This is a genomic window from Azonexus caeni (genome assembly GCF_048146105.1).
GTDB lineage: Bacteria > Pseudomonadota > Gammaproteobacteria > Burkholderiales > Rhodocyclaceae > Azonexus > Azonexus aromaticus_B.
In genome coordinates this window covers 224,429-281,637 of record NZ_JBKJAD010000001.1, presented here as the reverse complement: position 1 = coordinate 281,637, position 57,209 = coordinate 224,429, and the positions used below count along the sequence as shown (strand labels likewise).

General features: G+C 65.8%; 45 protein-coding genes, 1 pseudogene and 1 riboswitch (2 of these 47 running past the window's edge). Of the genes and pseudogenes, 23 read left to right on the top strand and 23 right to left on the bottom strand.

The window, feature by feature from the left end; all coding sequences use genetic code 11:
* Nucleotides 1-2,339, bottom strand: the 5' portion of a protein-coding gene (nirB, locus tag ACLIIZ_RS01220) for a nitrite reductase large subunit NirB (protein ID WP_416690378.1). 181 nt of this gene lie to the left of the window's left edge; 2,339 of the gene's 2,520 nt are visible here — the first part of the coding sequence; the start codon lies at nt 2,337-2,339; its stop codon lies beyond the left edge, outside the window.
* 338 nt (nt 2,340-2,677) lie between these two features.
* Nucleotides 2,678-3,943 carry a nitrate- and nitrite sensing domain-containing protein gene (locus ACLIIZ_RS01215; RefSeq protein ID WP_416690377.1) on the bottom strand — a complete coding sequence of 422 codons (1,266 nt, stop codon included), beginning with the start codon at nt 3,941-3,943 and terminating at the stop codon, nt 2,678-2,680.
* Between the two features lie 285 nt (nt 3,944-4,228).
* On the opposite strand from ACLIIZ_RS01215, the gene ACLIIZ_RS01210 reads away from it, so the two are divergent.
* The 7 genes from ACLIIZ_RS01210 (at nt 4,229) to ACLIIZ_RS01180 (ending at nt 10,727) form a co-directional block, all read left to right on the top strand.
* Entirely contained in the window at nt 4,229-4,921 is a 693-nt protein-coding gene (locus ACLIIZ_RS01210) for a DUF4198 domain-containing protein (RefSeq protein ID WP_416690376.1), read from the top strand.
* Nucleotides 4,918-5,343, top strand: coding sequence for a hypothetical protein (locus tag ACLIIZ_RS01205; protein ID WP_416690375.1), 426 nt, complete (start codon nt 4,918-4,920; stop codon nt 5,341-5,343). Before ACLIIZ_RS01210 ends, ACLIIZ_RS01205 begins: the two co-directional genes overlap by 4 nt.
* Nucleotides 5,340-6,329 (top strand): hypothetical protein, encoded by a 990-nt coding sequence (locus tag ACLIIZ_RS01200; protein ID WP_416690374.1) that lies wholly within the window; start codon nt 5,340-5,342, stop codon nt 6,327-6,329. The genes ACLIIZ_RS01205 and ACLIIZ_RS01200 overlap by 4 nt, the downstream gene beginning before the upstream one ends.
* Nucleotides 6,330-6,338: 9 nt before the next feature.
* Nucleotides 6,339-6,983 (top strand): energy-coupling factor ABC transporter permease, encoded by a 645-nt coding sequence (locus ACLIIZ_RS01195; RefSeq protein ID WP_416690373.1) that lies wholly within the window; start codon nt 6,339-6,341, stop codon nt 6,981-6,983.
* The gene (locus tag ACLIIZ_RS01190; RefSeq protein WP_416690372.1) at nt 6,980-7,534 is read left to right on the top strand and encodes an energy-coupling factor transporter transmembrane component T family protein; all 555 of its coding nucleotides are present in this window, start codon (nt 6,980-6,982) and stop codon (nt 7,532-7,534) included. Before ACLIIZ_RS01195 ends, ACLIIZ_RS01190 begins: the two co-directional genes overlap by 4 nt.
* Nucleotides 7,527-8,321 carry an energy-coupling factor ABC transporter ATP-binding protein gene (locus ACLIIZ_RS01185; protein ID WP_416690371.1) on the top strand — a complete coding sequence of 265 codons (795 nt, stop codon included), beginning with the start codon at nt 7,527-7,529 and terminating at the stop codon, nt 8,319-8,321. The genes ACLIIZ_RS01190 and ACLIIZ_RS01185 overlap by 8 nt, the downstream gene beginning before the upstream one ends.
* A gap of 129 nt (nt 8,322-8,450) precedes the next feature.
* Nucleotides 8,451-10,727: an NADP-dependent malic enzyme gene (locus ACLIIZ_RS01180; protein WP_416690370.1), complete on the top strand. Its 2,277-nt coding sequence runs from the start codon at nt 8,451-8,453 to the stop codon at nt 10,725-10,727.
* Between the two features lie 57 nt (nt 10,728-10,784).
* Here the strand turns inward: ACLIIZ_RS01180 and ACLIIZ_RS01175 are convergent, their stop codons facing one another.
* Together ACLIIZ_RS01175 and mpl are read right to left on the bottom strand one after the other, a co-directional pair.
* Entirely contained in the window at nt 10,785-11,372 is a 588-nt protein-coding gene (locus ACLIIZ_RS01175) for an SCO family protein (RefSeq protein ID WP_416690369.1), read from the bottom strand.
* The gene (mpl, locus tag ACLIIZ_RS01170) at nt 11,369-12,715 is read right to left on the bottom strand and encodes a UDP-N-acetylmuramate:L-alanyl-gamma-D-glutamyl-meso-diaminopimelate ligase (RefSeq protein ID WP_416690368.1); all 1,347 of its coding nucleotides are present in this window, start codon (nt 12,713-12,715) and stop codon (nt 11,369-11,371) included. The genes ACLIIZ_RS01175 and mpl overlap by 4 nt, the downstream gene beginning before the upstream one ends.
* Nucleotides 12,716-12,765: 50 nt before the next feature.
* On the opposite strand from mpl, the gene ACLIIZ_RS01165 reads away from it, so the two are divergent.
* From ACLIIZ_RS01165 to ACLIIZ_RS01125, 9 genes and pseudogenes are all read left to right on the top strand, one after another.
* Nucleotides 12,766-13,356, top strand: coding sequence for a nucleotidyltransferase family protein (locus ACLIIZ_RS01165; protein WP_416690367.1), 591 nt, complete (start codon nt 12,766-12,768; stop codon nt 13,354-13,356).
* 39 nt (nt 13,357-13,395) lie between these two features.
* Nucleotides 13,396-13,878 (top strand): type II 3-dehydroquinate dehydratase, encoded by a 483-nt coding sequence (gene aroQ, locus ACLIIZ_RS01160; protein ID WP_416690366.1) that lies wholly within the window; start codon nt 13,396-13,398, stop codon nt 13,876-13,878.
* 59 nt (nt 13,879-13,937) lie between these two features.
* Complete coding sequence (gene accB, locus ACLIIZ_RS01155) at nt 13,938-14,396, top strand: acetyl-CoA carboxylase biotin carboxyl carrier protein (RefSeq protein WP_416690365.1); 459 nt, start codon at nt 13,938-13,940, stop codon at nt 14,394-14,396.
* 8 nt (nt 14,397-14,404) lie between these two features.
* Nucleotides 14,405-15,763: an acetyl-CoA carboxylase biotin carboxylase subunit gene (accC, locus tag ACLIIZ_RS01150; protein ID WP_416690364.1), complete on the top strand. Its 1,359-nt coding sequence runs from the start codon at nt 14,405-14,407 to the stop codon at nt 15,761-15,763.
* Nucleotides 15,764-16,654, top strand: coding sequence for a 50S ribosomal protein L11 methyltransferase (prmA, locus tag ACLIIZ_RS01145; RefSeq protein ID WP_416690363.1), 891 nt, complete (start codon nt 15,764-15,766; stop codon nt 16,652-16,654).
* A complete protein-coding gene (locus ACLIIZ_RS01140) occupies nt 16,630-17,643 on the top strand; it encodes a DUF3426 domain-containing protein (protein WP_416690362.1) in 1,014 nt (337 codons plus the stop codon). The genes prmA and ACLIIZ_RS01140 overlap by 25 nt, the downstream gene beginning before the upstream one ends.
* 4 nt (nt 17,644-17,647) lie before the next feature.
* A complete protein-coding gene (locus tag ACLIIZ_RS01135; RefSeq protein ID WP_416690361.1) occupies nt 17,648-18,586 on the top strand; it encodes a carbohydrate kinase family protein in 939 nt (312 codons plus the stop codon).
* A gap of 80 nt (nt 18,587-18,666) precedes the next feature.
* Nucleotides 18,667-19,428, top strand: coding sequence for a GNAT family N-acetyltransferase (locus ACLIIZ_RS01130; RefSeq protein WP_416690360.1), 762 nt, complete (start codon nt 18,667-18,669; stop codon nt 19,426-19,428).
* Nucleotides 19,429-19,499: 71 nt separating this feature from the next.
* Nucleotides 19,500-19,949 (top strand): annotated as a pseudogene (locus ACLIIZ_RS01125) (lysophospholipid acyltransferase family protein); the annotation flags it as partial.
* A gap of 190 nt (nt 19,950-20,139) precedes the next feature.
* Here ACLIIZ_RS01125 and ACLIIZ_RS01120 read toward each other — a convergent pair.
* The 5 genes from ACLIIZ_RS01120 to glmS form a co-directional block, all read right to left on the bottom strand.
* Nucleotides 20,140-20,970, bottom strand: a complete 831-nt coding sequence (locus ACLIIZ_RS01120) for a symmetrical bis(5'-nucleosyl)-tetraphosphatase (RefSeq protein WP_416690359.1) — start codon at nt 20,968-20,970, stop codon at nt 20,140-20,142.
* 122 nt (nt 20,971-21,092) lie between these two features.
* Nucleotides 21,093-23,399: a penicillin-binding protein 1C gene (gene pbpC / locus ACLIIZ_RS01115; protein WP_416690358.1), complete on the bottom strand. Its 2,307-nt coding sequence runs from the start codon at nt 23,397-23,399 to the stop codon at nt 21,093-21,095.
* A gap of 24 nt (nt 23,400-23,423) precedes the next feature.
* Nucleotides 23,424-28,508 carry an alpha-2-macroglobulin family protein gene (locus ACLIIZ_RS01110; RefSeq protein ID WP_416690357.1) on the bottom strand — a complete coding sequence of 1,695 codons (5,085 nt, stop codon included), beginning with the start codon at nt 28,506-28,508 and terminating at the stop codon, nt 23,424-23,426.
* Nucleotides 28,509-28,760: 252 nt separating this feature from the next.
* The gene (gene fliD, locus ACLIIZ_RS01105; protein ID WP_416690356.1) at nt 28,761-30,152 is read right to left on the bottom strand and encodes a flagellar filament capping protein FliD; all 1,392 of its coding nucleotides are present in this window, start codon (nt 30,150-30,152) and stop codon (nt 28,761-28,763) included.
* 311 nt (nt 30,153-30,463) lie between these two features.
* Complete coding sequence (glmS, locus tag ACLIIZ_RS01100) at nt 30,464-32,287, bottom strand: glutamine--fructose-6-phosphate transaminase (isomerizing) (RefSeq protein ID WP_416690355.1); 1,824 nt, start codon at nt 32,285-32,287, stop codon at nt 30,464-30,466.
* Nucleotides 32,288-32,409: 122 nt separating this feature from the next.
* On the opposite strand from glmS, the gene waaC reads away from it, so the two are divergent.
* Both waaC and waaA read left to right on the top strand, forming a co-directional pair.
* Nucleotides 32,410-33,363, top strand: coding sequence for a lipopolysaccharide heptosyltransferase I (waaC, locus tag ACLIIZ_RS01095; RefSeq protein ID WP_416690354.1), 954 nt, complete (start codon nt 32,410-32,412; stop codon nt 33,361-33,363).
* Nucleotides 33,360-34,631 carry a lipid IV(A) 3-deoxy-D-manno-octulosonic acid transferase gene (gene waaA / locus ACLIIZ_RS01090; protein ID WP_416690691.1) on the top strand — a complete coding sequence of 424 codons (1,272 nt, stop codon included), beginning with the start codon at nt 33,360-33,362 and terminating at the stop codon, nt 34,629-34,631. Before waaC ends, waaA begins: the two co-directional genes overlap by 4 nt.
* Here waaA and ACLIIZ_RS01085 read toward each other — a convergent pair.
* The 5 genes from ACLIIZ_RS01085 to ACLIIZ_RS01065 are packed head-to-tail and all read right to left on the bottom strand — an operon-like array spanning nt 34,597 to nt 39,106.
* Complete coding sequence (locus ACLIIZ_RS01085; protein WP_416690353.1) at nt 34,597-35,928, bottom strand: TolC family outer membrane protein; 1,332 nt, start codon at nt 35,926-35,928, stop codon at nt 34,597-34,599. The two genes, waaA and ACLIIZ_RS01085, sit on opposite strands and share 35 nt — an antisense overlap.
* Nucleotides 35,929-35,935: 7 nt before the next feature.
* Complete coding sequence (locus tag ACLIIZ_RS01080) at nt 35,936-36,259, bottom strand: rhodanese-like domain-containing protein (RefSeq protein WP_416690352.1); 324 nt, start codon at nt 36,257-36,259, stop codon at nt 35,936-35,938.
* Nucleotides 36,259-36,912 carry a protein-L-isoaspartate O-methyltransferase family protein gene (locus ACLIIZ_RS01075; RefSeq protein ID WP_416690351.1) on the bottom strand — a complete coding sequence of 218 codons (654 nt, stop codon included), beginning with the start codon at nt 36,910-36,912 and terminating at the stop codon, nt 36,259-36,261. Before ACLIIZ_RS01075 ends, ACLIIZ_RS01080 begins: the two co-directional genes overlap by 1 nt.
* A gap of 60 nt (nt 36,913-36,972) precedes the next feature.
* A complete protein-coding gene (locus ACLIIZ_RS01070; RefSeq protein WP_416690350.1) occupies nt 36,973-37,605 on the bottom strand; it encodes a TetR/AcrR family transcriptional regulator in 633 nt (210 codons plus the stop codon).
* A 52-nt stretch (nt 37,606-37,657) separates the two neighbouring features.
* Nucleotides 37,658-39,106 carry a carbonic anhydrase gene (locus ACLIIZ_RS01065; RefSeq protein WP_416690349.1) on the bottom strand — a complete coding sequence of 483 codons (1,449 nt, stop codon included), beginning with the start codon at nt 39,104-39,106 and terminating at the stop codon, nt 37,658-37,660.
* A 127-nt stretch (nt 39,107-39,233) separates the two neighbouring features.
* Nucleotides 39,234-39,333, top strand: a riboswitch (TPP riboswitch).
* Between the two features lie 54 nt (nt 39,334-39,387).
* Between ACLIIZ_RS01065 and thiC the strand changes: the two genes are divergently transcribed.
* Nucleotides 39,388-41,304, top strand: a complete 1,917-nt coding sequence (thiC, locus tag ACLIIZ_RS01060) for a phosphomethylpyrimidine synthase ThiC (protein WP_416690348.1) — start codon at nt 39,388-39,390, stop codon at nt 41,302-41,304.
* Between the two features lie 66 nt (nt 41,305-41,370).
* Here the strand turns inward: thiC and ACLIIZ_RS01055 are convergent, their stop codons facing one another.
* The 8 genes from ACLIIZ_RS01055 to ACLIIZ_RS01020 form a co-directional block, all read right to left on the bottom strand.
* On the bottom strand, nt 41,371-41,946 hold the full coding sequence (locus tag ACLIIZ_RS01055) for a ubiquinone biosynthesis accessory factor UbiJ (RefSeq protein WP_416690347.1): 576 nt from the start codon (nt 41,944-41,946) through the stop codon (nt 41,371-41,373).
* 12 nt (nt 41,947-41,958) lie between these two features.
* Nucleotides 41,959-42,696, bottom strand: a complete 738-nt coding sequence (gene ubiE, locus ACLIIZ_RS01050) for a bifunctional demethylmenaquinone methyltransferase/2-methoxy-6-polyprenyl-1,4-benzoquinol methylase UbiE (RefSeq protein WP_416690345.1) — start codon at nt 42,694-42,696, stop codon at nt 41,959-41,961.
* A 6-nt stretch (nt 42,697-42,702) separates the two neighbouring features.
* Nucleotides 42,703-43,119 (bottom strand): gamma-butyrobetaine hydroxylase family protein, encoded by a 417-nt coding sequence (locus ACLIIZ_RS01045; RefSeq protein WP_416690343.1) that lies wholly within the window; start codon nt 43,117-43,119, stop codon nt 42,703-42,705.
* A gap of 56 nt (nt 43,120-43,175) precedes the next feature.
* Nucleotides 43,176-44,777 (bottom strand): hypothetical protein, encoded by a 1,602-nt coding sequence (locus ACLIIZ_RS01040; RefSeq protein WP_416690341.1) that lies wholly within the window; start codon nt 44,775-44,777, stop codon nt 43,176-43,178.
* Nucleotides 44,767-45,204 (bottom strand): HIT family protein, encoded by a 438-nt coding sequence (locus ACLIIZ_RS01035; protein ID WP_416690689.1) that lies wholly within the window; start codon nt 45,202-45,204, stop codon nt 44,767-44,769. Before ACLIIZ_RS01035 ends, ACLIIZ_RS01040 begins: the two co-directional genes overlap by 11 nt.
* Nucleotides 45,205-45,315: 111 nt before the next feature.
* The gene (locus ACLIIZ_RS01030) at nt 45,316-49,191 is read right to left on the bottom strand and encodes a DUF3683 domain-containing protein (protein WP_416690339.1); all 3,876 of its coding nucleotides are present in this window, start codon (nt 49,189-49,191) and stop codon (nt 45,316-45,318) included.
* A gap of 91 nt (nt 49,192-49,282) precedes the next feature.
* Nucleotides 49,283-49,702: a YqaA family protein gene (locus tag ACLIIZ_RS01025; protein ID WP_416690337.1), complete on the bottom strand. Its 420-nt coding sequence runs from the start codon at nt 49,700-49,702 to the stop codon at nt 49,283-49,285.
* Nucleotides 49,702-51,717, bottom strand: coding sequence for a methyl-accepting chemotaxis protein (locus ACLIIZ_RS01020; RefSeq protein WP_416690335.1), 2,016 nt, complete (start codon nt 51,715-51,717; stop codon nt 49,702-49,704). Before ACLIIZ_RS01020 ends, ACLIIZ_RS01025 begins: the two co-directional genes overlap by 1 nt.
* A gap of 137 nt (nt 51,718-51,854) precedes the next feature.
* Here ACLIIZ_RS01020 and ilvA point away from each other — a divergent pair, with 137 nt between their 5' ends.
* Both ilvA and cysK read left to right on the top strand, forming a co-directional pair.
* The gene (gene ilvA / locus ACLIIZ_RS01015; RefSeq protein WP_416690333.1) at nt 51,855-53,393 is read left to right on the top strand and encodes a threonine ammonia-lyase, biosynthetic; all 1,539 of its coding nucleotides are present in this window, start codon (nt 51,855-51,857) and stop codon (nt 53,391-53,393) included.
* A 94-nt stretch (nt 53,394-53,487) separates the two neighbouring features.
* Complete coding sequence (cysK, locus tag ACLIIZ_RS01010) at nt 53,488-54,420, top strand: cysteine synthase A (protein ID WP_416690332.1); 933 nt, start codon at nt 53,488-53,490, stop codon at nt 54,418-54,420.
* Between the two features lie 213 nt (nt 54,421-54,633).
* Here cysK and dapA read toward each other — a convergent pair whose 3' ends face one another.
* Nucleotides 54,634-55,509: a 4-hydroxy-tetrahydrodipicolinate synthase gene (gene dapA / locus ACLIIZ_RS01005; RefSeq protein WP_416690331.1), complete on the bottom strand. Its 876-nt coding sequence runs from the start codon at nt 55,507-55,509 to the stop codon at nt 54,634-54,636.
* 383 nt (nt 55,510-55,892) lie between these two features.
* On the opposite strand from dapA, the gene ACLIIZ_RS01000 reads away from it, so the two are divergent.
* Nucleotides 55,893-57,023 (top strand): MalY/PatB family protein, encoded by a 1,131-nt coding sequence (locus ACLIIZ_RS01000; protein ID WP_416690329.1) that lies wholly within the window; start codon nt 55,893-55,895, stop codon nt 57,021-57,023.
* Nucleotides 57,020-57,209, top strand: the 5' portion of a protein-coding gene (locus ACLIIZ_RS00995; RefSeq protein WP_416690327.1) for a hypothetical protein. 98 nt of this gene lie beyond the right edge of the window; the window shows 190 of its 288 coding nt (coding positions 1-190); the start codon lies at nt 57,020-57,022; the stop codon falls past the right edge of the window. The genes ACLIIZ_RS01000 and ACLIIZ_RS00995 overlap by 4 nt, the downstream gene beginning before the upstream one ends.

Sequence of the window (57,209 nt, the reverse complement as noted above, 5' to 3'; positions counted from 1 at the left end):
TGCATCTGCCCTTCCAGTTCGTCACAGAGGCCGAGCGTGTCGTCGAGCAGCACCGACTTCAGGTAGTCGAGCCCGCCTTCCAGGCTTTCGCGCCAGGTGCTGGTGCGCTGCAGGCGGTCGGCGGTACGCACGTAGAACATCAGGAAGCGGTCGATCAGGCGGATCAGCGTCGCCTTGTCGAGGTCGGCGGCGAGCAGTTCGGCGTGGCGCGGCTTCATGCCACCGTTGCCGCAAACGTAGAGGTTCCAGCCGCGTTCGGTGGCGATCACGCCGATATCCTTGCCCTGCGCTTCGGCGCACTCGCGGGTGCAGCCGGAGACGCCGAACTTGATCTTGTGCGGCGCGCGCAGGCCCTTGTAGCGGTGTTCCAGTTCGACGGCGAGGCCGACCGAGTCATCGACGCCGTAGCGGCACCAGGTGCTGCCGACGCAGGACTTCACGGTACGCAGCGACTTGCCGTAGGCGTGACCGGATTCGAAACCGGCAGCGATCAACTCTTCCCAGATCAGCGGCAACTGCTCGACGCGGGCGCCGAACAGGTCGACACGCTGGCCGCCGGTGACCTTGGTGTACAGGCCGTACTTCTTGGCCACCTGGCCGACCGCGATCAGCCCGTCCGGCGTCACCTCGCCGCCTGGCATGCGCGGCACCACGGAGTAGGTGCCGTTCTTCTGGATGTTGCCGAGGAAGTAGTCGTTACTGTCCTGCAGACTGGCCAGCTCGCCCTGCAGCACGAAGTCGTTCCAGCATGAGGCGAAGATCGACGCCGCGGTCGGCTTGCAGATGTCGCAGCCGAGGCCCTTGCCGTGCTTTTCCAGCAAGTCGGCAAAGCTGCGGATGTTGCCGACGCGGATCAGGTGGAACAACTCCTGGCGGGAATAGGGGAAGTGCTCACACAGGTGGTTGTTGACCGTCATGCCGCGGCGCGCCATTTCCGCCTTCATGATCTGCGTCACCAGCGGCACACAACCGCCGCAGGTGACGCCGGCCTTGGTGCAGGCCTTGATCTGGCCGATCGTCGTCGCTCCGTCGGCGACGGCGGCGGCAATCTGCCCCTTGCTGACGTTGTTGCAGGAACAGATCTGCGCGCTGTCGGGCAGGGCGTCCGGGCCGAGGCCGGGCTTGGCCTTGCCGTCGCCGGCCGGCAGGATGAGGAATTCCGGGTCGGCCGGCAGGGCGATGCCGTTCAGCGCCATCTGCAGCAGCGTGCCGTATTCGTCGGCGTTGCCGACCAGCACGGCGCCGAGCAGCTGCTTGCCGTCCGCGCTGACGACGATCTTCTTGTAGATCTGCTTGCATTCGTCGACATAGCGGAAGCTGCGGCAGCCGGCCGTGCGGCCGTGCGCGTCGCCGATGCTGGCGACGTCGACGCCCATCAGCTTGAGCTTGGTGCTCATATCGGCGCCGGCAAAGGCGGCGCTCGCATCGCCGGCCAGATGGCGGGCGGCAATGCGCGCCATGTCGTAACCCGGCGCGACCAGGCCGAACAACTGGTCCTTCCAGGCGGCACATTCGCCGATCGCGTAGATGTCGTGATCGCTCGTCCGGCACTGGTCGTCGATGGCGATGCCGCCGCGCGCGCCGACCGCCAGAGCGTTTTCGCGCGCCAGCTCGTCGCGCGGCCGGATGCCGGCCGAGAAGACGATCATGTCGGCCTCAAGGTGGGTGCCGTCGCTGAACACCATGCGATGGCGCGCCGTCGCGCCGTCGCGGATGTCGACCGTATTGCGCTCGGTATGGACCTTGACGCCGAGCGCCTCGATCTTGCCCCGGAGGACGCGCCCGCCGTCGTCGTCGACCTGGGCCGCCATCAGGCGCGGCGCGTATTCGACGACATGCGTCTGCAGGCCGAGGTCGCGCAGCGCCTTGGCGCATTCGAGGCCGAGCAGGCCGCCGCCGACGACGATGCCGCTGCGCGAGACGGCGCCCGAGGCACGCATCGCCTCGAGGTCGTCGAGCGTCCGGTAGACGAAGCTGTGGGGACGGTCATTGCCCTTGAGCAGCGGAACGAAGGGATAGGAGCCGGTGGCCAGCACCAGCTTGTCGTAGGCGAGGGTCTGGCCGTCCGCCGTGCTCACCGTGCGCGCCCGGCGGTCGATGGCGACGGCCCGGCTGCCCAGACGCAGCGTGAAACCGCTGGCCGCGAAGAAGCCGGGAGCGACCAGCGACAGGTCTTCGGCGCTCTTGCCGGCGAAGAATTCGGACAGGTGGACGCGGTCGTAGGCGGCGCGGCTTTCCTCGCCCAGCACGGTGACTTCCGCGCCGGCAAGGCCAAGCTGATGCAGTTCCTCGAGAAACTTGTGGCCAACCATGCCGTGGCCGATGACTATGATCTTCATGTCGGTATCACTCTCTCGCTTCGGCGGAGACTCCGTGATACCCCGGCGACGGCACTGAAGCCCGTCGCCTGCATGGAAGCCCCCGCGTTACGCGGTTATGTCGGTCTGAAATGACGGCAGGCGCAATTGGGGTTGCGGCTACCGGATCCCACCGTCATTGGCGGAGGCTGTTGCCCGATGCAGCATTGCACGCGGGCAGGGAGTGATTAGCAGCTTGCATGCCAGAACCGGTGTTTCACCAAAGGACAAGGCTTTCCGGCTTTGCGGCGGGTCGCCGCCGGGAATTTTCTGCACCAGGCCTGTGCGTCGTCCGCCAAATTGGTGCCGAAAACCTCGACCTAACGCTCCAGCCCGGCCTGACCCGGCAGCAAACCGGCGACGCCGAGCAGCGCTTCGGCGACGTCGGCCAGGCGCCGATTCTGGTTCATCGCGTTCTGGCGCAGCAAGCGGTAGGCGGCCGCCTCGTCGAGGCCCTGCGTCGCCATCAGGATGCCCTTGGCTCGCTCGATCAGCTTGCGCTCCTCGAGATTGGCACGCACCGTCGCCAGTTCGTCGGTCAGCGTCTGCAGGCGCTGCGACTGCGACTGCAGCATGTCGACCACGGCCTGCGTCAGGTGCGGCCCGATGCCGTCGCCGGCAGCGGCGACGGGCCCGCCGATACCGGCGGCGAACGCTGCCTGCGGCGGCAGCGGGAGCGATCCGCGAAGTTCCGACAAACGTTGCTGCTGGTCGGCGCTGTCGCGCTGCAACTGCTCGATGCGCTGCCGGCAGAGCCCCTGCAGCAGGCCGGCGAGATGGTTCTCGACCCGATGCAGTTCGTCCATCCGCGCCGAGCAGCAGGTATACCACTCGTCCGCCAGCGCGCTGTCGAGCGGCCGCCCAAGCCCGGACAGCAGCTTGCGGCGCAGCCGTTCGAGCGAGGACAGCGGCAGCAGCGATTGCAGCGCGCGCCACTCGGCGCCCAGTTCGTCGCAGAAGGCGACGAAATGCCGGAAGGAGTTTTCCTGCATCTCGATCAGGTATTCGATGGCCTGCACCTCGGCTTCGCCGATCCGGCCGGCGGCGAAGGCGGCGGCACCGGTGGCGCGCTCGCGGCCGGCCGACTCCTTGCCCTGCATCAGGTGGAAGAGGGCGATCAGCAGGCGCGAGATGGCCGGATCAATGGCGACGTCGGCGGCTTCGAACACCAGGGCGAGCAGGGCGGCGACCAACTGGCTGTACTGCTCGCTCGCCTGCGCCGGCGTCAGCGTCAGCGCGGCGACGCCGCGGCGGATCTCCGGCAGGCCGGCCAGCGCCTGCAGGGCGATCGCCACCCGGGTATAGAAGCGGGCGCCGCCGCTCATGCCGTCCTGGCTTTCGCGCCGCTCCAGCCAGGCGTCGAGCAGCAGCATCGCCTGGTCGCTGGCGGCCACGCGCTGCGCCCGCAACTCGGCGAAGCGGCGGCCGTCCGAAGCGAGGAAGAGATTCGAGCTGCCGCGCTCCTGCTGCAGGTGATGCACCAGTTCGCTCGCCGCCAGCACCAGATCGCAGGTGCGCGCCAGGTTTTCCAGTTCGCTTTCTTCGCTGCGCCGTGCGGCCGCCAGGTAATTCAAGACGCTGTTCATTGCATATTCCAGGGGGTCGATCGCGGCAGCGCCCGATCGCGTGCCGCCCTCATGATCTAGCAAGATACAAACCAGAGTGCGAGATCCGCTTCGCCTCACTCCCCGGAGAGGGCGCCCCGACAAACGACGGCGGATAGGTATCTTCCACAAGAAAGGAAAGCAAGCTTCCACTTCCGCCCGCAAATCGCCCCGAAATCGCCACGGTGGGCAATACGTTCAATGACTTATTGCCTGGGCACGGAACTTGTATGAAGATATTTACTTCTTTCATACACACCACCCATCATGCGCCGCACGCTCTCCCTGCTGCTCTGCCTGACCTCTTCGGCCAGCTTTGCCCACGACCTGTGGTTCGCCCCCGAAGGCAACGACTACCTGCTGCTGCAGGGGCACCGCCATTCCGGCCACGCCGGTGCCGATACCATCGACTACGATGGCCGCAAGGTCAGCGGCGCGCTGTGCCTCGATGGCACGGGCAAAGCGCGCCCGGCCACGCCATCGTCCAGCGCCCCGGTGCGTTTCGCCGGTCCCTGCGCGGTGCTGCAGGCGGATTACGTTTCCGGCTACTGGACCAAGACGGCCTGGGAAACGAAGAACATCCCGAAAACCGGGATTTCGGGCGTGCTTCGTAGCTGGCATTCGGCCGAATCGGTGAAGCGCATCGGCCAGTGGATTCCCGCCGCCGGCAAGCCGCTCGGCCGCGGCCTGGAGATCACGCCGCTGCGCGATCCGCTGCCACTGCAGCCGGGCGACAAGCTCACCGTGCTGGTCAGCGACGACGGCAAACCGGTGGCCGGCGTGCCGGTCGCCTACGGCGACGATACCCGCGGCGTCAGCGACGGCGACGGCAAGATCGCCATCCGCCTGCGCCACGGCGGCACCCAGTTGATCACGACGACGCTGGAGACGCCGCTCACCGACGGCAAGGCCGACCGTTCGCTGCGCAGCGCGACGCTACAGTTCGAGATCGCGCCATGAGATGGCTGCCCTTACTCGCGTTATTCGCCGCAACGGCGGCAAGCGCTCACGAAATCCGGCTCGACGTTAGCGGGTCGAGCGCGACGGTGATCACGCTGCATTACGCAGACGGCCAGCCCTTCGCCTTCGAGGCCTACGAACTCTACCCCGCCGGCAGCGAGACGCCGGGCCAGGTCGGCCGCACCGACGGCCGGGGTCGCATCGCGCTGCTTGCCGACGCCGCCGGCGAATGGCGCCTGAAGGCCTGGTCGGATGACGGCCACGGCGTCGACCGCAAACTCACGGCGCTCGCTGGCGACCCGGCGACAGCCACGGCGCCCGCCGCCGAAACGCCGCGCGCCGCGCTCTGGCTGGGCGGCCTGGGAACGATTTTTGGCCTGTTCGGGCTGCTGCAACTCTATCTGGGGAGGAAAAAACGGTGAAAAAATTCTGGTTCTATGGCTTGGGTTTACTTGCGACGAGCGCCGCTCAACCAGCGTTCGCCCACCACGGCGTCGCCGGTGTCGGCGCCGTCGGCCTGCAGGGACCGGGAGCACCGATCGAATCAGCGGCTTCCTCGGTCCTGCCCGAAGGCGGCATGCTCGCCTACCTGAAGATCGACCAGGCGAGCTTCAAGCAATACGGCTGGGCGAGCCCGAACGCCGACTACGCCCGTTTCACCATGCTCGGCCTCGGTTACGGCGTCACCCCCTGGTTCTCCGCCTACGCCTTCGTGCCGCACAACACCAAGGTCGAGGAATCCGGCGGTCTCGATTCGCGCGGCTGGGCCGACATGTCGCTGATGGGGCAAATCGGTTTCAAATACGACCAGGACGGCTGGCGCCTGACCCCGGCCAGCGAGAGCCTCGACGACCTCGAGGACTGGCACTTCAGCGTCTTTGCCGGCGCCACGCTGCCCACCGGCGCGCCCAACCACCGGCTGAGCGACGGTTCGATCGACCCCGGCAAATCGCTCGGTTTCGGCAAGCCGGCATGGACGCTCGGCGTCACCGCCAGCAAGATGTTGAGCCAGACGCTGACCCTGAGCCTGGAAGCATCGACCTTCCGCTTCCAGCCCTATACCTACGATAGCGGCGAGCGCGTGCAGTTCGGTGCCGAAAACCGCCTCAACGCGGCGCTCGCCTGGCGGGCGCTGACCGTACCGGAAAAATCCTTCCGCCTCGACCCGGTGCTCGAAGTGCAATACCTGAGCATCGGCCGCGACCGCAGCAACGGCGTCGGCGAAGAGGGTACCGGCGGCCGCATGGTCTATCTGCTGCCCGGCGTCCGCGCCTACTGGCACAATGCCAGCTTCGCGCTCGGCATCAAGAAGCCGGTGTGGACCGACCTCAACGAATCGAGCACGCAGCAGGGCGCCGAAGGCAAGGAGAAATACCGCCTGATCTTCTCCGCTTCGCTGATGTTCTAAGGCTGATCGATGCATATTCCCGACGGATTCCTGTCGCCGCAAACCTACCTGCCGGCCTGGGGCGTGGCCACGGTGGCCTGGGCCTGGGCCGGCCGCGGCCTGGCGCAGCGGCTGGACGAAACGCTGGTGCCGCGGCTGGCGATGCTGACCGCGCTGGCCTACGCGCTGGGCCTGATCATGCTGCCGCTGCCCGGCGGAACTTCCGGGCACGCCATCGGCGTTGCCGCGCTGGCTTTGATCTTTGGCGTCCGCCTGGCTTTCCTCGCCTACAGCGGCGTCCTGCTGCTGCAGGCGCTGCTCTTCGGCGCCGGCGGCATCACCGCGCTCGGCGTCAATGCGCTGGCCCTCGGTCTGGTCGGCGCCGCCGTCGCCGTCGGCCTGCGCCGCCTGCTCGCCCGCTGCGGCGACAGCGTCGCGGTGGCGCTGGCTGCCTTCGTCTCGCTGCAGGTGTCGGCGCTGCTGATCGCGCTGGTGCTCGGCGTGCAGCCGCTGATCGCCCAGCGCGAAGACGGCAGCCCGCTGTTCTTCCCGCTCGGCTTCGCCGTCACCGTACCGGCCGTGCTGTTGCCGCACCTGCTGATCGGCATCGGCGAGGCGGCGCTGACCGTCCTCGTCTGGCGCTACGCTAGGCGCAAGGGCTGGGTCGCCGCATGAACCGGGCACGCGCCTGGCTGCTCGCCTATGTCGCTGCCGTGGTGGCGATCAGCTTTATCCACCAACCGGTCGCGCTCGCCGCCGGCCTGGCCGTTGCCCTGACCGCCGCCGGCGCGGCGCGCTGGCGTCTGCTGCAGCGGGCGGCACTGGCGCTGCTGCTGGTCAACGCCAGCGTCAGCCTGGCCTACGCCGGCCTCGCCTGGTGGCAGGGCCGGCCGCTCGGCGACGCCTTGCTGCTGATCAACCTGCGCGTGCTGCTGCTGGTCTTTCTCGGCTTCTGGCTGGTCGACCGCGTGCGCCTGCTCGACGCGCTGGCCGGCTGGCCCGTGCTGTCGATGATCGCCACCCTGGCGCTCGGCCAGATCGCCGTCTATCGCCGGCTGCTCGACGATTTCCGGCTTGCTTTCCGCAGCCGCAACCCGGCGCCGCCAAGCGCCGCCGCCATGCTCCGGCATGCCGGTGCGCAGGCCGGCAGCTTGCTCGACAAATCCCTGCACGATGCCGAACAGGCGGCGCAGGCCATGCGTTCCCGGGGGGCTTTCGATGCCTGACGCGCTGCTTGAATTTTCCGGTGTCGCCTACGCCTGGCCGGATGGCCGGCCGGTTTTCGCCGACTTGAGCTTCCGCATCGCTGCCGGCGAGAAGGTGGTGTTGCTCGGCGCCAACGGCGCCGGCAAATCGACGCTGCTGCGCCTCGCCAACGGCCTGCTGCCCCCGAGCGCTGGCAGCATCGCCTGGCAGGGCCAGTTACTCAGCCCGTCGCTGCTGCGCCAGCGCGATTTCGCACGCTCCTTCCGGCAGGCCAACGTGCTGCTCTTCCAGCACCCGGAAGCCATGCTGTTCAACCCAACGGTACGCGAGGAAATCGCCTACGGCCCGCAGCAGCTCGGCCTTGCCGACAGCGCCGCCCGCGTCGACCGTTGGGCGGCCGAACTCGGCCTGCAGACGCTGCTCGATGCGGCGCCGTTCACCCTTTCCGGCGGCCAGAAGCAGAAGGTCGCGCTGGCCTGCCTGCTCGCCCTCGATCCGCAATTCCTCGCCCTCGACGAACCGAGCGCTTCGCTCGACCCGGCGACGGTCGGCTGGCTGATCGACACCCTGCTCGATTCCGGACGGACCCTGCTGATCAGCACGCACAACCTCGGCCTCGCCGCCGAACTCGGCGAACGCGCCCTGATCCTCGACGGCAACGGCCGTCTGCTCTACGACGGCCCGCTCGAGCGCGCACTGGGCGACCTGCCGCTGCTGCAGGCAGCCGGCCTGGCACACCGCCACCGGCATCGCCACGGCGCTGCAACACATGCCCATCTGCATGTGCACGACTGGGAATCGTCGTGATCCGGGTGCGGTTTCCGCGCCTGTAGTCAAAAGCGGCGGGCTCCCCCATAATTCATAATTACACACCCTGTCGCGAAGCTTTGGAGTAACCTACAGGGTTTTCCCCAACTTGTTTGCCGAGGATTATCCGTGGAAAAGGATTTGCGCGAAGCCGCACTCGAATATCACCGCTGGCCCACCCCGGGCAAGATTTCCGTCCGTCCGACCAAGGGCCTGACCAACCAGCGCGACCTGGCGCTGGCCTACTCGCCGGGCGTCGCCGCCGCCTGCGACGCGATCGTCGAGGACGAAGCGACCGCCGCGTTGTACACCTCGCGCGCCAACCTGGTCGGCGTCGTCACCAACGGCACCGCCGTCCTCGGCCTCGGCAACATCGGGCCTCTGGCGTCCAAGCCGGTGATGGAAGGCAAGGGCTGCCTGTTCAAGAAGTTCGCCGGCATCGACGTCTTCGACATCGAACTGGCCGAGAACGACCCGGACAAGCTGATCGACATGATCGCCGCGCTCGAGCCGACGCTCGGCGGCATCAACCTGGAAGACATCAAGGCGCCGGAATGCTTCTACATCGAGCAGAAGCTGAAGGAAAGGATGAACATCCCGGTCTTCCACGACGACCAGCACGGTACCGCGATCATTTCCGGTGCCGCCATGCTCAACGGCCTCAAGGTCGTCGGCAAGAAGATCGACGAAATCAAGGTGGTGGTGTCCGGCGCGGGTGCCGCCGCCATCTCCTGTGTAAACCTGTGGTGCGATCTCGGCGTCAAGCGCGAGAACATCACCATCTGCGACTCCAAGGGCGTCATCTACGTCGGTCGCCCGGGTGGCATGGACGAAACCAAGGCCCGCTACGCCCAGAACACCGACAAGCGCACGCTCGCCGAGGCGATGGTCGGCGCCGACATCTTCCTCGGTCTGTCGGCGGCTGGCGTGGTCAGCCAGGACATGGTCAAGAGCATGGCTGAAAAGCCGATGGTTTTCGCACTGGCCAACCCGACCCCGGAAATCATGCCGGAACTGGTCAAGGAAGTCCGCCCCGAGGCGATCATCGCCACCGGCCGTTCCGACTACGTGAACCAGGTCAATAACGTCCTCTGCTTCCCCTTCATCTTCCGCGGCGCGCTCGACGTCGGCGCCACCCGCATCACCGAAGAGATGAAAATGGCTTCGGTACGCGCCATCGCCGAACTGGCGGAAGCCGAAGTCACCGACGAAGTGGCGATGGCCTATCCGGGCGCCGTGCTCTCCTTCGGCCCCGAATACCTGATCCCGAAGCCCTTCGACCCGCGCCTGATCGTCAAGATCGCGCCGGCTGTCGCCCAGGCGGCGATGGACTCCGGCGTCGCGACGCGGCCGATCACCGACTGGGACGCCTACCGCGCCAAACTGTCCGAATTCGTCTATCACACCGGCGTCGGCATGCGCGCCATCTTCCAGGCTGCACGGCAAGCCAAGGGCAAGCGCATCATCTTCGCGGAAGGCGAAGAAGAGCGCGTGTTGCGCGCCGTTCAAGTCGTGATCGAGGAAAAATTCGCCCGCCCGATCCTCATCGGCCGTCCCGACATCATCGAACACCGCCTCGACAAGGCGAAGTTGCGGATCAAGCCGGGCGTCGATTTCGACATCGTCAATCCGCAGTCCGACGAGCGCTACCGCGAGTGCTGGACCGCCTACCACAAGCTGATGGCCCGCCGTGGCGTCACCCCGGCGATTGCCAAGGAATCGTTGCGCCGCAAGCCGACGGTGATCGGCGCCATGCTGCTCAAGCTCGGCTACGCCGACGGCATGATCTGTGGCATGACCGGCCAGTACAGCCACCATCTCGGCGTGATCAACCAGATCATCGGCAAGCGCAGCGGCGTGAACACGCTGGCGGCGATGAACTACCTGATGCTGCCGGGCCGCTCGCTGTTCATCTGCGACACCCATGTCAACGAGAACCCGAACGCCGAAGAAATCGCCGAAATGACGCTGATGGCGGCGGAGCAGGTCAAGCGCTTCGGCAGCCAGCCGAAGGTCGCGCTGCTCTCGCATTCCAACTTCGGTTCCGGCAGTTCCGAATCGGCGCGCAAGATGGGTGTTGCTGCCGGCCTGATCTCGGCGATGTCGTCCGGCGAACTCGAAGTCGACGGCGAAATGCACGGCGACTCGGCGCTGAGCGAGGAAATCCGCCGCGAGGCGAATCCGGATTCGCCGCTCAAGGGCGAAGCCAACCTGCTGGTGATGCCCAACATCGACGCCGCCAACATCTCGTATAACCTGTTGAAGATGACCGGCGGCGAAGGCGTCACCATCGGCCCCATCCTGCTCGGTGCGGCCCGCCCAGTGCATGTGCTGACCTCGACGGCAACCGTCCGTCGCCTGGTCAACATGACCGCGCTGGCCGTCGTCGAATCAATGGAACGCTGATCCCGGCACCAGCCGGATCGCTGCGCAGCGAGGCCCCGCCAACTGGCGGGGCCTTTTTCATGGCGCCGTCAGCAAGCTCTGCAGATCGGCGATGATCGGCTCCAGCGGCGCCGTCTCCGCCAGCATCAGGCGCAACTGACCGGTCGGGTCGAGGACGTAGGCGGCGGCAGTATGGTCGATGACGTAAGCCATGCCGCCACCGATCTCCTTCTTGCCGTAAACCACCTTGAACTGCCTGGCCACTTCGGCAACCTGCTCCTCCGTTCCGGAAAGCCCGAGAAAATCAGGATGGAACCACTTGGCAAAGGTATCGGTGCGCTCCGGCGTATCGCGCTCCGGATCGACCGAAATGAAGATGACCTGAACCCGCGCCGCGTCGCGGTCGCGCAGCGTGCGCAGCAGGCTGGCGTACTTGCGCAGCGCGCTCGGGCAGATGTCCGGACAACTGGTATAGCCGAAGAAGACGATCACTGCCTTGCCGCGGAATTCCTCGAAACTGCGGGCGCGGCCCTGACCGTCGTAAAGCGTCGCCCGGGGAAACAGCTGACCGGACGACAGATCGGTATTCCGGAAGCCCGGTGCCTCGCCGCCACAGGCGGTCAGCACCAAGGCGCCGGCCAGGGAGATGAAATCGCGGCGCTTCATCGGGCCAGTCCCTCCAGCAGTTTTTGATGAATGCCGCCGAAGCCGCCGTTGCTCATCACCAGCAGATGATCGCCCGGCCGCGCGACCGCGGTGATGGCGCAAACCAGTGCCGCCAGGTCTTCCTCGACGACCGCACGTTCGCCCAGCGGCGCCAGCGCCGCCGCCGCATCCCAGCCGAGGTTGCCAGCGTAGCAGAAGGCGAGGTCGGCATCGCGCAGGCTATCCGGCAGCAGCGCCTTCATCGTGCCCAGCTTCATGGTGTTGGACCTTGGCTCGAAGATGGCCAGGATGCGCGCCGTGCCGACCTTGCGCCGCAAACCGGCGAGTGTCGTCGCCAGCGCCGTCGGGTGATGCGCGAAATCGTCGTAGACGGTGACGCCATTGACCACGCCGCGTACTTCCATGCGCCGCTTGACGTTGGCGAAGCGCGCCAGCGCCTCCAGCCCCTTGGCGAAGGGGACGCCGACATGGCGCGCCGCCAGCAGCGCGGCGCAGGCATTGGCGCGGTTGTGCTCGCCAGTCAGCTGCCACTGGCAGCGGCCGATCTCGCCGCTCGCGTCATGCAGGATCAGGCTGCCGTCGGCGTCGTCGCCGGTCGCGCGATAGCCGCCGGGCGCGTTGAAACGCTCGACCGGCGTCCAGCATCCGCGTTGCAGGACGCGTTCGAGACTGGCTTCGCCGGCGTTGGCGACGATCAGCCCGGAAGCCGGCATGGTCCGCACCAGATGGTGAAACTGCGTTTCGATCGCCGCCAGATCGGCGAAGATATCCGCATGATCGAATTCCAGGTTGTTGAGGATCGCCGTCCGCGGCCGATAGTGGATGAACTTGGAACGCTTGTCGCAAAAGGCGGTGTCGTATTCGTCGGCCTCGATGACGAAGAAGGGCGTTTCGCCAAGCCGCGCCGAGACGCCGAAGTCGAGTGGCACGCCACCGATCAGGAAACCCGGCGCGAGACCGGCGTCCTCAAGGATCCAGGCCAGCATCGCGCTGGTTGTCGTCTTGCCATGGGTACCGGCGACGCCGAGTACCCAGCGTCCCTGCAGGACGTTTTCGGCCAACCATTGCGGCCCGGAAACGTAGGGCAGACCGCGGTCGAGAATGGCTTCGAGCAACGGGTTGCCGCGCGAAATCGCGTTGCCGACGACGAAGACATCGGGCGCCAGCGCCAATTGCTCGCTGGCAAAACCTTCGATCAGTTCGATGCCGGCCTGACGCAACTGGTCGCTCATCGGCGGATAGACGTTGGCATCGCATCCGGTGACACGGTGCCCGGAGGCAACGGCAAGCTGGGCGATACCGCCCATGAAGGTGCCGCAGATGCCGAGAATGTGAATGTGCATGGCGCTGACTGTGGTTAGAATGGACCCGATTCTACCCCGAGCGAGACACCATGCCCCGCCACGAAAGGCTGCGAAACGGTTCCAGCGTCCGGTCCACCATCGCCGCCGCCGCCGCCCGGCTGATGGCCGAAGACGGCATCAGCGACTACCACCACGCCAAGAAGAAGGCGGCCCGCCAGCTCGGTCTGCCGGACAATGTAGGCTTTCCCGACAACGCCGAGGTCGAGGCCGAACTGCGCGCCTACCGCGAGCTTTACCAGGGCGACATCCACCCGGAAATGCTCGCGGCGATGCGCCATTCGGCACTCGATCTGATGGAATTGCTGGCCGCCTTCAATCCCTGGCTGACCGGCTCGGTGCTCGACGGCACGGCCGGCGAGCACTCATCGATCGACATCCTGCTGTTCGCCGACAGCGCCAAGGAAGTGGAGATTTTCCTGCTCAACCGCGGCATCGATGTCAACCACGCCCAGCCCCGTCACGAGAAGGTCGAAGCCGTGCTGCAGGTGGAAACCGACACCGTGGACGCCAACCTGATCATCCTGCCGCCGCACCTCGAGCGGGTCAGCCTGAAACACCGCGACGGCAGGCCGCGCGAGCGCATGCGGGCCGCCGAACTACATCTCTTACTTAAGGAATAGACTGGACAAGTTGCGGCGATTTGCGGCAAACTTGCCGCCATGACGAAGCGAAAAACTGCTTCCAAGCCGGCGGAAAAGGCCCGTATCCTGGTCGTTCATGGCCCGAATCTGAACCTGCTTGGGACGCGCGAACCCGAACACTACGGCCGCATGACGCTGGCCGACATCAACCTGGCGCTGGCGCGTCTGGCGGAAAGTGTCGGGGTCGAACTCGAAGCGTTCCAGAGCAACCACGAAGGTGCGCTGATCGAACGCATCCACGCCGCCCGCGAGCAGGGCGTGCGCGCCATCATCATCAACCCCGCCGCCTACACGCACACCAGCGTCGCCTTGCGCGACGCACTGGCCGCCGTTGCCATTCCCTTCGTCGAGGTGCACCTGTCCAACGTGCATGCCCGGGAAAGCTTCCGGCACCATTCGTATTTCTCCGACCTGGCCATCGGCGTCATCTGCGGACTGGGTCACGAGGGCTACCGCTTCGCCCTCGAATTCCTCCTCAACAGAATCAATCTGGATCAGTAATCTAGCGACAACTGTCGTGATCATGCGCCCATCGTGCGCAAAAAATTTAGGGAGTCATCATGGATCTGCGCAAGCTGAAAAAACTCATCGACCTCGTTCAGGAGTCCGGCATTTCGGAACTCGAAGTCACCGAGGGCGAGGAAAAGGTCCGCATCGCCAAGCATTTCGGCGCCGTCGCCGCCCCCGTCCAGCACTACGCCATGCCGGCCCCGATGCCGATGCCCGCGGCCGGCGCGCCGACGACCAGCTCGGTCAATCTCGATGACGAGGACGACCTGCCGGAAGGCCACGTCATGAAGTCGCCGATGGTCGGCACTTTCTACCGCTCGCCGTCGCCCGGCGCCGCCGCCTTCGTCCAGGTCGGCAGTGTCGTCAAGAAGGGCGACACGCTGTGCATCATCGAAGCGATGAAGCTGCTCAACGAGATCGAAGCCGAGGTCGACGGCACGGTCAAGGCCATCCTGCTCGACAACGGCGAACCGGTCGAATTCGGCGAGCCCCTGTTCGTGATTGGCTGATCATGCCGATGTTCGAGAAAATCCTCATCGCTAACCGGGGCGAAATCGCCCTGCGTATCCAGCGCGCCTGTCGCGAGATGGGCATCAAGACCGTCGTCGTCCATTCGGAAGCCGACCGCGAGGCCAAGTACGTCAAGCTCGCCGACGAATCGGTCTGCATCGGTCCGGCTGCCTCGGCGCAAAGCTACCTGAACGTGCCGGCGATCATTTCCGCCGCCGAAGTCACCGACGCCCAGGCGATCCACCCCGGTTACGGTTTCCTCTCCGAGAACGCCGACTTCGCCGAGCGCGTCGAAACCTCCGGTTTCGTCTTCATCGGCCCGCGCGCCGAAACGATCCGCCTGATGGGTGACAAGGTCTCGGCCAAGGACGCGATGAAGGCCGCTGGCGTGCCCTGCGTCCCCGGCTCCGAAGGCGCGTTGCCCGACGACCCCAAGGAAATCGTCCGCATCGCCCGTGCCATCGGCTACCCGGTGATCATCAAGGCGGCCGGCGGCGGCGGCGGTCGCGGCATGCGTGTCGTCCATACCGAAGCGGCACTGGTCAACGCGGTCGGCATGACCCGCCAGGAAGCCGGCACTTTCTTCGGCAATCCTGCCGTTTACATGGAGAAGTACCTGGAAAACCCGCGCCACGTGGAAATCCAGGTGCTTGCCGACCAGTACCGCAGCGCCATCTACCTCGGCGAACGCGACTGCTCGATGCAGCGCCGCCACCAGAAGGTGATCGAGGAAGCGCCAGCGCCGCTGATCCCGCCCCGCCTGATCTCGCGCATCGGCGAACGCTGCGCCGAAGCCTGCCGCAAGATCGGCTACCGCGGCGCCGGTACCTTCGAATTCCTGTTCGAGAACGGCGAGTTCTATTTCATCGAAATGAACACCCGCGTCCAGGTCGAACACCCGGTGACCGAGATGATCACCGGCATCGACATCGTCCAGGAACAGATCCGGATCGCCGCCGGCGAGAAGCTGCGCTACCGGCAGAAGGACGTGAATTTCCGCGGCCACGCCATCGAATGCCGCATCAACGCCGAAGATCCCTTCACGTTCGTGCCATCTCCCGGCAAGATCGAGTTCTATCACCCGCCCGGCGGCCCCGGCATCCGCGTCGATTCGCACATCTACCAGGGCTACCGCGTCCCGTCGCACTACGATTCGATGGTCGCCAAGGTGATCGCCTACGGCGACACCCGCGAACAGGCGATCCGCCGCATGCGCGTTGCGCTGTCGGAGATGAGCATCCAGGGCATCAAGACCAACATCGCGCTGCACCAGGAGCTGATGCTCGACGCCCGCTTCATCGAAGGCGGCTCCAGCATCCACTATCTGGAGCAGAAGCTGGCGGCGATGAACGAGGTCAAGCAGTAAATGGCCTGGCTGAGCGTCAGCTTCCTGACCGATGCGGTCAGCGCCGAGCCTTTCTGCGACGCGTTGCTCGAAAACGGCGCGCTGTCGGCGTCGATCGAGGACGCCGACGCCGGCACCGCGGACGAAAAGCCGCAGTTCGGCGAACCCGGTTCGGTGACCACGCCGGGCTGGGATCGCTCGCGCATCGTCGCCCTGTTCGAGACCGACGCTGCCGTTGACGCCATGCTTGCCGCGGCGGCGGCCGCCGCCGGCCTGAGCGCGCCGACCGAATACACGGCCGAAACCATCGAGGAACAGAACTGGGTGCAACTGACCCAGTCGCAGTTCGATCCGATCCGCGTCTCCGATCGCCTGTGGATCGTCCCCTCCTGGCACGAATCGCCCGATCCGACGGCGATCAACCTGATCCTCGACCCGGGCATGGCCTTCGGTACCGGCTCGCACCCGACGACGCGGCTCTGCCTGGAATGGCTGGAACGCACCGTCCGCCCCGGCGACAGCGTGCTCGACTATGGCTGCGGCTCGGGCATCCTCGCCATCGCCGCCGGCAAACTCGGTGCCAGCGACGTTGCCGGCGTCGACATCGACCCGCAGGCGGTCGCCGCCGCCATCGCCAACGCCGAACGCAACGCCGTGGCCGCGCGCTTCTCCGATTCTGGACAGGCGCTCGCCGGTGAGTATGATGTCGTCGTGGCCAACATCCTGTCCAATCCGCTGCGTGTCCTCGCCCCCGCCATCTGCGCCCATGTCCGGCGCGGCGGGCGGCTCGCCCTGTCCGGCATCCTGCGCGAGCAGGCCGCCGAGATCATCGACGTATACGCCCCCTGGATTGCGCTGCAGGTGGCCGACACCCGCGAGGACTGGATATGCCTGGCCGGGGTCCGCTCCTGACCCGTACCCGCTGCCCGGAATGTGGCACGGTCTTCCGTGTCACCTCCGAGCAGTTGCGGCTGAAAGCGGGCAAAGTCCGGTGCGGCAGCTGCCATGGCATCTTCAACGCCTTCGACCAGTTGTTGCCGCCCGAAACACCAAGCGTCGCAAGCCCTGTTCTCGCCGAAGAAACCAGGCAGGAACCGAGCGCTCCGGCAGTACCGGAGGCAGCGCAGCCGGAACCGGAAGCGCTGCCCGAAGTGTCCGCCGAGATTCCGGTTCCGCCCACCGACACCGGCCCCGACAGCGTGGCGATGCCGGTCCTCGAGGAAACGCAGGATCCGCCCTGGCCGGAAGCCGAGGCGCTGGAAGACGAACCCGACCCCGAACCTGAGCCCGCGCCACCGGAAACTCCCGAACAGACCACCCTGGCCGCCCGCCAGGCCGGTCTGGTGGCGGTTCGCGAGCTGGCCGACAGCCAGGCCTACAACCGCTGGTCGGCCGGCCCGCTGGCCGACGGCGGACTCTCCAGCTTCGCCGACGATGCGCGGCCGCTGACCTGGCCGTACTGGCTGGCCGCGCTGCTGCTGTTGCTGACCCTCGGCTGGCAGGCCGCCTATCACTTCCGCGGCGATCTGGTGCTGCGCCTGCCCGCCGCTGGCGCCGTCTTCTCGGCGCTTGGCGTGCCGGTACCGCTGCCGCGCCAGGAGCATCTGGTCGCCATCGAAACCTCGGACCTGCAATCCGACCAGGCACGCGGCCTGTTCGTCCTCAACGCGACGCTGAAGAACCGCGCCGCCTTCGCCCAGGCCTGGCCCGACCTCGAACTGACGCTGACCGATTCGGCCGACCAGGTGGTCGCCCGGCGCGTCATCGCCGCCCGCGATTTCCTGTCCGCCGGCGCCCCCCGCAACGCCTTCCCGGCCAACGGCGAAACCGCCGTCCGGCTGTGGATCGATGCCAAAGGCATCGGTGCCGCCGGCTATCGCCTGTACATCTTCTACCCCTGAAAAAATGACGACACTGATCTGCGGCTCGCTGGCTTTCGACAACATCATGGTCTTTCCGGACCGTTTCAAGAACCATATCCTGCCCGAGCAGATCCACATCCTCAACGTCGCCTTCCTGGTTCCCGAAATGCGCCGTGAGTTCGGCGGCTGTGCCGGCAACATCGCCTACAACCTGATGTTGCTCGGTGGCGACGCGACGATCATGGCCACCGTCGGCGACGATGCTGCCCCGTATCTGGCCCGTCTCGACACACTCGGCCTGAGCCGCGCCCACGTCCGCCAGGTCCCCGGCAGCTTCACCGCCCAGGCCTTCATCACCACCGATCTCGACGACAACCAGATCACCGCCTTCCACCCCGGCGCGATGGCCTTCTCGCACCTGAACAAGGTCGAGCGGGCCGGCGCGACGCTGGGCATCGTCGCTCCCGACGGCCGCGAAGGCATGCTGCAGCACGCCCGTGACTTCGCCGCCGCCGGCGTCCCCTTCATCTTCGATCCCGGCCAGGGCCTGCCGATGTTCGGCGGCGACGACCTGATGGATTTCCTGCGCCTCGCTGACTACGCCTGCTTCAACGACTACGAGGCCAAGCTCGCCTGCGACCGCACCGGGCGCAGCCTCGAACAACTGGCGAGCGAGGTAAGAGCGCTGATCGTCACCCGCGGCGGCGAAGGCTCGGAAATCCACGCCGACGGCGCCCGTTACGACATTCCCTGCGTCGCGCCCGACGCCATCGTCGACCCCACCGGCTGTGGCGACGCCTATCGCGCCGGCCTCCTCTACGGCATCGCCAACGGCTGGGACTGGACTAACACCGGTCGCCTGGCTTCTGTGATGGGATCGATCAAGATCGCCCATCGCGGCGGCCAGAACCACCAGCCAAGCCGTGCCGAAATCGCCCGGCGCTACAGTCAAGCCTTCGGCGAACGCCCCTGGCTGGACTGAAACCGCGACGTCATCCGCGGGAAATCGGCGTGTAACACGCCTGTTCCATGCTGTTCTCCACTGCCTACAAGGAGAACAACATGGAAAACCTGCACCAGGCTGCGCAGCGCAGCCGTCCCGAACGCAAGCACCTGGCCGTCGGCTTTGCCCGCAGCGCCAGCGACATCCTCGACGCGCAACGTCTGCGCCACCGCGTCTTCGCTGGCGAAATGGGCGCCAACCTGCCGAGCCGCACGCCCGGCGTCGACCACGACATCTACGATCCCTACTGCGAACACCTGGTCGTGCGCGACACGCAAAGCGGCGAAATCGTCGGCACCTACCGCATCCTGCCGCCGGAAAACGCCCGCCAGGTCGGCTACTACTCGGAAAACGAATTCGACCTCACCCGCCTCCAGCACCTGCGCTCCCGCCTCGTGGAAATCGGCCGCTCCTGCGTCCATCCCGATTACCGGACCGGCGCGACGATCACCTTGCTCTGGTCGGGCCTCGCCCAGTACATGACCGAACACGGCCACGACTACCTGATCGGCTGCGCCTCGATCAGCATGGCCGACGGCGGCCATGCCGCGGCCAGCCTGTATAATCGCTTGGTTGTCGATCATCTCGGACCGCAGGAATACCGCGTCTTTCCGCGCTGTCCGCTGCCGCTGGCGGCGCTGCAGCAGGATCGCCCAGCCGAGGTGCCGCCGCTGATCAAGGGTTACCTGCGCGCCGGCGCCTGGATCTGCGGCGAACCGGCCTGGGATCCCGATTTCAACACGGCCGACCTGCCCATCCTGATGCCGATGGCCAAGGTTTCCAACCGTTACGCCAAACACTATCTGGGACAGGCAGACTGAACGAGACCACCGCCCTTCGCCGCGCCTTCCGGCTGTTCCGGCTCTTTCTGCTGGTACTGGCCGGCGCGCTGGTGTCGTTGACCGTCTTCCGCATTTGCGGCGACACGCGCCGACTGCGGCTCAAACAAAGCTGGTCGGCGGCGGTGCTCGACGCGCTCGGCGTCGAACTGGAAGCCGACCTGACCCACCTGGCACCCGGCGTGCTGTTGGTCGCCAACCATGTTTCCTGGATCGACATCTTCGTCATCAACGCCGCCGTGCCGGCCGCCTTCGTCTCCAAGGAAGAAGTCCGGCGCTGGCCGGTGATCGGCTGGCTGGCCTGGAAGAACGATACCGTCTTCCTGCGTCGCGGCAGCCGCGGCCACGCCCGCCTGATCAACGAGGAAATCGCCGGCATCCTGGGGCAGGGCAAGGTGGTCGCCGTCTTCCCCGAAGGCACGACGACCGACGGCCGCAGCCTGCTGCATTTCCACGCCGCGCTGCTGCAGCCGGCGCTGGCCGCCGGCCGGCCGGTGCTGCCGGCAGCGATTTCCTACTGGGAACTGAACGGCGAACGCAGCCTGGCGCCGCGTTACGACGGCGATATCTCGCTCGGCGAATGCACTACCGCCATCCTCAAGCGGCGCCGCATCATCGCCCGCCTGGTGACGACGCCGCTCCGCGGTATTAACGGCGAGGACCGCAAGCAGGTTGCCGCCGCCGCGCGCGAAGCTATTGCTTTAGCGGCAGGGCTTCCGCTGGCGAGCAATCCACCTGAAACACCCGCCGGTCTTCCAGCCGCACTGCGGTCAGATGACCGCCCCACAAGCACCCCGAATCGAGCGCCAGCAGATTCTGCGTGATGCGCAGGCCGAGCGCCGACCAGTGGCCGGTGACCAGCACGCTGTCGGCGCTCTTGCGGCCGGGGATCTCGAACCACGGCAGGTAACCGGCCGGCGCGTTGTTCAGCTTGCCCTTGACCTTGAACTCCATGACCCCCTTCTTGGTGCAGAAACGCATCCGGGTCATCGCGTTGACGATCACCCGCAGCCGCCCCCAGCCCTTCAGGTCGTCTTCCCAGGCGGCCGGTTCGCTGCCCCACAGGTTGAGGATGAAGTCGCGGTAATCTTTGCCCTGCAGCCTGGCCTCGACTTCGCGCGCCAGTTCGCGGGCGCGTTTGGCCGTCCATTGCGGCAGCAGGCCGGCGTGCACCAGGCAGAAATCGCCCTCGGTGTGGCAAAGCGGCTGCCGGCGCAGCCAGTCGAGGAGTTCGTCGCGGTCCGGCGCAGCGAGCACGTCGTCCAGCGTGTCGTCCTTGGCCCGATACTTGGCACCGCCCTCGGCAACCATCAACAGGTAGAGGTCGTGGTTGCCCAGCACGGTCACCGCCGAGTCGCCGAAAGACTTGATCAGGCGCAGCGTTTCGAGCGACTTAGGGCCGCGATTGACCAGGTCGCCGACCAGCCAAAGGCGGTCCTGCGCCGGGTCGAAGGCGCAGAGCTCGAGCAGGCGCAACAGGGAATCGTGGCAACCCTGGATGTCGCCGATGGCGTAAGTACTCATGGCCGGGACTCCGGCGGGCGCTGGGGTAGGTAAGTCATCTCTGCACTGGCCGTCTGGCGGTCCGGGTTTGTTTTATCCGAACGATAACAAATGCCGGCGGTTTTTGCTGGCCGGCGAGACACCTACTGGACGCTGATTTCCACCCGGTCGTAACGACCGCTGTCGTCCATCACCGTGATCGTATGCCGCCCCGGCTCGGCGAAACGCTGCTGCAGGGCCTTGCCGGGCGCCGTGCGGCCGACCTGCCGGCCGTCGACCAGCCAGATCAGCGATTGCCGGCTGCCGCGCGCCTCCAGGCGCAGCAGCGGGGCGGCGCCGCCGGCGGCGCGGCGGATTGTTTCGCCGCGGGCGACACCGACGATCTTCAGGCCATCGCCGGGCGCCTGTGCCTGGCCGCATTCCGCACTCCACGGCGGGGGCAGGGCACGGCTGCGGGTCGTCGCGTCGAGCCAGGGTTCGAGCGCCGCCGGCCAACGCGCCATGTCGACAGCAAGCATCTCGCCACTGGCGCAGGCGGCGCGCACGCGCAGGCCGCTGCTGGCGTCACGGTAATCGGTGTAGCGCGCAGCACCGCTGCGCAGGCGGTCGGGGAAGGTCGGCGGCGCGGCGCCGTTGAGCAGCCAGGCGCTGCGTTCCTGGTGGCAGAGTTCGGCCGGCGTGTCGGCGCTGCGCAGGCCGAGCGGCCAGCAGATGCGGGCCTGGCTGACGCTGGCCGGCGGCGGCCGGTCGACGCGGCCCGGCGCCTCGATCGCCGAGAAGATATCGACCAGCAGCGGCGCCGCGATGTTGGCGCCGAAGAAACCCGGGTTGGGCGTGCCGTCCGGGCGGCCGACCCAGACGCCGACCGTGTGGCGGTCGCTGACGCCGATTGCCCAGGCGTCGCGGAAGCCGAAGCTGGTGCCGGTCTTCCAGGCGATGCCGCGGCGTACGCCGACGCCGGCCTCGACCTGGCGGCCGACCGGGCCGCCGGCTTCGAGCAGGTCGCGAATGATGAAGGCGGCGCCTTCGCTGAGCATCCGCCTTTCCTCGACCGGCGATGTCGTCGTATAACGCGGCCGACCGGCGACGCCGCCGCGGGCGAAAGCGGTGTAGGCGCCGACCAGGTCTTCGAGGCTGACGGCGACGCCGCCGAGGATCACCGACAGATTGGGCTGGGCGTCGCGCGGCAGGTCGAGTTTCAGCCCGCCGGCCCGCAACAGGCCGACGAAGCGCTGCGGGCCGAGACGGTCGAGGACTTCGACCGCCGGCACGTTGAGCGAACGCTGCAGGGCTTCGGTGACGCCGACTGGCCCGGAAAAGCTCGCCTGGAAGTTGCCCGGCTGGTAGCCGCCGAAGGACTGCGGCACGTCGGAAAGCAGGGATTCGGAATGGATCAGCCCCTCGTCGAAGGCCAGTCCGTAGAGGAAGGGCTTCAGCGTCGAACCCGGCGAACGGCGGCCGAGCACCATGTCGACGTGGGCGAAACGCTGGTTGTCGGAAAAATCGGCGGAACCGGCGTAGGCGCGGACTTCCAGCGTCGCATTGTCGACCACCAGGGCGGCCATCGAGACGCGCGGTGGCAGCACGCCGAGGCGGCTGCCGAGCAGTTGCTCGACGCTGTTCTGGGTGGCGGCGTCGAGCGTCGTCTCGATGCGGGCGACACCGGGATGCAGCTTGCGCACGCGCTCGGCGAACAGCGGCGCGAGCAACGGCTCGCGCACGGTCTGGGCGATCACCGCCTCCTGCCGGGCGTCGGCGACGGTCGCCGCGCCCCAGCGCGGGATCAGGCGGTCGAGCACCTTGTCGCGGGCGGCGCGCGCCGCCGCCGGATAGCGATCCGGACGCAAGCGCGACGGCGCCTGCGGCAGCACGGCGAGCAGGGCGGCGTCGCCATGCGACAACGAGGCGGCCGGCTTGCCCAGGTAGGCGCGGCTGGCCGCCTCGACGCCTTCGAGGACGCCGCCCATCGGCGCGTAGCTCAGGTAGAGCTCGAGGATCTCGCGCTTCGACAGGCGCAGTTCGAGCTGCACCGCGCGCAGCATCTGGCGCAGCTTGCCGGCCGGCGTGCGCGGCACCGGTTCGAGCAGGCGTGCCACCTGCATGGTCAGCGTCGAGCCGCCGGAGACGATGCGGCCGTGCCACAACCACTGCCCGGCGGCACGCAGCAGGGCTACCGGATTGATGCCGAAGTGCCAGTAGAAGAAACGATCCTCGTAGGCGAGCACGGCATCGACGTAACGCGGCGACACCTCGTCGAGGCGTAGCGGATGGCGCCAGACGTGGCTGCGGTCGGGGAAGGCGCGCAGCGGCGTACCGTCGCGCGCCAGCACCACCTGGGCGCGCGCCGTGTCGCGCCCGGGCAGCGGCGGTGGCGCCAGCCGGTCGGCAATCAGCAAGGCGCCGAGCAGGGCCGCCAGCGCCCAGCGCAGACCGCGCCGGGAGAGCTTCATCGCCCCCCGCCGCGGCGCGCCGGTTTACTGCGCCTGGCCATCGCTGATCGTGATCGGCTCGCCGCCGCTGCTCAGGCCGTAGATCATCGGCTGGTACATGTCCTCGGCGTAGGTCGGCGGGACGACGAAACGGCCCGGCGTCACCACCCGCACGCGGTAGAAGAAGTTCATCTCGCCCTCGAGGCGGGCGGCGACGACGAAGCGATCGTCGCGGAACTCGACGTGCTTGATCCGCGCGTCCTGCATCGCCTGGCTGGCGTAGATGCCGGCGATCGCCGTTTCGTTCTGCTCGCCCTGGACGATGTTGGCGTTCTCGATCTCGACGCCGGCCGGCACGTAATCGACGACCAGCGCATTGGCGTAGCGGCCGCGCGTCTTCACCTTGAGGCGGACGATCAGGCTTTCGCCGACGCGCAGCGGACGCTTGGCGAGCGGCTTGCCGTCGGCGGTGTACCACTCGCGTTCGAGGTCGAAGACTTCGCGTTTGGCGGCCGGGGCCTTGGCCGGGTTGCCGCTGAAATTGAGTTCGACGAAGAGGCGTTCGCCATGCGTGTTCTTCAGCTTGAAGCCGGCCGCCAGTTCGCCGCCGTCGAGCGGCCGGAACTGGGTGCCCTTGCCGCCGATCGCCGGCGGCCGGCTGCCGTGCACGAACTCGGCCTGCCATTCGCCGCCCGGCTGGGTCGCGAAACTGCGCCCAAGCAGGAAGACAGCGAGTTTCTCCTGGGTGCTCAGGTAATGCTGCTTCTCCATGTCGGCAGCGACCAGGGTGACCAGGTTGTCGCGGCCTTCCGGCGCCAGGCCGTGCTTCTGCAGCAGCACGTAGGTGAGCGCCCAGTCGCGCAGGTTGCTGCCGTAGTCGCCCCACCAGTAGCGGTTGTCGCGCGGCTTCTTGAGGCCGGCGTCGATTGCCGTCTTGCTGCGCGGCTCGTCGCCCATCAGCTTGAGCGCCAGGCCGAGGTGGATCAGGGCCAGACCGGAGTGCGAGCGCTCACTGGCTTCGGCCAGCTGGCGCAGCGTCGCCAGCGGCGCCTTGCCCTGCGTGGCAAGCACGTAGGCGCCGTAGGCGAGCACCGCGAAGCGCCCGGAGCCGGCGTAACGCCAGTCGTTCCAGACGCTGTTCTCGTTGTAGGAAAGCGGCCCGCGCGGCAGGCCGGCGACGCCTTCCTGCAATCCCTTGAGCAGGAAGTCGAGCGCCTTCTTCTCCATTTCCGGTGGGACCGCGAAGCCCTGCTCGCGCGCATCGACCAGGAAGTTGCCGACATAGGCCGACAGCCAGTACTGGTACTCGGAATAGTTGCCCCACAGGCTGAAGCCGCCGTTCGGCGCCTGCATGCCGGCCAGGCGGGCGATCGCCTTGTCGAGCATCTCGGCGCGCTGGGCCTGGGTGTAAGGCTTGAGGCCGAACTGGCGGGCCGCCGCCTCGTCGATGAAAACGTGCGGGTAGGCGGTGCTGGTGGTCTGCTCGGCGCAACCGTAGGGGTAGGTGAGCAGGCCCTTGACCACGCTGCGCACGTCGATCGGCGCCTTGTCCGAGACGGCCAGCGTGGCGCCGACCGTCTGCGGCAGGAAGCCGCCGAGTTCGGCATCGCGCACTTCCAGCGTCTCGCCCGGATTGACGATGTAGCGGCGGATCACCGTCTGGCGCGGCGTCGGCGCCTGGACCTGGAGCGGGAAGGTACGCTCGAGCTTGCTGCGCGGACTTTCGATGTGCACCCGCACCTCGGTCAGGCCGTGCGCCGTGCCGGCTTCCAGCGGAATGCGCAGGATGCGCTTCTGCTGGTCCTTGAGCGAGAACTTCTGCTCGCCGTTGCGGATCACCAGGCCGGCGTCGTTGCTGACATGGATCTTCACTTCCTGCTCGCTGCCGGCCAGGTTGTGCACGTCGAGCGCGAGCAGGGCCGAATCGCCGACCGAGAGGAAGCGCGGCGTCGCCAGTTCGACGACGAGCGGCGCCGCCACCGTGACCTCGGCCTCCTGCATGCCGAAGCGCTCGCCGGCGCTGGCTACCGCCATCAGCCGCAGGCTGCCGTTGAAGTCGGGCACCGGCAGGCTGATTTCCGCCTCGCCGTTGGCGTCGAGCGCGACCGGGCCGCTGAACAGGTCGACCAGCCGCACCTTCTTCGGCAGGCTGCGCGTCGCCTTCGGCGCCGCGTCACCGCCCCACTTGAGCTTGCCCTTGCGGCCGCCCATCTTCTCGATCAGGCGCCCGTAGACGTCGTGCAAGTCCTGGCCGTAGCGCAGCTTGGCGAAGAAGAAGGCGAAGGGATCGGGGCTCTTGAAATTGGTGATGTTGAGGATGCCGACATCGACCGCCGACAGCGTCACCAACGCATTCTGGCCCTTGGCGCCCGGCACCTTGACCTTGACCTTGAGCGGCCGGTCGGGCTCCATCTTCTTCGGCGCCTCCAGGCTGACCGCCAGCTTGCGCTCGTCGCGCGCCAGCGGCAGGTGGGCGATGCCCAGCGCGCGGGCCGGCGTCACGCTGGCGCCGGCATTGCCGGGACGCAGCACGAGCGCCGTCACGTAGAGGTCGTGGCGCTTCCATTCGGCGGCAATCGGCAGGTCGATGGTGGTGGCGTCGCTGCCCAGGCTGATCCGCTTCGACCACAGCAGCTTGTCGCCCTCGACGGTGATCAGCGCCTCGCCGGCATGCGGCGGGGTGATCGTCAGGCGGGCGGTTTCGCCTTCCTTGTAGGCCGCCTTGTCGAGCTTGAGGCCGACGCGGTCCGGGCGCACGCCCTGGCTTTCGTCGTCCTGCGCCGACCAGCCGGCGTAGAAGCGGTAACGCGTCACCTCCTGAGTGGCCGGATTGACGATCTCGATCCGGTAGCGGCCGTACTTGACCGGCAGCGACAGCTTGCCGCGACCGCCGGCCGGCATGCTGACCTGGGTCGAGGCGACCAGCTCATCGGTTTCGGTGTAGCCGGAATGCCAGCCGCGCTGGTCGTCGAAACGCCAGTACCAGTCGCGGTTCTCGCGGAACATGCGGACCGGCAAGGCCTTGCCGGCCTTGAGCTTGCCGGCGTTGTCGGCCAGCACCACCTCGAATTCGGCGCGCGAGCCTTCGCGGGCGTAGGCACCGGCAAACAGCGGCCGGACGCCGACCAGTTCCGGCGCCGGCCACCAGGTCCGCTCGATGCTACGGATCACCGGCCGGCCGCCGCTTTCCAGCAGGCTCAGCGTGGCACGCACGGAGAACGGCGAACGGCGGCCTGCGAGGCTGGAGAAATCGATGTCCACCGCCGCCTTGCCGGCGTCGTCGAGCTGGCTTTCGGCCAGCTCCTGGCGGCTGCGCGTGCTGTCCTCGTCGGCATCGCCGAAGACGAAGCCGGGCAGGGTGGCGGCCAGCGGGCTGGCATTGCGCGCCGTGTTGACCACGCCGAGCAGGCGGTTGCCGGCCGCCGGCGCGCCGTACAGGTAATTGCCGGTGACCGCCAGTTGCCAGGTGTCGCCAGGCTTGAGCGGCGTCTTGTCGGCACCGAGGTCGAGCTTCATGCGCTCGGGCAGGAATTCCTCGACGTTGAAATTGAGCGTCGTGCTGGCCAGCGCCGCTGCCGGGTCGCCGCGCAGTTCGAGATACCAGTTGCCGGTTGCCGCGTCGGCCGGCAGTTCGATGCGCCGCCGGTAGTAGCCGGGGAACTTGGCGTCCGGCGTCCAGTTCGCCGTCCATTGCGCCTTGCCGTCCGGCCGGCGCAGGATGGCCTGAACCGGCTGCGCCGGCACCGGGCGGCCGTCGGCATCGCGCGCCAGCACCGAGACGTCGAAACTCTCGCCCGGCCGGTAGAGATTGCGGCCGCTGTAGGCGAACAGCCGGACCGGCGCCGAGGTCAGACCACCGACCTCGAATTCCGAGAGGTCGAGCGCCGGTTCCTTGAGCGCGATCAGCGACAACTGCTCGCCCTTGCGGGCGACGATCACCCGCGCCTCGGCCGGCTGCTCGGCGAAATTGGCGCGGCCGTCGCCATCGGTGGTGGCGCGGGCCAGCACCTTGCCGTCGGTGGACAGCCAGGAAACCTCGACGCCGCCGACCGCCTTGCCGTCGACCAGCGAGCTGACGAAGGCATCGGCGCTGCCGGCGACATGCCGGCGCACATGCAGGCCGAGGTCGCTGACGTAGAAGTAGGTGGTCTGGTACTCCTGGCGGAAACGGTTGGGCTGCGACATCACCGCGATGTAGACGCCAGGTTCGCGCAAGGCCGGGATGTCCTCGACCGGGATGAAGGTGACGCTGCGCCGGTTGGCCTTCTGCTCGGTGACGAAACGGCCGACGAAGGCGCTGGTGGTCAGCTTGTTCAGGTTGTCCAGCGTCCAGGTGTCGATGGCACCCTGCAGCTTGGTGGTCCGGTTCTCGTAGTCGTAATACGTCTCCTCGTCCTCGTCGTCGGCCGACTCGCTGCGCGGCAGCGGCGCCCCGGCGATCACCTTGTCGAGGAAGGTGGGCAGGGCTTCCGGCTTGACCTTGAGGAACTGGATGTCCACCTCCGGCACATTCACCGTGCTCACCGGCAGGCCGCCGTTCTGGCCGGCCGGCAGCACCATGCCGCGGCTGGCGAAGTAGAAGGCCGGCGCCACCGCTGCGGTGCGGATCGAATAACGCACCTCGCCGCCCAGCGTGCTGCCATTGCGCGCCGGCAGGCCGGGCTGCACACGGATGATGTACCGGGTCTGCGGCTTGACGTTGGGGAAGAAGAGCAGGCGCGGATTCTCGCCGACCACCCAGGCCCCGGCCACCGGCTTGCCGCCGTCGAGCACGGTATCCGCCTCGCTGCTGCTGACCTTGGTTTCCATCGGTTCGCTGGACTCGGCGCTGTCCTCGTCGGTCTCGCCGGCCACCGGCTCACCCTGGCGCGGCGGCATCTCGAGCACTTCGACGAACTTGCCGGGATTGCCCCGGGCATCGAGCGGCAGGCTGAACGACAAAGCCAGCGCCGGCGAACCGTCGAACTCGCGGTGCGCGGCATCGACCACCTCGAAGGCCGTACCTTCGTCCACGCCATCGTCGCCAGACGCCCCCGGCCCGAACTGCAGATACGCCCCCAGCGCAAGCGCCAGCAAGGCCAGTCCGACGACCAGCAGGCCGCGCACAGAAATGGAAAATCCGGTTTTCATGCCATCCCCGATCCGGAGCGAAACCGCCCCTCAAAAGTCATGGGGCCAAACTCTACCGGAAAATGACCGCGGAATGGCCAGGAAAGGCTGCCTGGCGGAATCGGGAATGGCACCGAGACGAGCGTGCCGGCGCGTCGGAGAGCCGCTTAACCGCCGGTCGGGAGCCACCGAGTTCATTCAGAAAAGCCGACGGCTGCAACCGGACAACTACCATCGTTCGATGCTCCGGGAATCGCCAAGGCCCTCCGGACCTCAGCCGAAACTCGCGCTCAACAGATTCGCGTTGTAGGCCTGTTGGGCGAGCAGCGATTGAAGAAACTGCTTGCTCGTCGCCCCATTTGCCGAGCTTGAGGTGGCCGAACCGAGCATTTCAGTGAGAAAAAGCGAGGACAGACTCGAAGAACTGGGGGTGTCGAGAACGCCAAGCTGACTGAGGTAGGAGTATTTCCAGCTTTGGCCGCTCGTACCGAGCAGGCTCGATGAATTGAAGCTCGGGACGGCAAGCTGGAGCAGACGCGACGCCGACAGCGCCCCGTCTGTCAGCGAGGTGACGCGCTCGGCCAGTCCCGTAGCGGGGCTGCTGAGCACACTTTCCACGCTGGCCGGCGAGGCAGTCAAGGCTGCGTTGAAGGCCGTGGCATTGAGGGATAGCGTGCCGTTGGCGTTGCTGGTGATGCCGATCCGGGCGAGGCTCGTGCTCTCCCCGACCGCGCTCGACAACAGGGACCGCAGATAGGAGACGCTCAAGCCGAGGCTGGAATTTTCCGAGCCAAGTCGGGTCAGCGTGGTCTGAACCGCGTTATATGCGTCGACAAAGGATTTCACAGTCGTCGTCATGGCGCTATCGGGGGCCACGCTCAGCGTGGTTTTCCCGGTCGCCGCAAGATTCAGCGTCAGACCCGGGGTAGCCGTACCGAGCGTGTTGGTACTGGCGGTGAAGGCCGTCCCGTTGAGCAATCCTTCGGCATTTTGCGCCTGGCTGCTCAGCGTCAGCCCACTGTTGCCCTGCGCCGGATAAGCCAGCAGGCTATCGACGCCGGCATTGCCGCTGACGCCGATGGTAAAGGCATTGGCCGCCCCGGACTGGCCGGTGAGACTCAACTGGTAGCCGGCCGACGACGAGACGACTTGCGCCTGCAGCCCGATATTGGCGGAATTGATCGCCGAAGCAATCCCCGGCAGCGTGTTACTGGCGCTACCGAGCGCGACCTGACGGGTCTCGCCGCTGGCGAACTGGAAGCTCAGGGTCGCAGCCCCGTTGCCGATTGGCGTCAGGGAACTGGTCTGCGGCGCGCTGCTCAAGCTCTGGGCCTGCGCCAGTTGCCTGACCTCGACGGTGTAGGTGCCGGTGGCCGTTCCGTCGCCAGCCGAAGCGCTAGCCACCTTGGCGTTCGACGATGTGACCGTCCGGGCATCAAATGCGCCCAGACCAGCCAAGGATTGCGCCGCCGAGCCAAGCGTTTCGACGCCGTTCAGCAAAGTCCCCACGCTGGAAATACTGGTCTGTACGCCAGTCGGCGAAAGCAGACTGCTGATCCCGGACGTGTCGGAAACGCCGGACAACGAACTAACCGACGATGTCGGATAGAGCGCGTTGATCAAACTGAGGGTGGGGTTGTACCCATAAATCGAGGAGACGTTCATTTTATCCACCTGGACATGACGTCGAACGGCCTCGCGAATGCCTGCCGTCAGCGATTCCTACATTCTTTATAGCACATCGCTGTACCGCGCCAGCCGCCCCAGACGCCAATCGCCGCGCTCGCTTCAACAGCGCCGCAGGGCGGCCAGGGTCTCGAGGATCCCGGCAGCGCCGATCGTTTCCGCTGCGCCTGCCAACCGTGCCTTCCGCCTGGAATGGTGGCTCCGGCCGAATATTTGGACCCAGCGATTATGTGGAGCGGTGAGTTCGAATCCGACAGACTTAATTCCTGCGAACAAACCACCGCCGGCCTTCACTCCACCGTCACTGACTTCGCCAGGTTGCGCGGCTTGTCCACGTCGGTACCCTTGACCAGGGCGGCGTGGTAGGAGAGCAGTTGCAGCGGGATGACGTGCAGGATGGGCGAGAGCTGACCGTAGTGTTCGGGCAGGCGCAGCATGTGCACGCCCTCGGTGCTGGGGATTTCGGCGTCAGCGTCGGCGAAGACGTAGAGTTCGCCACCGCGGGCGCGGACTTCCTGGAGGTTGGATTTGAGCTTTTCCAGCAGTTCGTCGTTGGGCGCCACCGAGATGACCGGCATGGCAGCGTCGACCAGCGCCAGCGGGCCGTGCTTGAGTTCGCCGGCGGGGTAGGCTTCGGCGTGGATGTAGGAAATTTCCTTGAGTTTCAGCGCGCCTTCGAGGGCGATCGGGTAGTGACGGCCGCGGCCGAGGAAGAGGGCATGGTGCTTGTCGGCGAAACGACGGGCCCAGGCTTCGATCTCGCTTTCCAGCGTCAACACCTTATTCACTGCGACCGGCAGGTGGCGCAACTGGTCGATGTAGGCGGCTTCTTCCGCTTCGCTCAGGCGGTCGCGCACTTTGGCCATGACCAGGGTGAGCAGGAAGAGGGCGGCAAGCTGGGTGGTGAAGGCCTTGGTCGAGGCGACGCCGATTTCCGGGCCGGCGCGGGTGATGAAGCGCAGTGCCGATTCGCGGACGATCGCCGATTCCGGCACGTTGCAGATGGCCAGCGTCTTGTGCTGGCCGAGCGACTTGGCGTGACGCAGCGCGGCCAGGGTGTCGGCGGTTTCGCCGGATTGCGAGATGGCGACGACCAGTTGCCGCGGATCGGGAACCGAGGTCCGGTAGCGGTATTCGCTGGCGATCTCGACCGTGCAGGAAACCCCGGCGATGGCCTCGAGCCAGTAGCGGGCGGTCATCCCGGAATGGGCGCTGGTGCCGCAGGCGAGGATCAGCACCTGGTCGACATCGTGCAGCAGATTGGCGGCTTCGGCGCCGAAGATGCCGGGCTGGATGCTTTTCGCGCCGCCGACGATTTCCAGCGTGTTGGCCAGCGCTTCCGGCTGCTCGAAGATTTCCTTCTGCATGTAGTGGCGATACTGGCCGAGTTCGACGGCGGCGGCGGAGAGCTCGGAAACATGCACCGGCCGCTCGACCGGCGTGGCGTCGAGGCGTTCGATGCGCACGCCGGCAGCGGTCAGCTCGGCGATGTCGCCGTTTTCCAGATAGACCATGTTGCGCGTCACCTGGAGCAGGGCAGAAGCGTCGGAGGCGGCGTAGCTGCCGGTATCGCCGAGGCCGAGCAGGAGCGGCGAGCCTTCGCGCGAGACGACGACCTTGCCCGGCTGGCGCTGGTCGATGACGGCGATGGCGTAGGCGCCGACCAGGCGGCGGCAGGCGAGCTGCACGGCGCGGAAGAGGTCGGGCTCGGCGCGCAGCAGGTGTTCGACGAGGTGGGCGATGGTTTCGGTGTCGGTATCCGAGGTGAACTCGTAACCGAGGTCGGTCAGTTCGCGACGCAGGCTTTCGTAGTTCTCGATGATGCCGTTATGGACGACGGCGATGCCGCCGGAGACATGCGGGTGGGCGTTACGCTCGCAAGGCACGCCGTGCGTTGCCCAGCGGGTATGGGCGATGCCGGTCGGCGCGCTGGTACCGGCGGCGGCGGCTTCCAGTTCGGCGACCCGGCCGACCGAGCGGACGCGTTCGATGCCAGTGGCGCCAACGACGGCCAGGCCGGCTGAATCGTAACCGCGGTATTCAAGTTTCTTCAGCCCTTCGACGAGGACGGGAACGATGTTGCTGCCGGCTGCTGCCGCGACGATGCCGCACATGATGGAATCCGGAAAACGATATGCGCACATTTTAGCGCATGCGAGCGTGCTGTCGCCGCCGATGCACGTGACGGAACCCGGGCGATCTATAATCGCGCTTTCGTTTTTGCGGTCCCGCGCCGATGCGCATCCTGCTCGTCAAAACCTCGTCGCTCGGCGATGTCATCCACAATCTGCCGGTCGTCAGCGACATCCGGCGACATTTCCCGCAAGCGACCATCGACTGGTGCGTGGAAAACGTCTTTGCGGCGATTCCCCGCCTGCATCCGGATGTCGATCGCGTCATTCCGGTGGCCATCCGACGCTGGCGCAAGTCCCTGCTGCGACCCACCACCTGGCGCGAGATCGCGGCCAGCCGACAGGCGCTACGCGCTCACGCTTACGACCTGGTGATCGACACCCAGGGGCTGATCAAGAGCGGGCTATGCACCATCCAGGCTCGCGGGCCGCGCGCCGGCTACAGCTTCGATGCCGCCCGCGAACCGCTGGCGGCGATCTTCTACGGGCGCCATTACAGCGTCCCCCGCGACCTGCACGCAGTGGTGCGCAACCGCCAGCTGGCGGCGGCGGCGCTCGGTTACCTGGCCGACGCCACGGTCGATTACGGGATTGCCGCGCCGGCCGTCAGCTGCGACTGGCTGCCGGCTGGCGACCATGTCGTCCTGCTCACGGCGACCAGCCGTGACGACAAGCTGTGGCCGGAGGAGCGCTGGATCGAACTGGGCCACCGGCTGGCCGACCAGGGGCTGCGCGCCGTGCTGCCAGCCGGCAGCGCCCCCGAACGCGAGCGCGCGGCACGGCTCGCCGCCGCCATCCCGCAGGCGGTCGCCGCACCGCCGCTGAGCATCGAAGCGCTGGCCGCCTTGCTGGCCGGCGCCCGCGGCGTGGTCGGCGTCGATACCGGCCTGACCCATCTGGCGGTAGCGCTCAAGGTGCCCACCGTCGCCTTGTATACCGCAACCGAGCCCGGCCTGACCGGCGTCCATGGCAGCGCCTTCCACCGCAACCTCGGCGGCTGCGGGCAATGCCCGGAAGTTGACGCGGTCCTCGCTGAACTGACCCAAGGTCTGGGCTGATGCTGCGCCTGCTCTACTCGCTCTGCCTCTATCTGCTGAGCCCGGCGATCTTCCTGCGGCTTGCCTGGCGGGCGAGAAAGCAGCCTGAATACCTGGCCAACATCGGCGAGCGCTTCGGCTTCTACGGTCAACGCCGCGCCGCCGGGGAGGCGCCGCTGATCTGGGTGCACGCCGTCTCGGTCGGCGAAACCCGCGCCGCCCAGCCACTGGTCGAAGCCCTGCAGGCGGCCTGGCCGACGCACCGCATCCTGCTTACCGGCATGACGCCGACCGGCCGCGCCGCCGGCCGCGAAGTATTCGGCGAGCGCGTGATCCAGGCCTACCTGCCTTACGATCTGCCGGACGCGGTCGGCCGCTTCTTCCGCCATTTCGCACCGGATTTCGGCATCCTGATGGAAACCGAGATCTGGCCCAACCTGCTGGCCGCTGCCGAGCGCCGCGAGATTCCCGTCGTGCTGGTCAATGCCCGCCTGTCCGAGCGCTCGGCGCGCGGCTACGCCCGTTTTGGCGGCCTCACCCGGCCGGCTTTCGGCCGGCTCGCCGCGGTAGCCGCGCAGACCGCCGGCGACGGCGAACGGCTTGCCGCACTGACGGCACCGCAGGTCGAAGTCTGCGGCAATCTGAAATTCGACGTCGAACCGCCCGCCGAACGCCTCGCCACTGGCCGCGCCTGGCGCGCCGGCTTGGGGCCGCGGCCAGTCTGGCTGGCCGCCAGCACGCGCGAGGGCGAGGAGGGGCCCTTGCTCGACGCCTGGCTACGCCGCCCCGTGGACGATGCCTTGCTGGTCCTGGTGCCGCGGCATCCGCAACGCTTCGGGGAAGTCGCCGCCCTGCTCGAACAGCGCGGCCTGCGCTGGCAAAAGCGCAGCGTCGCCCAGCCGACAGCCGAAACGCAGGTCTGGCTCGGTGACAGCATGGGGGAGATGGCGGCTTACTACGCGCTGGCCGATTTCGCCTTCATCGGCGGCAGTCTGGCGCCGCTCGGCGGGCAGAACCTGATCGAAGCGGCGGCCTGTGGCTGCCCGGTGATTGTCGGCCCGCACACCTTCAATTTCCTGCGTGCCACCGAAGACGCCATTGCTGCTGGCGCGGCCTTTCGCGTGACCGATGCCGACGCACTGATCGATACCGTGCACCGGCTGTTTCGGGAAAGCGGGGAACTGGCGGCAATGCGTGCCGCCTGCGCCGCGTTCGCCGCCGCTCACCGCGGGGCGACGCAACGCACGTTGGCGCTTATTGCGCGGCGCTGTCGTCGAGCAGCGCGTTGATCTTCGTCACGTCGTCCTCGCCGAGCGTGCCGACCGCCGCCTTCAGGCGCAACTGGGCCATCAGGGTGTCGAAGGTGGCCTTGGCAAGATCGCGCCGCGTCACGTAAACCTGGTTTTCGGCGTTCAACACGTCGATGTTGATGCGCACGCCGACCTCGTAACCCAATTTGTTCGATTCGAGCGCCGACTGCGACGAAACCAGCGCCGCCTTCAGCGCATTGACCTGGGCCAGACCGTTGGTGACGCCGAGGTAATACTGACGAGCCGCCAGCGCCGCGTTACGCCGCGCCGCTTCCAGACCGTAGCGGGCAGCCGTGCTGTTGGCGGCGGCCTCGCGCTGGCGCGACGTCGTCGCGCCCCCCTGAAACAGCGGGATGTTCAGTTGCAACCCGTAATTGGCGAAGTCCGAATCGACCGCCCCCAACGCCGTGCTGGAATACGCTTTGGACTTGCCGCGATTGGCGACGAGATCGAGCGTCGGATAATGGCCAGCCCGCTGCTTGTCGACCTCGCGGGCGGCAATTTCGGCCTGTGCCTGCTGGATCTGCACCGCCAGCGCATCCTTCTCCGCAGCGGCAACCCAGTCGGCCAGACGGTTCGGCTCGGGCGGCGCCAGTACCGCATCCTTGCGCGGCGGGGCCAGCTTGCCGGCTTCCTTGCCGATCAGCGTCTGCAACGCCTGGCGGCGCACTTCAAGCTCGCTCTCGGCAGCGATTTCCTGCGCCTGAACGAGGTCGAAGCGGGCCTGCGCTTCATGGGTGTCGGTGATCGTCGCCGTACCGACCTCGAAACTCTTCTTGGCGAGTTCGAGCTGCTGAGCGATCGCTTCCTTGTTGGCGCGTACCGCGGTCAGGTTTTCGCTGGCGTAGAGGACGTCGAAGTAGGCCTGCGCCACCCGCAGGATCAGATCCTGGCTGGCCTGCACGAAAGTCGCTTCGGCCTGCGCCACCTGCTGCTTTGCCTGACCGTAGGCGACCCAGTTCTGCCAGCGGAACAGCGGTTGCGACAAGGTCAGCTGATAGGCGTAGCTGTTGTATTCGACATTGCTGGCAGCCGCCGGGACGTTGCGCGGCTCGGAATCGACGTCGTTCCAGACCGTGTTGCCGGAAGCGGTCACCGTCGGCAGCAAGCCGGCCAGTCCCTGCGGCGCTTTTTCGCGACCAGCATCGAGCGTTGCCCGGGCGGCGGCGTATACCGGGTCGTTGTCCTGCGCGGCGCGGTAGATCTGGACAAGATCGGCGGCATGCAGCGGGGCGGCGGTCAGGGAAGCGGCAAAAAGCCAGGCGATTTGTTTCATGCGGACCTCAGTAGCGGTTCATTCCGGGATCGACTTCGCAAGCCCAGCCCTCGATGCCACCCAGAAGGTTGAACACGGCGCCGTAACCCTTGCGTTCGAGAAACATGCAGACCTGCATGCTGCGACCGCCGTGGTGACAGATGACGACGATTTCACGCTGCGGATCGAACTCGGCACAACGCAGCGGAATCATGTGCATCGGCACATGCAGCGCCCCTTCGATCTGGCACTGCGCAAGCTCCCAGGGCTCGCGGACATCGAGCAGCAACGGCGGCGGCCGATTCACATCGGCCAGCCATTCCGCCAGTTGGGATGCCCGAATCTGGCGCATTACAGGCTGAACTCGCGCGCCGCGGCGAAGTTGTCAAGAACGGGAACAACCGTCTCGAACAGATTGACCGTGTTGTACACACCGTCGGCGACGCACGTGATCATTTGAGCTTCCATCACCGGCGCCTCGCCGACGATTGCCGCCAGGCGGCCGCCAACCCGCAACTGCTTGAGCAGTTCGGCGGGAATCCGCGGCAGGGCGCCGGAAAGCACGATCACATCGAAGGGCGCGCGTTGCTGCCAACCGCGGCTGCCATCGGCACATTCGACGGTGACATTGGCGACACCGGCACGCTGCAGGTTGTCGCGGGCAAACGCCGCCAGTTCCGGGCGCAGTTCGAGGGTCGTCACGTGCTCGGCGCGCGCCGCCAGAAGCGCTGCCATATAACCGCTGCCGGTACCGATTTCCAGCACGCGATCAGCCTGGCGGATGCCAAGTTCCTGAAGCAGGCGGGCTTCGACGCGGGGAGCAAGCATGCACTGACCTTCGCCCAGCGGGATTTCCATGTCGGCGAAGGCCAGGTTGCGATAGGCCGCCGGCACGAAATCTTCGCGCTTGACGATGAAGAGCAGGTCGAGCACTTTCGGGTCGAGCACGTCCCAAGGACGAATCTGTTGCTCCACCATGTTGAAGCGCGCTTGTTCGATGTTCATGAAATTCTCCGCAAACTTAATATTAGCATACGCTAATATATTGGTTCTGACAAAATCAGATTATACCTGAGGCACACACAGCCCCCGCTGCAACAGCGCCAGATGCGTGGCGAGATAGTCACGGTGACGGGCGGGCTGCTGCTCGCAGCGCCCCAGCGAATATTCCCAGATCAGCAACATCAGCACCGGGGCAATGATGACGTCGATCGTGACTTCGATGTCACACTGCCGGAATTCGCCGCTGCTGACACCACGCTGCAACGCGGCGCCGACCAGGGCGCGACCACGCGCGATCACATTGGTGTAGTAGTAGCCGGCGATCTCGGGAAAGTTCTGCGCCTCGGCCACGATCAACTTGGGAATGCCGGCGAAGGCAGTGCAACCGATGCGTGTCCACCAATGATCAAGCAACTTTTCCAGCAAGGAGAAGCTGCTGCCGGAGTGACTGGCGGCAATCGCCTCGTTTTCCGCCAGGACTGGCACGATGCCTTCCTGGATCACCGCCTTGAACAAAGCTTCCTTGCTGGCGTAGTAAAGGTAGAGCGTCCCCTTGGAAACTCCGGCACAGGCGGCAACGTCATCGAGGCGGGTGGCGGCGTAGCCTTTCTCGACGAACTGGGTCAACGCGGCCGCCAGCAACTCGCCAGGGCGAGCTTCCTTGCGACGTTTCCGGACTGGTTTGGCGGTACTCATGGCGGCTTAATGACTATTGGGTCATCAAGCTAACACCCCATCACGGCTAGGGTCAACGGCTCTCCTTGATGAGCCGGTCGCCGATCGGCTGGGCGGGACGGGCGTTGTTGCGATAAAGGCGGCTGAAGATCCGCAGTTGCTCGTACGAAACCTCGATCGGCTGCTTGAAGACGATCCACAGGATATCTTCGGTACAAGGGGGTGTCGTCAGCGAGCCCATGAAGGTGTAGTACTGCTTGCTACCGGGCAGAAGAGCGGCCGGCTCGAAGACGGCCGTCGGCGGCTCGACCGGAACATGTTTCTCGAGCGGCAGATTATTCCACAGGGTCTGGATCTGCGGATTCTCGTTACCACGAGTCATCAGCACCTCGATCACCGCCCGCTGACCGTCGATGGAGCGATGCACAAAATGGGCGGACATGTCGTAACGCTGGCCGTTGATCCGGGTCTCGCCCGGGCGATGGAAATGGATGTCCACCAGATCGTAGGTCTTGCCAGTCAGGGAGAAACTGCTGTCGCCAACCGCGACCGAAACGGTGTGGCCAGTATCGACGATGCGGAACGTGGAGGGTCGGTAATCGAAACGAATCGGCTCAAGATCGACCTTGATACCATCCCGGATATCGATCGGCGACTGACGCTTGCCGGCGGCACAGAGGACGTTACGCGGATCGAGCTTGACCCAGTTCTCCGGCGCACCTTCGCCTTCGTAGCCCCAGGTCACCGGCTTGTGCGGCGTCACCAACTCCAGCATGTAGCCCGCGTTGGCACGGCTCGGCGCCGGCTTCAGCGGGCGCGGCGCCGCCGCATTGTTGTGGACCAGTTGGGTCGTTCCATGTGAAACGCTGAGACTCGGCTTCGGCTTGGCTGGCGGCGGCGTTTCCTCGGCTTTCGGCCGGGTCTCGACCGGCGCCGCCGCTTCACTGCGCGAGGCTTCCATTGCCGCCTTGAGATTCGGGCGAATCGACGGAATCAGCGCATCGGGCTTATCGACGGTTTTTACCATCGGGGCCGCTTCCTTCCCCAACTCCTTCTTCAGCAACGCCGCGTTGGCTTCCTGCAGTTTGCTCGCCGCTTCGTTGGCGCGCTTGGCGAGCTCGGCCGGATCTTCCTTGGGCGGACGGCAGACCTCGCGCAGGACGCGGTCGTCGAGCGTCCCGGTACGCACCGGCAGTTCGGCGCCGGCAATCTCTTCTTCCCGGATGACGTCGTTTTCGGCTTGCCGATAGATGCGCTTGATCGTCTTCGCACTGCGCGACGCGCAGTCATAACGAGTGGTCGCCTCGATGACCCGGTACGGCATCCCGGTCCGGCTGTCGGATAGCGGACGATCGAGTGTCACCCGGCTCAAGGCTTCGACGACATTGCCGGTGCGCTTCAGGGTCGCACGATCAAGTTCAATGCTGCGACCGGCCTCGGTGGAAATGTTCTGCCAGGTTGGCGCAGCCCAGGCCAGAGAAGGCAGACTGGCCAGAACGATGGCAATGGTCGTCAAACGCATGGGTTGTTTCCTGTAGGTTTTCTTCGAATTTTCACGGGCTTGTCGAACTTATTTCGACCAGATTCCGGGAATCTTGAGCCCCGACCGTGCTTCCTTGCATTTTGCCTGTGTTTCCAGTACCTTGCACCACTCTCGTTAGGGGTGTCGACCCGCACAGCGCTCGGCTGAGAAATACCCTTCGAACCTGATCGGGTCATGCCGACGTAGGGAAACGAATCCGTCACCGGAACCAGATCGCTCCTTGCCCGTCTTACCCCGCTGAACATCCGCACGGAGCACTCATGAACGCCAAAGACCCCTTCCTCGCCGCCAACGCCCACGTGGACGAGGCCGCCATCCAGCCGCTGCCGAATTCGCGCAAGGTTTACATCGAAGGCTCGCGGCCGGACCTCCGGGTGCCGATGCGCGAAATCTCGCAGGCCGATACGCCGACCGGCTTCGGCGGCGAGAAGAATCCGCCGATCTACGTTTATGATTGTTCCGGCCCGTATTCCGACCCGGCGGCGCAGATCGACATCCGCTCCGGTCTGCCGGCGCTGCGCGCCCAATGGATCATCGAGCGCGGCGACACCGAGGAACTGCCCGACCTGTCTTCCGAATTCGGCCGCCAGCGTGCCGCCGACAAGGCTCTCGACGAACTGCGCTTCCCCGGCTTGCACCGCAAACCACGCCGGGCCAAGGCCGGCGCCAATGTGTCACAGATGCACTACGCGCGCAAAGGCATCATCACCCCGGAAATGGAGTACGTGGCGATCCGCGAGAACCTCAATCGCGCCGCCTATATCGAATCGCTGAAAGCCACCGGCCCGACCGGCGAGAAGATGGCCAAACTTCTGACCCGCCAGCATCCGGGCCAGAACTTTGGCGCCAGCATCCCGGCAGAGATTACGCCGGAATTCGTGCGCAGCGAAGTGGCGCGCGGCCGCGCCATCATCCCGAACAACATCAACCACCCGGAAAGCGAGCCGATGATCATCGGCCGCAACTTCCTGACCAAGATCAACGCCAACATCGGCAACTCGGCGCTCGGTTCCTCGATCCAGGAAGAAGTCGAGAAGATGACCTGGTCGATCCGCTGGGGTGGCGACACGGTGATGGACCTGTCCACCGGCAAGAACATTCACGAAACGCGCGAGTGGATCATCCGCAACTCGCCGGTGCCGATTGGCACCGTGCCGATCTACCAGGCGCTGGAGAAGGTGAACGGCAAAGCCGAGGACCTGACCTGGGAAATCTTCCGCGACACGCTGATCGAGCAGGCCGAACAGGGCGTCGATTACTTCACCATCCACGCCGGCGTGCTGCTGCGCTACATCCCGATGACCGCCAACCGCATGACCGGCATCGTCAGCCGCGGCGGCTCGATCATGGCCAAGTGGTGCCTGGCGCATCACAAGGAAAGCTTCCTGTACACGCACTTCGAGGAAATCTGCGAAATCATGAAGGCCTACGACGTCGCCTTCAGCCTCGGCGACGGCCTGCGTCCCGGCTCGATCTACGATGCCAACGACGAAGCGCAGCTCGGCGAACTGAAGACGCTGGGCGAACTGACCGAGATCGCCTGGAAGCACGACGTGCAGACCATCATCGAAGGTCCGGGCCACGTGCCGATGCACCTGATCAAGGAGAACATGGACCTGCAGCTCGAATACTGCAAGGAAGCCCCGTTCTACACCCTCGGCCCCCTGACCACCGACATCGCGCCGGGCTACGACCACATTACCAGCGGCATCGGTGCCGCCATGATCGGCTGGTACGGCACCGCCATGCTCTGTTACGTGACGCCGAAGGAACATCTGGGTCTCCCGGACAAGAACGACGTCAAGGAAGGCATCATCACCTACAAGCTCGCCGCGCACGCCGCCGACCTGGCCAAGGGCCATCCCGGCGCGCAGATCCGCGACAACGCGTTGAGCAAGGCGCGCTACGAGTTCCGCTGGGACGACCAGTTCAACCTCGGCCTCGACCCGGACAAAGCCAAGTCCTTCCACGACGAGACCCTGCCCAAGGAATCGGCCAAGGTCGCCCACTTCTGCTCGATGTGCGGGCCGCACTTCTGCTCGATGAAGATCACCCAGGACGTGCGTGACTTCGCGGCGGCGCAAGGCTTGCGGGAAGAGGAAGCGCTCACTCGGGGAATGGAAGCCAAGGCGGTCGAATTCGTGCAGACCGGCGCCGAGGTTTATCGCAAGGTGTGACGGAAATTCGACCCGCAATGAGAAAAGGCCGCGATCGCGGCCTTTTCCATTTCCGTTGAGGTAGCTTCAACCACCCAGGCGTTCGACCCGTTTGTCGAGGCGCGCCAGATCGTCGCGCAAGGCATCGACCGCAGAAACGAAATCCTTGATGGAAGCAGGATCGGCCAGCAGTTCGCCCTCGTTGCTGGCGTATTCGGCAAAATTAGCCCCCAGCCGCGCTAGTCCATCGCGAGCATTATCGGCCAGGGCAGCAGCGGCCAGACTCAGGCGCCGGGCCGGAATGTCGCCGATCACCGCCGCCAGGTCGCCCTCGGCATCCCAGCGCAAGTTGCGGAAGACAAAGGCCAGGGTTTCCGCGACATCGGCGACGCCGCTCAAACGGGCACCGCTCATCAGCTTGCTGCGATCGGTCAGCGCACGCACTGCGAAATCGTCCGGCAGTTCGATGCGGACATCGGGTTCGGCAACGGCATCGGCGGCCTGCAGCAAGCCGCTGCCGTCGATCGTCAGGCGCAGGGTCAGCGGCCCGGCGACGATCGCCACCCGCGCCCCGGCATGCCGGCTCAAGCGCTCTGACGCCCAGGGCGCCTGCGCGATCAGGTGGTTGAGCGGGACGAGCAGCAGCCGGTCAGACAGGGACATCGAGCCAGCCGCCTAGAACTTGAAACCGCGGTGCAAGGCGACGACACCGAGCGCCATGTTGAAATATTCGACCCGCTCCAGGCCGACGCCTTCCATCATCGCCTTGAGCGTTTCCTGGTCCGGATGGACGCGGATCGACTCGGAAAGATAGCGGTAGCTGTCGGAATCCTGCGTCACCAGCTGGCCGATGCGCGGGATCACCTGGAAGGAATAGAAATCGTAGACCGGCGCCAGCGGCTTCCAGACCTGCGAGAACTCAAGCACCAACAGACGGCCACCGGGACGCAACACGCGGCGCATCTCGGCCAGCGCCTGCTCCTTGTGCGTCATGTTGCGCAGACCGAAGGCCACCGTCACGCAGTCGAACCAATCGTCAGGGAAGGGGAGTTTCTCGGCGTCGCACTGCGCAACCGGCAGCATGTAGCCCTTGTCGGTCAGCCGGTCGCGGCCACGCGCCAGCATTGCGTTGTTGATGTCGGTCAGCCAGACCTGGCCGGTCTTGCCGACACGTTTGGCGAAAGCCAGCGACAGGTCACCCGTCCCGCCAGCAACGTCGAGCACCCGCGAACCTTCGCGGACACCGCTACGTTCGATGGTGAAGGCCTTCCACAGCCGGTGCATGCCGCCCGACATCAGGTCGTTCATCAGGTCGTAACGGCTGGCGACCGAATCGAAGACGCTGCGCACGCGACGCGCCTTTTCCTGCTCGGCGACGGTTTCAAAACCGAAATGGGTCGTTTCCTTGTTCATGGGCTCTCAGTGGTGATGGCTGCAGGACCGCGCGGCGGCAGCGGGACTGCCGGTGCTGTCGCGGGAGGCGCCCTGCGCCTCAAGCAGGCGGAGGTACTCCGCCCACAGTTCGTCTTGATGCACGCCGAGGTTATAGAGGAGATCCCAGGTGTACAAACCGCTGTCGTGGCCGTCGGAAAACACCAGCTTCAGCGCGTAGGTTCCAGAGGGTTCGACCGCCAGCAATTCGACGTCGCGCTTGCCGACCTGCAGCGTCTCCTGACCCGGTCCGTGGCCACGCGCTTCAGCCGACGGCGTCATCACCCGCAGGTATTCGAAGGGCAGACGAAAAACCGTTTCGCCATATACGAGTTCGAGCACCCGGCTTTTCGTATGCAGACGAATCGCCTCGGGGATCGGGGTGTCTTTTTCCATGCCGGCCATCTGTGGTCTCCATGCCAGGGCGGCTAGTTTACCCCGAAGCTGCCGGCAGCGGCAGCCTACAGTTCGACAACGCTGATCCGTTCGAAATCGGCCTGGCGCAACAGGATGTGATTGAGGCGCAGCTTGCGTGTCTCTTCCCCGATGACGACTTCCAGATCGCGGCCGGCGTGGTAATTGCCCGGCGGCAGGACCAGTGACTGTTCCTCGCCGATCGCCGACAGTGCCGGCAACAGGAAACCCGCCATGTAACGTTCGCTACTGGCGCTCTTGGCATCAAGCGACCGGAAGCTGACCCCTTGCGGCATCCCCGGCAGAGTAGCCAAGCCGACTACCAGACCGCCCGACTCTTCCTGCATCAGCCAGGTCGCGTAACCGAGCAGGAAATGCTCGCCATCATGAGGGCAGACCGCCATCAGTTGTCCGTGCTGGACACGCTGACCGGCGCCACTGCGGCCCAGCCGGAAACCGTTGGCCGAATGATTGATCACCGACCAGTATTCGACCGGATAGTCGGCATGCGGGCGGATGACCAGGGTCTGACCCGGATCGGCCCGATCGCGGAAAGTGAACAATTGCTCGAAATCGCCCCGGGAATAGGCAGCGGCGGAGTCCGGTTGCTCGAACGGAACGCCACTCACATGAAAGAACATTGGCGTGAACCCCGTGGCGACACGCGCCGTACCCTCACTGACGAAACGCCGGAAACGACGGGCCGACGAAGATTGCGACCAGGGCCGAACGAGTTGTTCGAGCAGCTTCAGTACATGACTGCTGGTCTCCTCGCCGAGACCAAGTTGCGACGGGGTATAGCGCATGCGCAGCTGATTGATCGCATGATCGATCTGCAGCCCCAGGCGCGCCGTATCCAGGCGCCGGACATCGCTCGCCGCCCCCTCGACCGAGGCACTCAGATGCAAGGGCTGATCCTTCATCAACTCGACCACGTAAGGCGGCAGTTCGAGATCGCTCTCCAGCGGGCTGACGCCAACCAGCGGCGCCCACATCACCGCCCAGCGGCGGATCAGGTTGAGGTTGCGCACGCTGTGGCTGTAGGGGCTGGCCACGTCAATCAGCAGCAGGGCAACGTAAGCGGCAGCACAGTGGGTCGCGTGCGTGGTGCTTTCCAGCGGATCGCTGACCGGGGTGAAAACAATTCCCCATTCTTCGGCAGTTTCGAAATAGCCGTGCAGGTCGAGCCAGATGCCGGGCGGCAGTTCACGGTGAGCACGATAATGCTCGATGATCACCATCCCGGTGTAATAGATGCAACGGTGCAGCAGGGTCGCCATCATCTCCTTGTAACCGGGCGCCTCCACGGCCGGCTCTTCGAGACGGGCACACAGCGCGTAGGCCTTGCCCATCTTGCGCCAGGCGTCGACGGCGGCGCGGAAAGCCGACTCCTCGTCGTGGCTCAGTGGCACTGCCTTGTTGTGATAGAGACGGGCCATTTCCTCTTCGACGAAGCAGAGCGGCGCCCGCGTCTGTTCGAGCAGGGCGAAAAGGATACCGGGGTCGGGCGGCGCCGTCAGCAGCGCATCGAGGAAATCCATCAACTGCCGTTCGGCGGTTCCCGGATTGGCCAGCATCAGCTTGGCCAGGTAGTTCATGCCATCGTTCAGATCGACGATCGACAACTGCACGCTCTGCTCATTGCTCATGGCTATTTTCCTCTCGCGCCAACTCGCCGGTGATGATGGCCGTCAGCATGGCGTCCTCGACGGTCGCGCGAGCCGGCGTCGACTCGCGCTGCTGCCGGCCCCAGATCGGTTCCGGGAAATGACGATCGTCGCGCCAGCGGGGGATGACATGCCAATGCAAATGCGGAACGACGTTCCCGAAGCTGGCGAGATTCACCTTGTCCGGCGCAAAACACTTGCGCACCGCCGTCTCGACGGCGAAGACGACGCGCATCAGCGTCTGCTGCGACGCCGCGTCGAGGTCGGTCATTTCGGCGACATGACGGTTCCAGATGACCCGGCAGAAGCCGGGCAGGGCGGGATCGTCCACGCGCACGACGCGACAGTCCGCCGACTGCCAAAGCAGCCGCCCCCCTGGTCCGCCACATAGATCGCAAGCGCTTCCCATCACCACATCGAATCCCGTCGTTTTGCATAGGATTGCATTCGCCGTCACTTCCTGCAAGTGGCGGCGAAAAATAGCCTGCTCAAGACGGTCAGCGGAAGGGAAAAGCCGCGATCAGAGCAATACGCGCTCGATACCGCCGTTGTTGGCCTTGCCGACGTAATCCGCCATCCAGTTGTCGCCGAGCAAGTGCTTCGCCAGCTCGACCACGATGTAATCGGCCTGCGTGCCGGCATCGTCGTCGTAGCGGGAAAGCCCCTGCAGACAGGCCGGACACGAGGTCAGGATCTTGACCTCGCCCTGGAAGCCCGTACCCCGCAACTTCTCCGCCCCCATCTCGATTTCCTGCTGCTTGCGGAACTTCACCTGCGTCGCGATATCCGGCCGCGAATAGGCGAAGGAACCCGAGTCGCCGCAACAACGGTCGTTCAGCGGCACCTCCTGGCCCATCAGCGCCTTGGTCACGGCGAGCGGGTTGTAGGCCTTCATCGGCGTATGGCAGGGATCATGGTACATGTAGCGCGTCCCCTCGACGCCTTCGAGCTTGACACCCTTTTCCATCAGGTATTCGTGAATGTCGAGCAAACGACAACCGGGGAAGATCTTCTCGAAGTGGTATTTCTGCAACTGATCCATGCAGGTTCCACATGAAACGATCACCGTCCTGATATCGAGATAATTCAGCGTGTTGGCGACGCGATGGAAAAGCACACGGTTCTCGGTGGTGATCTTCTGACCTTCGTCCTCGTTGCCCGAAGCGGTCTGCGGGTAACCACAACAGAGGTAGCCCGGCGGCAGCACGGTGGTGACGCCGATGTCGTAGAGCATCGCCTGTGTCGCCAGACCGACCTGCGAGAACAAGCGCTCGGAACCGCAACCGGGGAAGTAGAAGACGGCGTCCGAATCCTCGGTCGTCTTCTGCGGGTTGCGGATCACCGGAATTACCTCGTCGTTCTCGATGTCGAGCAAGGCGCGCGAGGTGCGTTTGGGCAGGTTGCCTGGCATCGGCCGGTTCATGAAGTGGATCACCTGCGTCTTCACGCTGGGCGCGCCGAGTGAGGCCGGCGGATGCTTGCGCGTTTCCTGGACCAGATGCAGCGCCTTGGCCGCCTTGTGCGCCAGACGCTGGGCCTTGAAACCGAAATTCATCATGACGCCGCGCAGCAACTTTACCGTCGCCGGGTCCTTGGCGCTGAGGAAGAGCATCGAGGCAGCCGTTCCTGGCGAGAAACGCTTCTTCTCCTGCTTGCGCAGGAAGTTGCGCATGGCCACGGAAACATCGCCGAAGTCGATATCGACCGGGCAGGGTTTGACACAACGGTGGCAGACCGTGCAATGGTCGGCGACATCGTTGAACTCGTCGAAGTGCTTGAGCGAGATGCCGCGCCGGGTCTGCTCCTCGTACAGGAAGGCCTCGACCAGCAGCGAGGTGGCGAGGATCTTGTTGCGCGGGCTGTAGAGGAGGTTGGCGCGCGGCACGTGGGTCGAGCAGACCGGCTTGCACTTGCCGCAGCGCAGGCAGTCCTTGACCATGTCGGAAATCTTGCCGATCTCCGACTGCTCCATGATCAGCGATTCGGTACCGAGCAGGCTGAACGACGGCGTGTAGGCATTGCCCAGATCGCCACCGGGCATCAGCTTGCCCTTGTTGAAGCGGCCTTCCGGGTCGACCTTCTGCTTGTAGGCACGGAACGGCCCGATTTCGTCGTCAGTCAAAAATTCCAGCTTGGTGATGCCAATCCCGTGCTCGCCGGAAATCACACCGTCGAGCCCGCGCGCCAGGTGCATGATGCGCTCGACCGCCTTGTTGGCGGTCTGCAGCATCGCGTAATTGTCGGAATTGACCGGGATGTTGGTATGCACGTTGCCGTCGCCAGCGTGCATATGCAGGGCGACAAAGACGCGGCCGCGCAGCACTTCCTTGTGGATCGCCTCGATCCGCTCGAGGATCGGCCGATAGACCGTGCCGTCGAAAATCTTGGCCAGACGCGCCTTCAACTCCTGCTTCCACGAGGTGCGCACGGAGTAATCCTGCAGGCGATGGAAGAGCTTCGGATTCTCGGCCTTGTTGGTCAGTTCACCGGCCACCACGCCGTAGGAGGCAAAGCGCGATTCGGCTTCGGCCAGCGGCAGGTCGAGGTTTTCCAGCAGCCATTCCCAGCGCAGGCGGACGGCTTCGACGTAATCGAGCGCGGCTTGCCGGCGGTCGCCGATCAGCAAATCCTTGTCGAGATTGGCGTCGCCGGAGTGCAACGGCAGTTCGCCCTTGAGGAACTCGGACAGGGCGTCGCACAGCGCCAGCTTGTTCTGCGTCGACAGTTCGATGTTGATGCGCTCGATGCCGTCGCAGTACTCGCCCATGCGCGGCAACGGGATGACGACATCTTCGTTGACCTTGAAGGCGTTGGTGTGGCGCGATATGGCGGCGGTACGCGAACGGTCGAGCCAGAATTTCTTGCGTGTTTCGGCGTCGACCGCGATGAAGCCTTCGGCGGCACGCAGGTTGCACATGCGTACGACTTCCGAGGCGGCGGCCATCACCGCCTTTTCGTCGTGACCGACGATGTCGCCGATCAGCACCATCTTCGGCCGGCCGTGGCGCTTGGCCTTGGTCGCGTAACCGACCGCCTTCACATAGCGCTCGTCGAGGTGTTCGAGGCCGGCCAACTGCACGCCGGCGGCGTTGCCGGCGCCACCCGGCTTGAAGTAATCGGTGATCTCGACGATCGCCGGCACCGCTTCGCGCACCTGGCCGAAGAATTCGAGACAAACGGTGCGCGTCACCGGCGGCATCTTGTGCAGCACCCAGCGCGCGGCGACGATGATGCCGTCGGTACCTTCCTTCTGCACGCCGGGAATGCCGCCGAGGAACTTGTCGGTGACGTCCTTGCCCAGGCCGGTCTTGCGGCAGGCGGCGCCGGGCATGACCAGCACTTCCTCGCCGAGCGGCTTCTTGCCGGAAGGATCGAAGCGCTTGACGCGGAATTCGACGTTTTCCTGCTCGTGAATCTTGCCGTAATTGTGATTGACCCGTTCGACTTCCAGCCAGTTGCCGTCCGGATCGACCATCTTCCACCAGGCCAGGTTGTCGAGCGCGGTACCCCACAGCACGGCCTTCTTGCCGCCAGCGTTCATGGCGATGTTGCCGCCAATGCAGGACGCCGAAGCCGAGGTCGGGTCGACCGCAAAGACGCGACCGGCCGCCGAGGCGGCTTCTGAAACGCGGTCGGTGACCACACCGGCGCCGGTACGGATCGTCGCGTACGGGGTTTCGTGGCCGGCCAGCACCAGTTCCTCGACCGGACCGAGGTCGATCAATTTCTCGGTATTGATCACTGCCGAATGCGGCGTCAACGGCACGGCACCACCGGTGTAACCGGTACCGCCGCCGCGCGGGATGATGGTCAGGCCGGCTTCGATGCAGCCACGCACAAGATGGCCGATCTCCTCCTCGGTATCCGGGTAGAGGACGACGAAGGGGTATTCGACGCGCCAGTCGGTGGCGTCGGTGACGTGCGAAACGCGGGCCAGGCCGTCGAAGGCGATGTTGTCGCGACGGGTGTGCTTGCCCAGCACCTTGAGCACCTTGCGCCGCAGGTCGATGGTCTCGCCGAAACGCGCCTCGAAACGGTTCACTGCCTCGTGCGCCGCCTCGACCAGACGCTTGACCTTGGCCGAGCGCTCCGGATCGTCGCTCTCGCTTTCAGTGCGGCGCTTCTCGACTTCCTTCAGGCGATGACGCAAGGCACTGACCAGGGCGTCGCGGCGCTCGCGGTTGTCGAGCAGATCGTCTTCCAGATAAGGATTGCGCTGCACCACCCAGATGTCGCCCAGCACCTCGTAGAGCATGCGCGCCGAGCGGCCGGTGACGCGCTCGCCGCGCAGTTCGTCGAGGATCGCCCAGTTGTCTGCACCGAGCAGACGGATGACGATTTCGCGGTCGGAAAACGAGGTGTAGTTGTACGGAATTTCGCGCAGGCGAGCGGTCATGATCAAACCGGTATCTGTCAAAAACAGGATTTTAGCGTATTGCGGCGCAACACGCGGGGCAGGTAGACCGGAGAAGGGCGTCCGGGTTCATTCAGTTTGTTGCCGCCTGCACCACCAGCCAGTAGCGCGCGAACTTGCCGAGCGCCATGAACAGAGCGCAAGGGAGCCAGTGCAGGCGCAACCAACCGGCGGCAATGCACAGGGCGTCGCCGATCAGCGGCAACCAGGAGAAGAGCAGGGCGGCGGCGCCCCAACGGCGCAGTCGATCGACCTGCGGCAGCCGCTCGACGCGTTGCCAGCGCGGCAGGAAACGACCGCAGGCCCAGGAAATCAGGCCGCCCAGCGTATTGCCGAGGGTCGCCACGAGCAGGGCCGGGTGGGCCTGAGTCGGCGCGTACTTCAGGAAAGCATAGAGGGCCAGTTCCGAACCGCCGGGCAGCAGCGTGGCCGCCAGCAGGCTGTAGAGGCCAAGCCCCCACAGCCCGGCCCCGGGATCGAAACCCGTCAACATCAGGTACGGAAACGGGCGGCGCCTTCTTCCAGGCTGCGCGCGACATTCTCCAAGGCGCGCACTTCACCGAGCAGGGCGCTCGCCTGCTGGCTGTTCGAATCGGCCAGATTGGCGACGCGTTCGACCGCCTGGGCGATGGCCTGGCTGGTCACGCCCTGTTCGCGGGCGGCGTTGCTGATTTCCGAAGCGGCCTCCACCGATAGCTGACCGGCGTCGGCGATCGCCTTCAGCGCGGCCTCCGCCTCGCCGGCCAGACGCGCCGCTTCGCGCGCCTGGGCGGCAATCTGCTTGGCGTTCTCGGCGGCACTGGCGGTCCCCGACGACGTCGAGGAAACTGTCTGGGCGATGCGGGCGGTGAATTGCGTCGATTTCTCGGCCAGCTTGCGCACTTCGTCAGCGACCACCGCGAAACCACGACCGGCTTCGCCGGCCCGGGCCGCCTCGATGGCGGCGTTGAGCGCCAGCAGATTGGTCTGCTCGGCAAGTTCGGAAATCGCCCCGGCCATGCCGGCGATTTCCTGCGCATTGCCGGCCAGTTGCGCCATCAGAGCCTCGGCACTGGCGGTTTCGCTGGCGATCTTGCGCATCTCGGCGCTGACCGCACTCGCTGCGGCCATCCCTTGCTGGGCACGGGTCAGGGTTTCGCCGGCGGCCTGCTCGGAACTCTGCGTCTGATCCGCGGTATGCGTGATGCTGACCGACAACTCCTCCACCGCCGCGGCCAGTTCGCTAGCCGACGATGATTGTTCCTGCGCCGCGCTGGCGACCGTCTGCGCCGCCCGTTCCAGCGATTCCGCCGAAGCGAAGGCGCGGCTCGACGAATGGCTGATCTCGCGCAGCAGGCCGCCGATTCCCTGGCGGGCCGTGTTGGCTTCGTGGGCGATGACACCGATCTCGCAGTTCGCCGACGGGATTTCCCGGGAGAAATCACCCGCACCCATGCGGCGGACACCTTCGGCTACCGCGTCGACCCCGGCCAGACCCCGCGTCGCCGCCACCCAGGCAGCGAGCGCGCAGGCCAGCGCGCCAATCAGACAGGCGACGGCAAGCTGCCAGCGTAGCGCGTCGGCGTGCTTGTTGTATTCGTCGATCCAGGTTCCGCCTGCCACTGTCCAGCCCCAGGAAGGCGCCCGCTGATAGACGACGATCTTGTCCTTTTCGGTGCCGTCGGCGTCGAAATAGGGATAGACGATGCTGCCGGACTCCTGACGGGCCATTTCCCCGGCCAGCATCAGCAGCGGCCCCTTCACTTCCTTCGCCGTCTGCCCCTCGAGTTTCGGGTGCAAGGTGAAGAAGCTGTCCTCGAGCTTTGGCTCGACCTTGACCGCGTAGGGATAGCCGGTATCGCCGAATTTCATCTCCTTGAGGGTTTCCTTGAGTCGCGCCATGTCCTCGCTGATGTCAGCGCGCACCGACCAGGCGCCGACCACCTTGCCCTGGCCGTTGTGGATGGGCATGAAGGCGCTGACGTAGAACTTGCCGGCGCGCTGCACCACCCCCGACCACTCCTTGCCTTCTAGTACCGTCCGCGTTTCCTTGGCATCGGCGGCAATCGCCTTGCCGAGCATGCTCTTGCCGTCCTTGTCCTTGAGCAGGGTCGCCGCGCGCACCATCTCGCCCTTGTCGTTGAACAGCAGCAGGGCGGGCTCGGCAATCAGGATTTCCTTCCAGCGCTGCATCAGCCGTTCATTGCCATTCACCACTTCGCCGCTGATCCGGTACACCGGCAAGCCGAAGGCATCGCGGTCGGCGCTGGCATCCGCCGATTTCAGGGTATCGCCGAGCATGCTCTTGAGCACGCCAAGGCGTTTCATGCCGGCGGCCTGGTGGGTCTTCGCTGTCAGCTCCAGCAGGTCGACGACGGCGGCAACCTGGCCGCTGGCCGCCGACTCGGCGCTCATCCGCTCGGCGCGGGAAAAGGTGTACAAGGAAAAAATCGCCACTGCTGCGAACGCCACGGCACAAGCCATGGCGACAATGACCGCAACCCGTGTTGCGAGTTTGCCAATTTGCATGCTGCTCCCCTGAAAAAGCTTATGGTTAGTTATTGGCGGCGCATTCTGCGGCCAACAAGGCGCCACTGCAACGCCCCGGCGAGACAAATCGCGTACGAAGCTGATAGATTTCGTCTTTTGCTAGGCCGACCAACGACATGCACGCAGCCCCCGACTATCTGGAAAAAGTCCTCAACGCCCAGGTTTACGATGTCGCCATCGAAACTCCGCTGGAGCAGGCCGACAACCTTTCCGCCCGGGTCAATAACCGGATTTGGCTCAAGCGCGAGGACATGCAGCCGGTGTTCTCGTTCAAGCTGCGCGGTGCCTACAACAAGATCGCCAGTCTCTCGGCCGAGAAACTCAAGCGCGGCGTCATCTGCGCCTCGGCCGGCAACCACGCTCAGGGCGTCGCGCTGTCGGCGGCCAAGCTAGGCTGCCGGGCGGTGATCGTCATGCCGGTATCGACACCGGGGATCAAGATCGACGCCGTCCGGCAACGTGGCGGCGAGGTCGTGCTGCACGGCGAATCCTTCGACGAAGCCTACGGCCATGCGCTGGAGCTGGAGAAATCCGAGAAGCTGACCTTCGTACACCCCTTCGACGACCCGGAGGTGATCGCGGGGCAGGGAACGATCGGGATGGAAATCCTGCGCCAGCATTCGCGCCACAACGGGCCGATCCACGCCGTCTTCTGCGCCATCGGCGGTGGCGGGCTGGCTGCCGGGGTCGCTGCTTACATCAAGCGCCTGCGCCCGGAAATCAAGGTGATCGGCGTCGAGACCTTCGATGCCGACGCGATGAAGCAGTCGATCGCCAAGGGCCACCGCGTGCGCCTGCCGCAGGTCGGGCTGTTCGCCGACGGCACGGCGGTGAAGTTCGTCGGCGAGGAAACCTTTCGCCTGTGCCGGGAGTTTCTCGACGATATCGTGCTGGTCGATACCGACGCCATCTGCGCGGCAATCAAGGATGTCTTCGAGGACACCCGTTCGATTCTCGAACCGTCCGGCGCGCTCGCCGTCGCCGGCGCCAAGGAATACGCGCGCCAGCACAAGCTGAAGGACAAGAACCTGGTGGCCGTGACCTCCGGCGCCAACATGAATTTCGACCGCCTGCGCTTCGTCGCCGAGCGTGCCGAATTCGGCGAGCAGCGCGAGGCGGTGTTCGCCGTCACGCTGCCGGAAAAGCCCGGTGCCTACAAGAAATTCCTGGCGCTGATCGGCAAGCGCAATGTCACCGAGTTCAACTACCGTTATCACTCGGCCAGCGAAGCGCACGTCTTCGTCGGCGTCCAGGTCAGCGACCGCAAGGAATCGCTGAAGCTGGTCGACAGCCTGCAGAAGCACGGCTATCCGACGCTCGACCTGAGCGATGACGAGATGGCGAAGAACCACATCCGCCACATGGTCGGTGGCCATGCGCCGCAGGTTTGCGAAAATGGCATGCGCGAGTTGCTCTACCGCTTCGAATTCCCGGAGCGGCCGGGCGCATTGATGAACTTCCTGAGCCAGATGAGCGCCGGCTGGAACATCAGCCTGTTCCACTATCGCAACCATGGCGCCGATTACGGTCGCGTCCTCGTCGGCATGCAGGTGCCGCCGGCCGAGATGGCGCAGTTCCGCGAGTTCCTGAAGAACCTCGGCTACGCGCACTGGGACGAAAGCGACAACCCGATCTACAAGCTCTTCCTCGGCTAATGCAAAAAGGTGATAAGAATTTGCGATTTCATTCTTTCCGGTAAGGTAGCCCAAGTTCTAGACTGCTAGCCATCAACCCTTCCGGAGAACCCCCATGAAAATCGCCAACAACGTCACCGAACTGGTCGGCAACACGCCGCTGGTCCAGCTCAACCGCGTCACCGAAGGCGCCGGCGCCCGCGTCGTCGCCAAGCTGGAATTCTTCAACCCCGGCCACAGCGTCAAGGACCGCATCGCCGTCGCCATGCTCGATGCGGCACAGGCCGCCGGCAAGATCGGCCCGGACACCGTGGTGCTGGAACCGACCTCCGGCAACACCGGCATCGGCCTGGCCATGGTCTGCGCCGCGCGCGGCATCAAATGCGCCTTCACCATGCCGGAAACCATGAGCCGCGAACGCAAGCTGCTGCTCAAGGCTTACGGCGCCGAACTGATCCTGACGCCGGGACCGGAAGGCATGGGCGGCGCCATCGCCAAGGCCAAGGCGCTGGCCGAAGCCGACCCGAAATATTTCATCCCGCAGCAGTTCGAGAACCCGGCCAACCCGGCCATCCACCGCCACACAACGGCCGAGGAAATCTGGCGTGACACCGACGGCCAGGTCGACATCTTCGTCTCCGGCGTCGGCACCGGCGGCACCGTCACCGGCGTCGGCGAAGTGCTCAAGGCCAGGAAACCGGGTGTCAAGATCGTCGCCGTCGAACCCGACGCTTCGCCGGTGCTGTCCGGCGGCGCGAAAGGCCCGCACCCGATCCAGGGCATCGGCGCCGGCTTCGTGCCGGGCGTCCTCAACACCGGCGTCTACGACGAAGTGATCCGCGTCAAGAACGACGACGCCTTCACCACCGCCCGCCAGATGGCCACCGAAGAAGGCCTGCTCGTCGGCATCTCCTCCGGCGCCGCCACCTGGGCCGCGCTGGAACTGGCCAAGCGCCCGGAAAACGCCGGCAAGCTGATCGTCGTCATCATCCCGTCCTTCGGCGAACGCTATTTGTCGACGCCCCTGTACCAGCATCTGGAGGTTTGAGGTTCAAGGGTGAGGGCGTCGGTTGGCGCCTGAGCCTGAAAACCCGGCGGTTTCGGCCGCAAAACGATCGCCCCCTCGCCGGCGCGCGACGGGGCGGTTTTTTTGCGTAATCCGGAAAAAGAATCCCGTAACCAACCAGAAAATGGATTCCTCCCCACGGACGCAACTGCAACCCCGGCCGTAGCGCGCACCGGGATTGCAGCACTTGGTGTGTCAATCATCCTGCGGCAGTTGTGCCCAGTGCTGCAGCAGTCGTTCGGCGAGGTCGGCGCTGGCCGGTACGAAAGGCAGGCGCAATTCGTTGGCGCACCAGCCCTGGCTAGCCAGGATTGACTTGAGCGGTGCCGGGTTGGGTTCGGCGAACAGGTCATGAACGAGCGCCCGCAGCGCAGCAGCCAGATCCCGCGCCTCGGCGAGGCGGCCCTGGCGGCAGCATTCGAACATGCGGACGTGCAACTCCGGGCGCAGGTGTGCTGATGCGGCGATGGTGCCGTGCCCGCCCAGGCAAAGCGCCGGGAAATTCAGGTGGTCCTCGCCGGAGAACACGCGTAACGGCGTTTCCTGGATCAGGCGGGCAAGCCGTTCGATGCTGCCGCCGCACTCCTTGATGCCGACGATACGCGGGTCCCGCGCCAGCGCGGCGATGGTCTCGACTTCAACAGTGACGCCGCAGCGGTAGGGAATGTTGTAGATCAGCAACGGCCGGTCCGCCGCCTCGACGATCACCTCGAAATGCCGACGCACCCCTTCCTGCGACGGGCGCACATAGACCGGCGGCGTCACCAGGAAACCTTCCGGCGCCAGCGCCGAGAGGCGCCGAGCCTGCTCGGCCGCAAGCTGGGTCGAGGCATGGGAGACGCCCAGCAGCAGAGGGAGTTGCGGCACCGCCTGCCGGAGTGTGGCGAAGATCGCCTCCTGTTCGCCGGGCAGGAGCAAGGCGCCTTCGCCCGTAGTGGCGCCGACCACCAGACCGGCTACGCCCCCGGCCGCCAGGTGGCTGGCGAGCTTCGCCAGTGCGGGATGATCGACCTGCCCGTTGGAAAAGGGGGTGATGATGGGGACCCAGATGCCTTCGTAGTTTGTTTCCATGTTTGCCTCATGATTGGATTGATGAAGATCATTCCGCCGGCAATTGGCCGGCTGAGGCAGGATCAGGGCAGCAAGCCCCGGTCAGTCCCGTCCGGCAATCCGCCCGACGGGACACGACATCCCCGTCAGCGGAGAAGTCGTTTTTTCGCTTTCAGACCAGACGCGCGCACCGACGCCGACGCAGGCGCGCCGGACAGTAAGGTTGCGGGTCGATGCAAGGACATAGCCAGTAAGGAAAGGTGGTCTGAGCGGCCGATCATAGCGCACCCGCTGCGATTCCGGGAATAGCCGACAGGGTCACTGTCTTGCAGGGTTTGCACGGCAACCTTCCCCGGATTCCGCTATGCTGCGTCCGAACAAGTTATTCCCTTTTCCTCCGCACCATGTCCCCCTTCGACACCCCCATCGACCGTTCCACCTCCGATTCGATCAAATGGCGCAAGTACGCCGGGCGGGATATTTTGCCGCTGTGGGTGGCGGACATGGATTTTGCCGCGCCGCCAGCGGTGCTGGCGGCCTTGCACCGGCGCATCGAGCATGGCGTTTTCGGTTACGGCGGGCCGTGGCCGTCGCTGACGGAAGCGGTGCAGGATCATCTGGCCGGTGAGTACGCCTGGCGCATCGAGGCCGAGTGGATCGTCTGGCTGCCGGGGCTGGTCACCGGGCTGAATGTTGCCTGCCGCACGGTCGAGGGCGAGGTGTTGAGCGCGACGCCGGTTTATCCGCCTTTCCTGTCGGCGCCGCGCCACGCCGGGCGGACGCTGCGGCGGATCGAGCTGGAACTGCGCGACGGCCGCTGGCAGTGGCCGGAAAATGGCCTGGAAAACGCGTCGCCCGCAGGAGATTCGCTGTTTCTGCTCTGCCACCCGCACAACCCGGTCGGCCGCTGCTGGTCGCGCGAGGAATTGCTCGATCTCGCCGAACAGGCGCGGCGGCGCGACCTCATCGTCTGTTCCGACGAAATCCACTGCGGCCTGGTGCTCGACGAAGACAAAAAACACATTCCCTTCGCCAGCCTGTCGGATGAGGCCGCCCGGCGCAGCATCACGCTGATGGCGCCGTCGAAGACCTTCAACATCCCCGGCCTCGGCTGTGCTTTCGCGGTGATCCCGGACACCGGCCTGCGCCGCCGCTTCCTGCGCGCCATGGAGGGCATCGTGCCGCACGTCAATGTGCTCGGCCTGACCGCCTGCGAGGCCGCCTACCGTGATTGCGCCGACTGGCACCGGCAATTGCTCGATACACTACGCGCCAACCGCGACCGACTGGAATGCGCCGTCGCCAACCTGCCGGGTATCCGCATGACACATGTCGAAGCCACCTACCTGGCCTGGCTCGATGTCCGCGAACTCGGCCGCGCCGATCCGGCCGCGCATTTCGAGGCCCATGGTCTCGGTCTTTCCGACGGCCGCGATTTCGGATCCCCTGGCTGGCTCCGCCTGAACTTCGGCTGCCCGGCGAGTCTGCTCGACGAGGCTCTGCAACGTCTGGCGCAAGCCTGCCACGCCGCATGAGCAGCTACCAGATTGCCGTGCTGGCACTGATTGCCGGCCTCGCCGGGCAGGCCATCGCCGGTGGCCTCGCCTGCGAACGCTGCCTGCGCGGCCAGGGGCAGACGAGCGACCGTTTCCTCTGGCTGGTACTGGCTGGCGGCGCCTTGCTGCTTGCCCTGGCACAAGGCCAGGCCCTGGAGCTGGCGG

Excerpts from the sequence above, each read along its gene's own strand:
- ACLIIZ_RS01215 (WP_416690377.1), bottom strand. The coding sequence starts at position 3,943 with ATGAACAGCGTCTTGAATTACCTGGCGGCCGCACGGCGCAGCGAAGAA.
- ACLIIZ_RS01110 (WP_416690357.1), bottom strand. The coding sequence starts at position 28,508 with ATGAAAACCGGATTTTCCATTTCTGTGCGCGGCCTGCTGGTCGTCGGA.
- ACLIIZ_RS01030 (WP_416690339.1), bottom strand. The coding sequence starts at position 49,191 with ATGACCGCTCGCCTGCGCGAAATTCCGTACAACTACACCTCGTTTTCC.
- ACLIIZ_RS01140 (WP_416690362.1), top strand. The coding sequence starts at position 16,630 with ATGCCTGGCCGGGGTCCGCTCCTGACCCGTACCCGCTGCCCGGAATGT.
- accC (WP_416690364.1), top strand. The coding sequence starts at position 14,405 with ATGTTCGAGAAAATCCTCATCGCTAACCGGGGCGAAATCGCCCTGCGT.
- mpl (WP_416690368.1), bottom strand. The coding sequence starts at position 12,715 with ATGCACATTCACATTCTCGGCATCTGCGGCACCTTCATGGGCGGTATC.
- ACLIIZ_RS01080 (WP_416690352.1), bottom strand. The coding sequence starts at position 36,259 with ATGCGCCAGATTCGGGCATCCCAACTGGCGGAATGGCTGGCCGATGTG.
- ACLIIZ_RS01135 (WP_416690361.1), top strand. The coding sequence starts at position 17,648 with ATGACGACACTGATCTGCGGCTCGCTGGCTTTCGACAACATCATGGTC.
- glmS (WP_416690355.1), bottom strand. The coding sequence starts at position 32,287 with ATGTGCGGCATCGTCGCGGCAGCAGCCGGCAGCAACATCGTTCCCGTC.
- ACLIIZ_RS01130 (WP_416690360.1), top strand. The coding sequence starts at position 18,667 with ATGGAAAACCTGCACCAGGCTGCGCAGCGCAGCCGTCCCGAACGCAAG.
- dapA (WP_416690331.1), bottom strand. The coding sequence starts at position 55,509 with ATGGAAACAAACTACGAAGGCATCTGGGTCCCCATCATCACCCCCTTT.
- ACLIIZ_RS01025 (WP_416690337.1), bottom strand. The coding sequence starts at position 49,702 with ATGTTGACGGGTTTCGATCCCGGGGCCGGGCTGTGGGGGCTTGGCCTC.
- pbpC (WP_416690358.1), bottom strand. The coding sequence starts at position 23,399 with ATGAAGCTCTCCCGGCGCGGTCTGCGCTGGGCGCTGGCGGCCCTGCTC.
- ACLIIZ_RS01165 (WP_416690367.1), top strand. The coding sequence starts at position 12,766 with ATGCCCCGCCACGAAAGGCTGCGAAACGGTTCCAGCGTCCGGTCCACC.
- ubiE (WP_416690345.1), bottom strand. The coding sequence starts at position 42,696 with ATGAACAAGGAAACGACCCATTTCGGTTTTGAAACCGTCGCCGAGCAG.
- ACLIIZ_RS01205 (WP_416690375.1), top strand. The coding sequence starts at position 4,918 with ATGAGATGGCTGCCCTTACTCGCGTTATTCGCCGCAACGGCGGCAAGC.
- aroQ (WP_416690366.1), top strand. The coding sequence starts at position 13,396 with ATGACGAAGCGAAAAACTGCTTCCAAGCCGGCGGAAAAGGCCCGTATC.
- ACLIIZ_RS01120 (WP_416690359.1), bottom strand. The coding sequence starts at position 20,970 with ATGAGTACTTACGCCATCGGCGACATCCAGGGTTGCCACGATTCCCTG.
- ACLIIZ_RS01040 (WP_416690341.1), bottom strand. The coding sequence starts at position 44,777 with ATGAGCAATGAGCAGAGCGTGCAGTTGTCGATCGTCGATCTGAACGAT.
- waaC (WP_416690354.1), top strand. The coding sequence starts at position 32,410 with ATGCGCATCCTGCTCGTCAAAACCTCGTCGCTCGGCGATGTCATCCAC.
- ACLIIZ_RS01175 (WP_416690369.1), bottom strand. The coding sequence starts at position 11,372 with ATGAAGCGCCGCGATTTCATCTCCCTGGCCGGCGCCTTGGTGCTGACC.
- ACLIIZ_RS01070 (WP_416690350.1), bottom strand. The coding sequence starts at position 37,605 with ATGAGTACCGCCAAACCAGTCCGGAAACGTCGCAAGGAAGCTCGCCCT.
- ACLIIZ_RS01055 (WP_416690347.1), bottom strand. The coding sequence starts at position 41,946 with ATGTCCCTGTCTGACCGGCTGCTGCTCGTCCCGCTCAACCACCTGATC.
- prmA (WP_416690363.1), top strand. The coding sequence starts at position 15,764 with ATGGCCTGGCTGAGCGTCAGCTTCCTGACCGATGCGGTCAGCGCCGAG.
- fliD (WP_416690356.1), bottom strand. The coding sequence starts at position 30,152 with ATGAACGTCTCCTCGATTTATGGGTACAACCCCACCCTCAGTTTGATC.
- ACLIIZ_RS01045 (WP_416690343.1), bottom strand. The coding sequence starts at position 43,119 with ATGGCCGGCATGGAAAAAGACACCCCGATCCCCGAGGCGATTCGTCTG.
- ACLIIZ_RS01020 (WP_416690335.1), bottom strand. The coding sequence starts at position 51,717 with ATGCAAATTGGCAAACTCGCAACACGGGTTGCGGTCATTGTCGCCATG.
- ACLIIZ_RS01000 (WP_416690329.1), top strand. The coding sequence starts at position 55,893 with ATGTCCCCCTTCGACACCCCCATCGACCGTTCCACCTCCGATTCGATC.
- ACLIIZ_RS01065 (WP_416690349.1), bottom strand. The coding sequence starts at position 39,106 with ATGCGTTTGACGACCATTGCCATCGTTCTGGCCAGTCTGCCTTCTCTG.
- ACLIIZ_RS01195 (WP_416690373.1), top strand. The coding sequence starts at position 6,339 with ATGCATATTCCCGACGGATTCCTGTCGCCGCAAACCTACCTGCCGGCC.
- ACLIIZ_RS01210 (WP_416690376.1), top strand. The coding sequence starts at position 4,229 with ATGCGCCGCACGCTCTCCCTGCTGCTCTGCCTGACCTCTTCGGCCAGC.
- thiC (WP_416690348.1), top strand. The coding sequence starts at position 39,388 with ATGAACGCCAAAGACCCCTTCCTCGCCGCCAACGCCCACGTGGACGAG.
- accB (WP_416690365.1), top strand. The coding sequence starts at position 13,938 with ATGGATCTGCGCAAGCTGAAAAAACTCATCGACCTCGTTCAGGAGTCC.
- ACLIIZ_RS01085 (WP_416690353.1), bottom strand. The coding sequence starts at position 35,928 with ATGAAACAAATCGCCTGGCTTTTTGCCGCTTCCCTGACCGCCGCCCCG.
- ACLIIZ_RS01185 (WP_416690371.1), top strand. The coding sequence starts at position 7,527 with ATGCCTGACGCGCTGCTTGAATTTTCCGGTGTCGCCTACGCCTGGCCG.
- ACLIIZ_RS01190 (WP_416690372.1), top strand. The coding sequence starts at position 6,980 with ATGAACCGGGCACGCGCCTGGCTGCTCGCCTATGTCGCTGCCGTGGTG.
- cysK (WP_416690332.1), top strand. The coding sequence starts at position 53,488 with ATGAAAATCGCCAACAACGTCACCGAACTGGTCGGCAACACGCCGCTG.
- ACLIIZ_RS01075 (WP_416690351.1), bottom strand. The coding sequence starts at position 36,912 with ATGAACATCGAACAAGCGCGCTTCAACATGGTGGAGCAACAGATTCGT.
- ACLIIZ_RS01035 (WP_416690689.1), bottom strand. The coding sequence starts at position 45,204 with ATGGGAAGCGCTTGCGATCTATGTGGCGGACCAGGGGGGCGGCTGCTT.
- ilvA (WP_416690333.1), top strand. The coding sequence starts at position 51,855 with ATGCACGCAGCCCCCGACTATCTGGAAAAAGTCCTCAACGCCCAGGTT.